This window comes from Flavobacterium antarcticum DSM 19726, from assembly GCF_000419685.1.
Classification (GTDB): Bacteria; Bacteroidota; Bacteroidia; order Flavobacteriales; family Flavobacteriaceae; genus Flavobacterium; species Flavobacterium antarcticum.
On record NZ_ATTM01000004.1, the window covers coordinates 288,358 to 346,028 of the forward strand.

At 35.0% G+C, this 57,671-nt stretch carries 52 protein-coding genes (1 of these 52 running past the window's edge); 37 read left to right on the forward strand and 15 right to left on the reverse strand.

Annotation, left to right across the window (positions count from 1 at the left end; all coding sequences use genetic code 11):
• Window positions 1-77: 77 nt before the first annotated feature.
• The 3 genes from YWA_RS0108650 (at window position 78) to YWA_RS0108660 (ending at window position 3,013) form a co-directional block, all read left to right on the forward strand.
• The gene (locus YWA_RS0108650; RefSeq protein ID WP_022828118.1) at window positions 78-557 is read left to right on the forward strand and encodes a hypothetical protein; all 480 of its coding nucleotides are present in this window, start codon (window positions 78-80) and stop codon (window positions 555-557) included.
• Window positions 558-728: 171 nt separating this feature from the next.
• Window positions 729-1,229 (forward strand): hypothetical protein, encoded by a 501-nt coding sequence (locus YWA_RS0108655; RefSeq protein WP_157505321.1) that lies wholly within the window; start codon window positions 729-731, stop codon window positions 1,227-1,229.
• A 386-nt stretch (window positions 1,230-1,615) separates the two neighbouring features.
• Window positions 1,616-3,013: an exonuclease domain-containing protein gene (locus YWA_RS0108660; protein ID WP_022828120.1), complete on the forward strand. Its 1,398-nt coding sequence runs from the start codon at window positions 1,616-1,618 to the stop codon at window positions 3,011-3,013.
• Window positions 3,014-3,099: 86 nt separating this feature from the next.
• On the opposite strand, the gene YWA_RS0108665 is transcribed toward YWA_RS0108660, so the two are convergent.
• On the reverse strand, window positions 3,100-4,146 hold the full coding sequence (locus tag YWA_RS0108665) for an endonuclease/exonuclease/phosphatase family protein (RefSeq protein ID WP_022828121.1): 1,047 nt from the start codon (window positions 4,144-4,146) through the stop codon (window positions 3,100-3,102).
• Window positions 4,147-4,774: 628 nt separating this feature from the next.
• Between YWA_RS0108665 and YWA_RS0108680 the strand changes: the two genes are divergently transcribed.
• The 3 genes from YWA_RS0108680 to YWA_RS0108690 all read left to right on the forward strand — a co-directional run bounded on the left by YWA_RS0108680 (window position 4,775) and on the right by YWA_RS0108690 (window position 10,322).
• On the forward strand, window positions 4,775-6,007 hold the full coding sequence (locus tag YWA_RS0108680) for an exonuclease SbcCD subunit D C-terminal domain-containing protein (RefSeq protein WP_022828124.1): 1,233 nt from the start codon (window positions 4,775-4,777) through the stop codon (window positions 6,005-6,007).
• Window positions 6,007-9,741: an AAA family ATPase gene (locus tag YWA_RS0108685; protein WP_022828125.1), complete on the forward strand. Its 3,735-nt coding sequence runs from the start codon at window positions 6,007-6,009 to the stop codon at window positions 9,739-9,741. The genes YWA_RS0108680 and YWA_RS0108685 overlap by 1 nt, the downstream gene beginning before the upstream one ends.
• Before the next feature lie 92 nt (window positions 9,742-9,833).
• Window positions 9,834-10,322, forward strand: a complete 489-nt coding sequence (locus tag YWA_RS0108690) for a GlcG/HbpS family heme-binding protein (protein WP_026718692.1) — start codon at window positions 9,834-9,836, stop codon at window positions 10,320-10,322.
• A 53-nt stretch (window positions 10,323-10,375) separates the two neighbouring features.
• On the opposite strand, the gene YWA_RS0108695 is transcribed toward YWA_RS0108690, so the two are convergent.
• Genes YWA_RS0108695 through YWA_RS0108710 form a run of 4 tightly spaced genes read right to left on the reverse strand, consistent with a single transcriptional unit; the run spans window position 10,376 to window position 14,302 of the window.
• Complete coding sequence (locus YWA_RS0108695) at window positions 10,376-11,536, reverse strand: metal ABC transporter permease (protein WP_022828127.1); 1,161 nt, start codon at window positions 11,534-11,536, stop codon at window positions 10,376-10,378.
• Entirely contained in the window at window positions 11,529-12,653 is a 1,125-nt protein-coding gene (locus tag YWA_RS0108700; RefSeq protein ID WP_022828128.1) for a metal ABC transporter permease, read from the reverse strand. The genes YWA_RS0108695 and YWA_RS0108700 overlap by 8 nt, the downstream gene beginning before the upstream one ends.
• 3 nt (window positions 12,654-12,656) lie before the next feature.
• Window positions 12,657-13,391 (reverse strand): metal ABC transporter ATP-binding protein, encoded by a 735-nt coding sequence (locus tag YWA_RS0108705; RefSeq protein ID WP_022828129.1) that lies wholly within the window; start codon window positions 13,389-13,391, stop codon window positions 12,657-12,659.
• A complete protein-coding gene (locus tag YWA_RS0108710; protein WP_022828130.1) occupies window positions 13,391-14,302 on the reverse strand; it encodes a metal ABC transporter solute-binding protein, Zn/Mn family in 912 nt (303 codons plus the stop codon). Before YWA_RS0108710 ends, YWA_RS0108705 begins: the two co-directional genes overlap by 1 nt.
• Before the next feature lie 285 nt (window positions 14,303-14,587).
• On the opposite strand from YWA_RS0108710, the gene YWA_RS0108720 reads away from it, so the two are divergent.
• The 13 genes from YWA_RS0108720 to YWA_RS0108780 all read left to right on the forward strand — a co-directional run bounded on the left by YWA_RS0108720 (window position 14,588) and on the right by YWA_RS0108780 (window position 25,231).
• Window positions 14,588-15,253 carry a ferredoxin reductase domain-containing protein gene (locus tag YWA_RS0108720; RefSeq protein ID WP_022828132.1) on the forward strand — a complete coding sequence of 222 codons (666 nt, stop codon included), beginning with the start codon at window positions 14,588-14,590 and terminating at the stop codon, window positions 15,251-15,253.
• 41 nt (window positions 15,254-15,294) lie between these two features.
• Complete coding sequence (locus tag YWA_RS0108725) at window positions 15,295-15,933, forward strand: Crp/Fnr family transcriptional regulator (protein ID WP_022828133.1); 639 nt, start codon at window positions 15,295-15,297, stop codon at window positions 15,931-15,933.
• Window positions 15,934-16,055: 122 nt separating this feature from the next.
• Window positions 16,056-16,736 carry a type 1 glutamine amidotransferase domain-containing protein gene (locus tag YWA_RS0108730; RefSeq protein ID WP_022828134.1) on the forward strand — a complete coding sequence of 227 codons (681 nt, stop codon included), beginning with the start codon at window positions 16,056-16,058 and terminating at the stop codon, window positions 16,734-16,736.
• Between the two features lie 305 nt (window positions 16,737-17,041).
• Window positions 17,042-17,899, forward strand: coding sequence for an ATP phosphoribosyltransferase (hisG, locus tag YWA_RS0108735; protein ID WP_022828135.1), 858 nt, complete (start codon window positions 17,042-17,044; stop codon window positions 17,897-17,899).
• Window positions 17,900-17,917: 18 nt separating this feature from the next.
• Window positions 17,918-19,210, forward strand: a complete 1,293-nt coding sequence (gene hisD, locus YWA_RS0108740; protein WP_022828136.1) for a histidinol dehydrogenase — start codon at window positions 17,918-17,920, stop codon at window positions 19,208-19,210.
• Window positions 19,200-20,237 carry a histidinol-phosphate transaminase gene (gene hisC, locus YWA_RS0108745; protein ID WP_026718695.1) on the forward strand — a complete coding sequence of 346 codons (1,038 nt, stop codon included), beginning with the start codon at window positions 19,200-19,202 and terminating at the stop codon, window positions 20,235-20,237. The genes hisD and hisC overlap by 11 nt, the downstream gene beginning before the upstream one ends.
• Complete coding sequence (gene hisB, locus YWA_RS0108750; protein WP_022828138.1) at window positions 20,230-21,321, forward strand: bifunctional histidinol-phosphatase/imidazoleglycerol-phosphate dehydratase HisB; 1,092 nt, start codon at window positions 20,230-20,232, stop codon at window positions 21,319-21,321. The genes hisC and hisB overlap by 8 nt, the downstream gene beginning before the upstream one ends.
• Window positions 21,318-21,896 (forward strand): imidazole glycerol phosphate synthase subunit HisH, encoded by a 579-nt coding sequence (hisH, locus tag YWA_RS0108755; protein WP_022828139.1) that lies wholly within the window; start codon window positions 21,318-21,320, stop codon window positions 21,894-21,896. Before hisB ends, hisH begins: the two co-directional genes overlap by 4 nt.
• A complete protein-coding gene (gene hisA, locus YWA_RS0108760; protein ID WP_022828140.1) occupies window positions 21,893-22,612 on the forward strand; it encodes a 1-(5-phosphoribosyl)-5-[(5-phosphoribosylamino)methylideneamino]imidazole-4-carboxamide isomerase in 720 nt (239 codons plus the stop codon). Before hisH ends, hisA begins: the two co-directional genes overlap by 4 nt.
• Entirely contained in the window at window positions 22,606-23,361 is a 756-nt protein-coding gene (hisF, locus tag YWA_RS0108765; protein WP_022828141.1) for an imidazole glycerol phosphate synthase subunit HisF, read from the forward strand. Before hisA ends, hisF begins: the two co-directional genes overlap by 7 nt.
• Window positions 23,358-23,945, forward strand: a complete 588-nt coding sequence (hisIE, locus tag YWA_RS0108770; RefSeq protein WP_022828142.1) for a bifunctional phosphoribosyl-AMP cyclohydrolase/phosphoribosyl-ATP diphosphatase HisIE — start codon at window positions 23,358-23,360, stop codon at window positions 23,943-23,945. Before hisF ends, hisIE begins: the two co-directional genes overlap by 4 nt.
• A gap of 96 nt (window positions 23,946-24,041) precedes the next feature.
• Window positions 24,042-24,371, forward strand: coding sequence for an ArsR/SmtB family transcription factor (locus tag YWA_RS0108775; RefSeq protein WP_022828143.1), 330 nt, complete (start codon window positions 24,042-24,044; stop codon window positions 24,369-24,371).
• A gap of 20 nt (window positions 24,372-24,391) precedes the next feature.
• Window positions 24,392-25,231 carry an arsenite methyltransferase gene (locus YWA_RS0108780; protein ID WP_022828144.1) on the forward strand — a complete coding sequence of 280 codons (840 nt, stop codon included), beginning with the start codon at window positions 24,392-24,394 and terminating at the stop codon, window positions 25,229-25,231.
• 230 nt (window positions 25,232-25,461) lie between these two features.
• Here YWA_RS0108780 and YWA_RS0108785 read toward each other — a convergent pair whose 3' ends face one another.
• The 4 genes from YWA_RS0108785 to YWA_RS0108800 all read right to left on the reverse strand — a co-directional run bounded on the left by YWA_RS0108785 (window position 25,462) and on the right by YWA_RS0108800 (window position 28,775).
• Window positions 25,462-26,019, reverse strand: coding sequence for an alpha/beta fold hydrolase (locus YWA_RS0108785; RefSeq protein WP_022828145.1), 558 nt, complete (start codon window positions 26,017-26,019; stop codon window positions 25,462-25,464).
• 45 nt (window positions 26,020-26,064) lie between these two features.
• Window positions 26,065-27,462, reverse strand: coding sequence for a serine hydrolase (locus YWA_RS14850; protein ID WP_022828146.1), 1,398 nt, complete (start codon window positions 27,460-27,462; stop codon window positions 26,065-26,067).
• A gap of 84 nt (window positions 27,463-27,546) precedes the next feature.
• A complete protein-coding gene (locus YWA_RS0108795) occupies window positions 27,547-28,083 on the reverse strand; it encodes a DUF488 domain-containing protein (protein WP_022828147.1) in 537 nt (178 codons plus the stop codon).
• A complete protein-coding gene (locus tag YWA_RS0108800; RefSeq protein ID WP_022828148.1) occupies window positions 28,071-28,775 on the reverse strand; it encodes an SMUG2 DNA glycosylase family protein in 705 nt (234 codons plus the stop codon). The genes YWA_RS0108795 and YWA_RS0108800 overlap by 13 nt, the downstream gene beginning before the upstream one ends.
• A gap of 290 nt (window positions 28,776-29,065) precedes the next feature.
• On the opposite strand from YWA_RS0108800, the gene YWA_RS0108805 reads away from it, so the two are divergent.
• The 8 genes from YWA_RS0108805 to YWA_RS0108840 all read left to right on the forward strand — a co-directional run bounded on the left by YWA_RS0108805 (window position 29,066) and on the right by YWA_RS0108840 (window position 41,132).
• Window positions 29,066-30,331 (forward strand): acetyl-CoA hydrolase/transferase family protein, encoded by a 1,266-nt coding sequence (locus YWA_RS0108805; RefSeq protein WP_022828149.1) that lies wholly within the window; start codon window positions 29,066-29,068, stop codon window positions 30,329-30,331.
• 339 nt (window positions 30,332-30,670) lie between these two features.
• On the forward strand, window positions 30,671-31,816 hold the full coding sequence (locus tag YWA_RS0108810) for a hypothetical protein (RefSeq protein WP_022828150.1): 1,146 nt from the start codon (window positions 30,671-30,673) through the stop codon (window positions 31,814-31,816).
• Window positions 31,817-31,829: 13 nt separating this feature from the next.
• Window positions 31,830-33,284 (forward strand): glycosyltransferase family 2 protein, encoded by a 1,455-nt coding sequence (locus tag YWA_RS0108815; protein ID WP_022828151.1) that lies wholly within the window; start codon window positions 31,830-31,832, stop codon window positions 33,282-33,284.
• A gap of 4 nt (window positions 33,285-33,288) precedes the next feature.
• Entirely contained in the window at window positions 33,289-36,081 is a 2,793-nt protein-coding gene (locus YWA_RS0108820; protein ID WP_157505322.1) for a YaiO family outer membrane beta-barrel protein, read from the forward strand.
• A gap of 2 nt (window positions 36,082-36,083) precedes the next feature.
• Complete coding sequence (locus YWA_RS0108825; protein WP_211214222.1) at window positions 36,084-38,225, forward strand: DUF4838 domain-containing protein; 2,142 nt, start codon at window positions 36,084-36,086, stop codon at window positions 38,223-38,225.
• Window positions 38,226-38,259: 34 nt separating this feature from the next.
• On the forward strand, window positions 38,260-38,784 hold the full coding sequence (locus tag YWA_RS14855; RefSeq protein ID WP_245557708.1) for a DUF1573 domain-containing protein: 525 nt from the start codon (window positions 38,260-38,262) through the stop codon (window positions 38,782-38,784).
• A 14-nt stretch (window positions 38,785-38,798) separates the two neighbouring features.
• Window positions 38,799-39,242, forward strand: coding sequence for a hypothetical protein (locus tag YWA_RS0108835; protein WP_022828155.1), 444 nt, complete (start codon window positions 38,799-38,801; stop codon window positions 39,240-39,242).
• A gap of 357 nt (window positions 39,243-39,599) precedes the next feature.
• Entirely contained in the window at window positions 39,600-41,132 is a 1,533-nt protein-coding gene (locus YWA_RS0108840) for a SulP family inorganic anion transporter (RefSeq protein ID WP_022828156.1), read from the forward strand.
• Between the two features lie 68 nt (window positions 41,133-41,200).
• Here the strand turns inward: YWA_RS0108840 and YWA_RS0108845 are convergent, their stop codons facing one another.
• Window positions 41,201-41,533, reverse strand: coding sequence for a four-helix bundle copper-binding protein (locus YWA_RS0108845; RefSeq protein WP_022828157.1), 333 nt, complete (start codon window positions 41,531-41,533; stop codon window positions 41,201-41,203).
• 213 nt (window positions 41,534-41,746) lie between these two features.
• On the opposite strand from YWA_RS0108845, the gene YWA_RS0108855 reads away from it, so the two are divergent.
• Entirely contained in the window at window positions 41,747-43,846 is a 2,100-nt protein-coding gene (locus tag YWA_RS0108855) for a glycoside hydrolase family 97 protein (protein ID WP_022828159.1), read from the forward strand.
• 289 nt (window positions 43,847-44,135) lie between these two features.
• On the opposite strand, the gene YWA_RS0108860 is transcribed toward YWA_RS0108855, so the two are convergent.
• Window positions 44,136-44,444 carry a rhodanese-like domain-containing protein gene (locus tag YWA_RS0108860; RefSeq protein WP_022828160.1) on the reverse strand — a complete coding sequence of 103 codons (309 nt, stop codon included), beginning with the start codon at window positions 44,442-44,444 and terminating at the stop codon, window positions 44,136-44,138.
• A gap of 157 nt (window positions 44,445-44,601) precedes the next feature.
• On the opposite strand from YWA_RS0108860, the gene YWA_RS0108865 reads away from it, so the two are divergent.
• The 8 genes from YWA_RS0108865 to YWA_RS0108895 all read left to right on the forward strand — a co-directional run bounded on the left by YWA_RS0108865 (window position 44,602) and on the right by YWA_RS0108895 (window position 52,094).
• On the forward strand, window positions 44,602-45,060 hold the full coding sequence (locus YWA_RS0108865) for a MarR family winged helix-turn-helix transcriptional regulator (protein WP_022828161.1): 459 nt from the start codon (window positions 44,602-44,604) through the stop codon (window positions 45,058-45,060).
• Window positions 45,060-45,695 (forward strand): NAD(P)H-dependent oxidoreductase, encoded by a 636-nt coding sequence (locus tag YWA_RS0108870; RefSeq protein ID WP_022828162.1) that lies wholly within the window; start codon window positions 45,060-45,062, stop codon window positions 45,693-45,695. The genes YWA_RS0108865 and YWA_RS0108870 overlap by 1 nt, the downstream gene beginning before the upstream one ends.
• 19 nt (window positions 45,696-45,714) lie before the next feature.
• Window positions 45,715-46,284, forward strand: a complete 570-nt coding sequence (locus YWA_RS0108875; protein WP_022828163.1) for a YceI family protein — start codon at window positions 45,715-45,717, stop codon at window positions 46,282-46,284.
• Between the two features lie 441 nt (window positions 46,285-46,725).
• On the forward strand, window positions 46,726-46,959 hold the full coding sequence (locus tag YWA_RS15875; protein WP_316928405.1) for a glutamine amidotransferase-related protein: 234 nt from the start codon (window positions 46,726-46,728) through the stop codon (window positions 46,957-46,959).
• A 315-nt stretch (window positions 46,960-47,274) separates the two neighbouring features.
• Window positions 47,275-47,901, forward strand: coding sequence for a TetR/AcrR family transcriptional regulator (locus YWA_RS0108880; RefSeq protein WP_022828164.1), 627 nt, complete (start codon window positions 47,275-47,277; stop codon window positions 47,899-47,901).
• Window positions 47,891-49,234: a TolC family protein gene (locus YWA_RS0108885; protein ID WP_022828165.1), complete on the forward strand. Its 1,344-nt coding sequence runs from the start codon at window positions 47,891-47,893 to the stop codon at window positions 49,232-49,234. Before YWA_RS0108880 ends, YWA_RS0108885 begins: the two co-directional genes overlap by 11 nt.
• Window positions 49,235-49,238: 4 nt before the next feature.
• Complete coding sequence (locus YWA_RS0108890) at window positions 49,239-50,318, forward strand: HlyD family secretion protein (RefSeq protein WP_022828166.1); 1,080 nt, start codon at window positions 49,239-49,241, stop codon at window positions 50,316-50,318.
• Window positions 50,319-50,516: 198 nt separating this feature from the next.
• Entirely contained in the window at window positions 50,517-52,094 is a 1,578-nt protein-coding gene (locus YWA_RS0108895; protein ID WP_022828167.1) for an MDR family MFS transporter, read from the forward strand.
• 93 nt (window positions 52,095-52,187) lie between these two features.
• On the opposite strand, the gene yaaA is transcribed toward YWA_RS0108895, so the two are convergent.
• The 4 genes from yaaA to pyrF form a co-directional block, all read right to left on the reverse strand.
• Window positions 52,188-52,946, reverse strand: coding sequence for a peroxide stress protein YaaA (yaaA, locus tag YWA_RS0108900; protein WP_022828168.1), 759 nt, complete (start codon window positions 52,944-52,946; stop codon window positions 52,188-52,190).
• Window positions 52,947-53,397: 451 nt separating this feature from the next.
• Entirely contained in the window at window positions 53,398-54,567 is a 1,170-nt protein-coding gene (locus YWA_RS14860; RefSeq protein WP_022828170.1) for a carboxypeptidase-like regulatory domain-containing protein, read from the reverse strand.
• A gap of 77 nt (window positions 54,568-54,644) precedes the next feature.
• Window positions 54,645-56,153, reverse strand: coding sequence for a histidine ammonia-lyase (gene hutH / locus YWA_RS0108915; protein ID WP_022828171.1), 1,509 nt, complete (start codon window positions 56,151-56,153; stop codon window positions 54,645-54,647).
• A 92-nt stretch (window positions 56,154-56,245) separates the two neighbouring features.
• Complete coding sequence (gene pyrF / locus YWA_RS0108920; protein ID WP_022828172.1) at window positions 56,246-57,064, reverse strand: orotidine-5'-phosphate decarboxylase; 819 nt, start codon at window positions 57,062-57,064, stop codon at window positions 56,246-56,248.
• A gap of 277 nt (window positions 57,065-57,341) precedes the next feature.
• On the opposite strand from pyrF, the gene YWA_RS0108930 reads away from it, so the two are divergent.
• Window positions 57,342-57,671, forward strand: the 5' portion of a protein-coding gene (locus tag YWA_RS0108930; protein WP_022828174.1) for a hypothetical protein. It continues 135 nt past the right edge of the window; 330 of the gene's 465 nt are visible here — the first part of the coding sequence; the start codon lies at window positions 57,342-57,344; the stop codon falls past the right edge of the window.

Consider the following 57,671-nt stretch of genomic DNA (forward strand, 5'->3'; position numbering starts at 1 on the left):
AACATTATTGACCGGATTAAATTTAACATTAACCTAATCAATACTTTAGCTCTAATTAATATTAAAAATTATAAACCATGTCAAATTTAAATGAAAACAGAATCGACACCGTACTTACTGATGCGGTACTTACCACAATCACCAATGCGATTAAAGCAATCGCAGACAACATTCCCAATGTGACACTAGCTGATGTTCAGAGAAACGAATTGCTTTCAATGGATGTTGACAATCTTGTTTTTGCTAATGATACGTTTGCCGAACTTGAAAATCTAGGCCCTGAAATCATGCCGGGCTACATTAATGCAGATCGATTTCGGAAAGATCTTGAAATCAGAGCACAAATGGACCGTATTGAATCTAAATTACTCAGTGTTGTTCAAATGGTTTCAGATTGCAAACGCGTCGCGGCACACGAGGCACTCTCCACGGCACTTTCCGTGTATCACATTATTAAAGCAGCTGATAAAGCCGGTATCGTAGGTGCCAGACAATCAAACGTCAAATTAAAAAAACGCTTCGACAAGATCGGCGGCCGTGCTCCGGAACAACTATAATTCAAAACCGTTACGCTCGTTTAGTACCGTATTAAGACCAATCGCTATTAGATTGGTTTTTTTTAAGTAAATGTGACGCGTTTTGCAGCATTCTATAATCAATATAAAGTATAGTATACTTCATAATTTGTACATTTATAAGCAATAAAAGACATAGAATACGCCATTTTGATGTATTCTATACTTTACAATAATGATCAAATACATTATTTTGATGTATATGATACTGCATTTTCATACAAGTATTATTCACTTTGCATACTTTTATACTGCAAAACACAGCAATTTAATCCATTTAAAAATTTTAAAGCCATGAGAAAAGAAAATACCCTAGGCGAACAAGCTTCGCCAGATGTGGGTTTGTTGTTAGAACGTTTTATAAAGGAGCGTCGGATTTTTAAAAGTGCGCTGGCGCGAAAATTACGAGTGCGTCCGCAAACGGTGCAAACCTACTTGAAGAAATCCACTATGCAGAGCGAGACGATTTGGCAATTGAGTGTAGCGCTGCAACACAATTTCCTCCAAGACCTTGCTGATCAACTGCCTAAAGAATTTTCGACGTACGTGACGAAAGACACCTCGCTGCAAGAGAAATGTGCGGCACTTGAAGAGGAACTTAAAATTACAAAAGCCCAATTAGCAGTTTTGAAGGAATTGATGCAGAGGGGATAATTATGCCTGAGATTATGCTAATTTATGTGATTTGTATTGCTTGTATTTAAGAATAGAATGACACAGATTATTTTAATTTCTCTGATCTGTGTTGCTTTTATAGCACAATAGAACGACACAGATTGCCACAGATTATTTTAATTTCTCTGATTTCTCAAATTTCTCAAATTTCTCAAATTTCTCATATCTGTGTTGCTTCTTTATAGTAATGTAACTACAGCTTTCTAGAAAAAGACACACACTGCACACATTGATACGGATCATTTAAATGATTATTGCCTACTCTTTCCTCTATATTCTATACTCTAAATTCCATATTCTCACCTCCATTCTCTATCCTCCATCACCAACTTTTTTGGAACAATCCTTGCAGGAGGATTTGAACGATGAAAAACAAATTATACGCAATAGTCGATATTGAGACCACCGGTGGCAACGCCAGCCACAGCAGGATTACAGAGATTGCGATTATTATTTACGACGGCGAAAAAATAATAGACCGCTGGGAATCGCTCGTCAACCCCCAAAAATTTATTCCGCCTGCCATTTTTGCACTGACAGGAATTAACAACGACATGGTTCAAGACGCGCCTACTTTTGACGCCATTTCTGATATCGTTTTTGAAATGCTCAACGACCGGATTTTCGTAGCTCATAATGTCAATTTTGATTACTCCTTTGTCCGCCACGAATTAGAAGTTGCAGGTTTAAAATGGACGGCACCAAAATTGTGTACCGTTAGAGCAGCTCGAAAAATCAAACCCGGACTTCCCTCTTACAGCTTAGGTAGGCTGTGCAACTCCTTAGCCATTAAACTTGAAAACCGCCACCGTGCAGGAGGTGATGCGGATGCTACCACTATTTTGCTTTCAAAATTATTAGTATGGGACGCGAATGGTGAAATTGATAAAATGATCAAGAAAACGGCCGAAGACCAACGCTTACCGCCTAATTTACCGCCGGAAGATTTTGCTGCTTTACCGGAAAAACCAGGTGTGTACTATTTTTATAATGAACTGAAAAAGGTAATTTATGTAGGCAAAGCCGTTCACCTTAAAAAACGAGTCGCTTCTCATTTCAGCGGCCATAAAATTACCCCGCAAAGGCAAAATTTTTTACGTGAAATTCATTCTATTTCCTTTGAAGTATGCGGCACTGAACTCATGGCACTTATATTAGAATGTACGGAGATCAAGCATCTGTGGCCCATTCACAACCGTGTTTTAAAGCGTTTTGAACCCAAATGCGGATTGTTTACTTACGAAGCCCGAAACGGGTATCAGTATTTAGCGGTGGGAATTGTGACTAAAAACCAAGCTTGTATTGAAACCTTTACCAGTACTGCTCAAGCGATTGAGTTGTTGAGGGAACTTGCTGCTCAATTTGAAATTGATTACCGTTTTTGTAAATATGGAAGTCCGGGCATAGGTGAAAATCAGTTTCCGCTATTCGATGCTGCACTACCAGATGTAGATGTGCACAACAGCCAAGTTGAACATGCTGTTGCTTTTTACTTAAAATCGAGGCCTACTTTTGCCCTCATTGACAAAGGACGAACGAACGACGAAGCAAGTTGCATTTACATTGAAGATGGTCGGCTTTATGGTATGGGTTATTTTCCCATAGACACTGCAATTACCGACATTTCGCAATTAAAAGACCACGTGGAATTGTATCCGTCTAATCACTATCTGATGCAATTGATTACTAATTTTGCTGCGAAGAACCCAAGTAAAGTAAAGTGGAATCTTACTACTACTCTAAAAGAAATCGGCTGGATCTAAGTGTTAGTACGTTTTATAAGTAGAATGTTTCTTTATAATTGGTAACACCTTTTAGTGGTTCTTTCTCAAGCGTATGCTCAAAGCAACTACACTTGACTTTTCTTCTCGGCGGCTACTTTTAAGTCGGCGGCATCTGGCGTATCGGCTTTTTGTTCAGCAACGGCTTGTTTTTCGTATTGCAAACTGATAAAAATTGGAAAGTGATCCGAACCCGAATTTTCAAGTCGCCTAATTTGTTTTACTTTCCAATCAGTCGAAATAAAAGCGTGATCAAGTGGAAAACGCAGAAACGGGTAATACGCATTGAACGTGTTGAAAAACCCGCGTCCGCGTCGTGGATCTAACAAACCACTCATTTTCAGAAAAAGTTCCGTTGTATAGCTCCAAGCTACATCGTTCAAATCACCAATAACGATCACAGGAAGTTCCGATTTTTGAACCAAATCAGCTACCAGCAATAATTCCTTGTCGCGCTCGCGTGAAGTTGGATTTTCATTGGGAACTGGAGGTGTAGGATGCACTGCATAGAGTTGAATGCTTTGTCCACTTTCCAATGCAACCTCCGTATGTATAGACGGAATATCGTCTTCCACCATATAATGAACTGCGGTATTTTTAAGTGGAAATTTAGAATACAATAGCATACCGTATTTATTATCTAAGGGTACTTTTACTTGAAAAGCATATTCGCTTGCTAAGCTTTCCGTCTGCTTGTCCCACACTGAATCCGTTTCTAAAAGCAGGACTAAGTCGGGATTTGCTTTTGAAATTTCATTTAAACATCCTTTATAATTGGTGTTGTCTTGCAGGACATTTGCAATCATTAAACGTATGCTGTTTTCAGGAATATCAGTATCTACATTTAAAACTTGCAACTTTGCCAGTTTCGTAAATGGTGCGATTAAATACACGAGATAACCCGCGTTTAAAATCATCAAACCTTGAAAAACGAGTACGACCACATCTTGACTTGAACTGTAAAACGTCAGCAAAATTAGGGCAACAATATTTGCCACTAATTTCTGCAACCGTGGATATTCGCACACGCGAAAGACCCAATATTCATTTTTTATGAGCGGTAAAAATGTGATCAGTAATAGTAGGGAACAATATAGGAGTAGTGCTATTTTCATGTAAAGTGACGCAGTGTTGATTGAAAGTCTTAAATCATTTTAAGGCAGTCCGAATATACGATTTTTTTAAAATTCTACGAAAGCCGATCAGCAGACAAATAAAAAATTCTAGTTTGAAATTGCGTAAAAAATCATTGGAATCACATAAAACACACTACACCAATAATTTATAATTTAGTACAACAGTATTTAAGCAAATCTTTGCAAGTTAATTTTAATGCAAGTTGAAATAAAATCAAAGAAAAAATGAGATGCTGCAATTGCTTTATTAGCTGGTTTCTTTGAAAGTAAAATTTAAACCGATGCTTGTTGTAACGAAGGTCACGGGTAGTCAGGTTGTTGAAGTAGCTGTAATGGCGTATGTCCTTTCCACCCGTTCGGGCATGCACAAAAAGCCTACGTCTCTAGTGTTTAATAGGGAATCAGTCACACAACAATAATCCAAGCATTGGTTAATTTTAAATCTATCGCTCCTTAATTTTCCGGTTGTTCTATCTTTAAATCTTTCAATCCTTACATCCTTCAATCTTTACATCTTTCTATCTTTCTATCCTTCAATCCTTCAATCTTTCTATCCTCCTCTCCCCTTTCACTAAATTTCCTATCTTTACGTTTGAAAATCCATCCCATGAGAATCCTCCACACCGCTGATTGGCATTTAGGCCAATTATTCCACGAATACGACCGTAGTTTTGAGCACCAAGAATTCTTGAATTGGCTTTTAAAAACCATTACAAACGAAGCAATTGAAGTCCTTTTAGTGAGTGGTGATGTCTTTGATATTTCAAATCCTGCAGCGGCATCGATACGCATGTTCTATTCTTTTTTGCAAAAAGCGACCAGTGAGAATCCACACTTGCAAATCATCATTACCGCTGGCAATCACGATTCAGCCTCTCGATTAGAAGCACCAAAACCGTTGTTAGCATCGTCAAAAATTCACATCATTGGCACCATCGAAAAAAACAGCGACGGATCCATTGATTATGCAAAATTAACGGTTCCATTATATGATCATTTGGGTGAAATAAAAGCGTGGTGTATCGCCATTCCCTTCTTACGAATAGGTGATTATCCTACTGTTTCATATGTACAGAATCCCTACTCAGAAGGAGTGACAACTTTATACAGGGAGGCATTTGAGTTTGCCAATACAAAAAAGAATGACAAGCAATCCATCATTGCCATGGGACATTTGCACACCCACAATGCTGAAATTTCCGACATGGATAAAACCGAACGCTTGATTATGGGTGGCGTTGAATGCATTCCTGCAACTGCTTTTCACCCTGAAATTAAATACGTAGCGTTGGGACACATTCACAAAGCCCAACGAATTGGCGGGAAGGAACACATCCGTTATTGCGGAAGTCCGCTTCCCATGTCGTTTTCAGAACGAAATTACAAGCACCAAGTTATTATTTTCGATTTAGAAGCTGAAATAAGCAACCTGAAAACCCTTGAAATTCCCGTTACCATTCCGCTTTTGCGAATTCCTTTGAAAGCCGAACCTTTAGAAGAAGTACTTTTAAAACTGCATCAACTTGAGGATAAAAACGACGACAAACAAGCGTCTTATCTCGAAATACAGGTGCTTTTAGAAGCGCCTGAACCAGCATTGCGGCATAAAATTGACGAAGTTCTAAAATTTAAGAATGTAAAATTAGCTCGGATTCAACCTCATTATCCCAATAAAAATAAATCAATAGGCGAATCCGTTTCTCAAGCACTTTTGCATGAGTTACAACCTGCAGCGGTTTTTGCTAAATCATACGAAGCAAAATACAACACGGAAGTTCCGGAACAACTCATGGCGCTTTTTCAACAAACGATAATTGAAGTCAATCAACCAGAAGCCTAATGAAAATCAACGCCATACGAATCAAAAATTTAGCTTCATTAGAAGGAATAACTGAAATTGACTTCACAAGCGAACCTTTGGCATCAGCCGGAATATTTGCAATCACAGGTCCCACAGGTGCGGGAAAATCAACTTTACTCGATGCTTTGTGTTTAGCACTTTACGGTAAAACGCCTCGCTATTTGCAAGCGAAAGAAATGGGAATTGAAATCCACGACGTTCAAGGCAGTACAATGAGTCAAGGCGACGTTCGGGGTATTTTGCGCGATGGCACTTCAGAAGGTTATGCCGAAGTTGATTTTGTAGGTACCGATGGACAAAATTACCGCTCTACATGGAGTGTCCGACGGGCAAGAAATAAAGCCGAAGGGAGTTTGCAAGCCGACACAATTGCCTTAAAAAACACTACAACAAATTTAGATTTACCTGGAAAAAAAGCCGAAACGTATAAAGAAATTGAACGTTTAGTTGGTTTGAATTTTGAACAATTTACTCGTTCTGTTTTGTTGGCCCAAGGTGATTTTACCGCTTTTATGAAAGCCAGTAAAGATGAAAAATCATCCTTATTAGAGAAATTAACGGGAACACATATTTACTCTGAAATTTCCAAGAAAGTTTTTAAAAAATACAGACAGGAAGAGCAACAACTGCGGGAATTGAATATTCGACGGGAAGGAATTGCTACTTTTTCGGAGGAAGAAGTCCGCCAAATTGAAGAAGAACGAGTAGTCTTAACATCGAAAATAGAACATCTGACAATTGAAATTGAAGCGCTGTCAAAAGAGATTCATTGGCACGAACAATTTACGCTTTTGTTGCAGAGTAAAGAATTGGCGGAAGCAAATGTGCAAAAAGCAAATCAATCTTTGGCGGAAGCCGAACCTCGAAAAAACAAGTTGCATCAGGTGGAAGAAGCACAAGCTACTCGAAGTTGGAACGATGCTTTGCTCCACAACCGTAAACAATTAGCACTACAAAATGCTAGTTTACAACTTCTGAGCACCCAGATTTCCGAATTGCATCTGCAGAAAGAAAAAAAAGAAGCTCAGTTTAAAAACGCACAACTTCATCTTTCCGCAGTTATTCAAATTCAAAAGGACGCATTGCCGAAAGTGGCTGCTGCCAAAAAATTAGATACTTTAAATTCTGAAAAGGAAAAGCAAGTTAGTGCTGCAAATTCGGAAGCCACATTAGCTTTAAATAAAAAAGAAAACTATCAAAAAGAAGTTTCGGAAAAAGAAACTGCAATTACAGGTTTTGAACAACGTGTTAAGGAAATTGAGGATTGGCAGACAAAATTTGAAGATCGAAAATCCATTTCTGAAAACAAAGACCTCATCACTTCAAAACTTATTGATGCAGAGAAATTAGTCGCAATTACTTCTGCCGCATCGACCGAAAAGAAGTTATTAGCAGATAAAATTGCCCTTGTACAGGGAGAAATCACAACACGTATTGCAGGATTTGGTGAACTTGAACTTGACTTAAAAATGAAGCAAACCGCTTATGACCTAGAATCAAAAGCGATTTTACTGACGCCGATTGAAAAATTGCATTTGGAGAAAGAAGAAACAAATCAATTGCTGAATGCTAGTCTAGAAGCACAGGCTATTTGGACGGTTTTGTACAACCACAACCTAGACTTTGAAGTTTTGTGCCAAAAGCAAATAAACGACGAAGCGGCTAGATTGAATAAAAATACACATTTAATTGAACTAAAAAAACAGCTTCATGAACAGCGAATAGCAAAGGAAACTTCGGGAATTTTACTTCAAAAAGCACGTGTTACAGCATCTGAAAATGTTGAATCGCTTCGAGCGGCATTGATTGACAACGAACCTTGTCCTATTTGTGGAAGCGAAGACCATCCCTATGTTTCAGAGCATCCACAACTTCAAAAGGTGCTTTCGACACTAGAAGAACTGCATCAACAAAACGACGAAATTTATCTCCGGACTTTTGGCGAAAGCAGTAAACTGGAACAAGAATGTAAAAACTTAAGTGAACTTATTGAAAAACAGACATCTGAAATCGCACAGAAAAAAGCACTTGTTGAAGTTAAAAATCAACAATGGGAATTGACTTCTAGCTTTATTGAATGCGATACAATTAGTGATCCCGAAAAATCAAATTGGTTTAGTGAAAAAATCAAACAGTTAAAGCACCGAAAAGAAGGTTTAGAACTTGAAATCAAAGTGCATGCTGACCAACAAAAACAACTTGATCTTGCGAAAGCACAACTCGAAAATTTAAAGACAAAGCTTGATGCAACAGCAAATGAACTGAAGGATTTCAGAAATCAACTTGCTCTTTACAACGAGAAATCGGAAGGTGTTCAGAAAACAATTTTGCAAACGAATGGCGATTTGTCTGAAATTAAAAATAATCTTTCCGCTTACTTTACGACAACCGACTGGATGGAGAATTGGAAAAAAAATCCATCAGAATTTTTAAAACGAATTGCGGTTTTTGCACAAGAATGGAAGTCGAATGTAGAGTTGGTAACACTTATAAAGAATCAAAAAACTGCTGCATCAGCTGCAATTGAACAATTAAAAAGTCAAGGGAAAAATGTGGTAGAAGAATATGCTCTAAAAACGAATTTTGCAGCACTTCAACTTCGAGATTTAAATAAATTGAAAGAAGAGCGATTGGCAATTTTTGACGGAAAGGCTGCTGAATTGATGGAACAGCAATTTGCACAAGCGGTAGAAAATACTCAGAAAAATACGGAGGAACTGAAGGCTGATTTGAACGAAAACAAAATAAAGACTGCCGCTGCTGAAGCTCAATTTAAAGAAATTAGTACGACGATTGCTAAACTTACTGCGGAAATTGAACATACAAATGCCCAAATTCAGAAATGGATCGCCGAATACAATCAGAAATTTGATGAAACGCTTACGGCTTTTCAATTAGTAGCGCTTTTAGATTTTTCTTCGGAGTGGATCTTTAACGAACGAAAAGCACTCACTAATTTTGAAGAAGAACGGACGAAAACCACTTCCATCCTACTCGAGCGGACACAGATTTTTGAAGAGCACTTGGCCAGACGTCCTTCGGAACGCATTTTAGAAGACTTGAAAATAGTGTTGGCACAATCGAAATTGGAAAACGAAACGCTAACGCAGGCCCGATCAAATACTATTTTCAAATTAAAAGAAGATCACGAAAATAAACGTAAAATTGGCACTTTACTTGAGGAGATTTCCAAACAGTTTAGCATCACTGACAATTGGAGTAAATTGAATGAAGTCGTAGGTTCGGCAGACGGAAAGAAATTTCGACAAATTGCGCAAGAACACACGCTAGAAGTACTTTTGAGTTATGCAAATCAACATTTGAAAGACTTAACGAGCCGTTATAAAATGGAACGGATTCCAAATACCTTGGGACTTCAAGTGGTAGATTTAGACATGGGTGACGAAATTAGAACCGTGTATTCCCTTTCCGGAGGCGAATCGTTTTTAGTATCACTGGCATTAGCACTTGGACTTGCTTCCCTTTCTTCAAGCAAAATGAAAGTGGAATCCTTATTCATTGACGAAGGCTTTGGTTCATTAGACCCGAACACGTTAAATGTTGCCATGGATGCACTCGAACGTTTGCACAATCAAGGTCGGAAAGTAGGTGTAATTTCCCACGTTCAAGAAATGACGGAGCGGATTCCGGTACAAATTAAAGTGAGTAAAAAAGCAAGTGGCAGAAGTAAAGTGGAAATTATTGAATTTTAAAATAAAAATAGCACGGCAACAATTAGCATTACTTTGGGTTGAAAATTAATTCCTAACTACTATTTTAGCTTTATTAATTTAGATTTTTTCTCATGAAAAATTATTTGTTACAATTTCTAATCCTTTTTTGTACCATGACAAACGCTCAGAATAAAACAATTGAAGAACCGGTCTTACTTGGCAGTATGGCTTCAAAAATGGTTCAAGCAGCTTATGCGGAAGCGGAGAAAAATAATTTTCAAGTAACCATAACCGTCGTTGATAAGTCTGGACAAACATTAGCAGTGCTGCGGCACCAAGATGCGGGAGTACATACTTTGAGAGCGAGCTACAAGAAAGCGTACACGGCCTGTTCTCAAAAACGGGAGACAGCATTGATTGCGAAAGGAATTAAAGACGGAAGCATTCCCGAGGATATCCGTTATTTAGACGAAAATATTTTGGCTATGGATGGTGGAATTCCAATTTTAATTAATGGAAAAGTAGTGGGTGGTATTGGCGTTGGTGGTGCTCACGGAAACTTTGATGTTTTAATTGCAAAAGCAGGATTAATGGTACTTGAGGATTCTTTGAAGAGATAAATACTCGATTTTAAGTAAAGAAAAGTTCATGTTGGATTGTTTTCGAATTTTGATTATCCTCGAAACAAGAAGAAATCATCTTTCATATCTTCAATCAAACCATCTTCATTTGTGATGATGTAATCGATTGCTTTTGTTGTAAACTCATCTCCTTTTTTAGTTAGGGAAACCAAATTTTCAGCAATAGTAATCATGTTGTTCTTAAACGCTAAATTTAAAACTGTTTTACTACGAACTTTTTGCCAATTGATATGTTCGTTCAGGTGATTTACATGCCGTTCATTTGGTTCGCTATGGTTTTTAAGGTGCAGTAAAAATGTAATTAAATACACTTCAATCCGTTGTTGTTTCTCTCGATAAAGAACGGCAACCAATCCTTTACTTGGTGCGAATAAATACACAATTAAAAATACGATTCCCAACATAGTTGTGATACTTCCTGCGATGGAAGCGTCTAAAAAATGTGCAACCCAATATCCCGAAATCGCACTGAAAACGCCAAATGCTGCTGCAAGAGCAATCATTTTCTTTAAATCTGTGGTCAAAAGATAAGCGGAAGCAGCTGGTGCGATCATCAAAGCAACGACTAAAATAGCGCCAACCGCGTCAAAAGCACCAACCGTTGTTACCGATGCAACACTCATTAATCCGTAATGCAATACAATGGGAGAAAATCCTAAAGAAGTTGCAAGACCTGTGTCAAAAGTGCTGATTTTTAATTCTTTGAAAAATGCGAATAAGAGAATCAGTGTTGTTATTAAGATTACTCCGATGACTAATAGTGATTTTGGACCCAAATCCATTGTTCCGTAATGAACACGGTCAAATGGTGTAAAAGCCAATTCACCTAAAAGCACCGCATCAATATCGAGATGCACGTCGTTAGCAAATTTGGCAATCAAAATTACACCAATACTAAACAAGGCGGGAAAAACTAAACCGATGGCGGTATCTTCTTTAACTAACTTTGTATTCTGAATTTTCTCTACTAGAACTACAGTCAAAACACCTGTTGCCGCAGCTAATAAAATGAGCCAAGGAGAATTTAAATCTTGCGTTAGAAAAAATCCCACAACAATTCCGGGTAGAATAGAATGACTAATTGCATCACTAATCATCGCCATTTTGCGAAGTACTAAAAAAGTTCCGGGAATGGCACAAGCAATGGCAACTAAACTTGCTATAAGTTGGATTTCAATTTGTGCGTTAGTCATCTTTTTGATTTTGATTGTACAAATTTGTAGCTGCTGCAACACCTGTTGAAGTTAAACTCCACATATCGCCAGCTACTTTTACATAGTTTTTATCCTCTAATTCCCGCAGTCCTTTCCGACTAAATCCTTGAAAATTATTCAAAATCTTGATCGCGTGTGGATGTGAAATATCATCGTGGTCTTCGACAATATGATACATGAATGCTAAGGTTTTTTGGAGTTCCAACGCATTTCGATTTTTTATCAATCGAATTTGTTTGAACAACAAACCGCGACTTGGTGAAAATATAAACGAAAAAAAAACAAATACAGAAGCGACTAAAACAATCACTGGTCCTGTGGATAGATTATTTTGAGTGGCGCTAATTGCTGTTCCAAAAACGCCGGCACTTGCTCCGAAAATTGCCGCTATAAAAACCATTAAACCCAAACTATTTGTCCATTGTCGTGCCGCAGCGGCTGGAGCCAAAAGCATAGCACTCATTAAAACTACGCCAACAGTTTGAAGCCCTAAAACGATTGCAAGTACAATAAAACTTGTAATCAAAATGTCGATGAATTTAGTGTTGAATCCCAAAGTCAACGCGTAATCTTTGTCAAAAAGCAAAATTTTGAATTCTTTCCAAAAAAGCAAAAGAACAAATAAACAAAGTCCAGTTACAATCGTCATTAACCAAACATCGCTTTCGACTAAAGTTGCAGCTTGTCCAAATAGATATTTATCCAATCCTGCCTGATTTGCATTGGGCATTTTTTGAATAAAAGTTAAAAGTAACATTCCGAAACCAAAGAAAACCGACAGAATAAGGCCGAGTGCCGTGTCCGATTTCAAATGCGTTTTTGAGGTGATTCCTCTAATCCAAAACGTGCCAATTAAACCACTTATTAAAGCACCAATTAAGAGCACATTGGTGTCTTTTGAACCGGTAATTAAAAATGCAATTGCAATTCCTGGTAAAGCTGCGTGAGAAATGGCGTCGCCTAACAAACTTTGTTTTCGCAAAACAGCAAAACTACCCAACATACCAGTAACACCTCCAAGAACGGCCGTTCCTAAAGTGATGGTTCGCAAGGTATAATCACTTGAAATTAGTTTTATGTATTCTATAAAATCCATATCTTATTTTTGAATACTAACCTTATAATTAATGCCATATGTTTTGGTCAAATTATCGTCGTTAAAAATATCTTTCACTGGTCCAGTTGCTATTTTTTTTACATTCAAAAAAGTCACCCAATCAAAGTATTCGGGAACTGTTTGCAAATCGTGGTGTACGACGACAACCGTTTTTCCTGCTTTTCGTAATTCTTTCAAAATGTTGATAATTGCTACTTCAGTCGTTGCGTCAACACCTTGAAATGGCTCGTCCATAAAGTAAATCGATGCATCTTGAACCAAGGCTCTTGCCAAAAAAATCCGCTGTTGTTGTCCACCTGAAAGTTGGCTAATTTGCCGACCTTGAAACGACAGCATTCCCACTTTTTCTAATGCTTCCAAAGCGCGTTTTTTTTCTTTACTTCCCGGGCGTTTAATCCAACCCAGACTTCCGTAAGTTCCCATCATTACCACATCCAAAGCGGTAGTGGGAAAATCCCAATCTACACTTCCTTTTTGAGGAACGTAAGCCACCTGTTTTCTTTGACTTTTATACGGTTTTCCAAAAATCGTTACGCTACCGGCGATTGGTTTTAAAATACCGAGAATTGCTTTAATTAATGTTGATTTTCCAGCGCCATTTGGTCCTACAATAGCCATTAGTACGCCTTCCGGAATTTGTAAATCAATATCCCAAAGTACAGGTTTGTAGTTGTACGCTACCGTCAAATCGTCGACTTTTACCGCTATTTTTTCCATTATTTTAAAGCTTCTACGATGGTGTGAACGTTAAATTTAAACATGCCAATATAAGTTCCTTCTGGAGTATCTGGATTTCCAAGTGCGTCTGAAAACAACGTCCCACCAATTACTACATTATGTTTCTTTGAATTTACAGCAGCTTGCAAAGCTTCAATTGTTCTTTTGGGAACCGAGCTTTCAATGAAAACGGCTTTCACTTTGTGGTCAATGATATAAGCGGCGGTTTTTTGTACGTCTTGAACGCCAGCTTCAGTTGCAGTTGACAAACCTTGCAGTCCTACGACATCAAAATCAAATTCTTTTCCGAAATAACTGAACGCATCGTGTGCTGTTACTAATCGTCTTTTTTCTACAGGTAGTGTGGCAATTTCAGCATCTAATTCTGCTTTTAAAACTTTTAATTTTTTTAAATATTCGGTCGCATTTGCTTGAAAAAAGTCCTTGTTTTCGGGTTGTGCTTCTGATAATTTATTGGCTACAAAAACTGTAATGCGTTGCCAATATTCAACATTAAACCAAATATGTGGATCGTAATTAGAAGCAAAAAGTGTCGAACTAATTAAGTCTTTTTTATCCAAAGCATCAGAAACGGCGATGGTATTGATATTTTGACGTTTCATGGTTTCAAAAACATCGACTAACTTACCTTCTAAATGCAAGCCACCATAAATAATCATATCAGCATTGGACAGCTTTGAAACGTCGCCTTCACTGGCTTTGTATAAATGAGGATCAACACCAGCACCCATTAAACCTTGCACATTCACTTTATCACCACCAATGTTTTTTACTAAATCAGTAATCATTGACGTAGTCGTGATAATACTAAATTTTTCATTCTTGGTTTTTGTTTCGTTGCAACTTAAAAGCACACAACAAATTAATGCTATAAATCCTATTTTTTTCATCTGTCTAAATATTTCTTGCGAAGTTACTAAAAAAATAGTTCAAATAATTAATTTTTGGACATAATAGCACTGACTTGTAAACCACTACTTCAAAACAATTTTTAAAATATGAGACAACATAATCTGTTAATTCAATTTTAAATCTACCATTTAAAATTGGTTATTGTTAAATTTAGAATATCGTTTTCTGAAATTCGTTCATCAAAAAAAATAAGTTTTGTACCTTTAAGCATCTTATTTTTTCAGATAGTTACTCATTACAAATAATTGTAAAATAAAAATAATATGAAAACAGTACGAATATTATCAATTGAGCATGCAACACCAAATGTGATGCACGTTAGAACTGAAAAACCAGATGGGATTTCCTATTTACCCGGACAAGCGGTCGATGTTGCCGTTGACGAAGTTGGTTGGACAACCGAATTACGTCCATTTACCTTTACTTCACTTCCCTCCGATGATTTCTTAGAATTTTTTATAAAAACATATCCTGAACACAATGGCGTTACAGATGAAATATCAAAATTAAGCACTAAAAACAGTTTGTTAATTGGAGATGTTTTTGGAGATATTCAGTATAAAGGAGAAGGTGTTTTTATTGCCGGTGGAGCAGGAATTACGCCGTTTATTGCAATTATGAAAGATGTAGACCAAAGGAACGGAATCAGAAACAACAAACTAATTTTTGCTAATAATACTGCTTCAGACATTATTGAAAATGAGTTTTTCAGTATTTTATTGGGAAAGAATTTTACCAATGTGCTTTCCAAAGAACAAACTGAAAAATACGAATACGGTTATATCACCAAAGAAATTATTGAATCCCAAATTCAAGGAGCTGATTCCTACTTTTACCTTTGTGGGCCACCACCAATGATGGATGCCGTTTTAAAAGAGCTCAAAGAATTGGGAATTGAAGAATCGAAAATCATCAAAGAGGAATATTAAGTAAACGATTGTCCTAGATCATTTATAAGTGAAAAATAATTATGAATGAAACGAAAATTAATGGTAGCATTTCAATTATGAACAGTAAGTTGATGACAAATCACGACAATATATTCTTAGAAGATGTGTTTAAAGATTTCCGATTTACGGAAGATGATCGATTACTATTATCTGAGAAATTAGAAAAATTAGAATTTAAAAAAGGTACTTCACTTTTGAAAGCCGGAGAAAAAGTTACAGACCAATACTATGTTGAAAGTGGTTGTTTGCGAACCTATTTCATTGATGAATCTGGAAAAGAACACACGCTGCAATTTGCCATTCACGATTGGTGGATAAGCGATTATACCGCTTTTTTCTCTGAAGAAAAGGGAATTTTAAATATTGAAATTTTGCAAGACAGTGTATTATATCGAGTTTCAAAGAAAGAACTCGACGTCTTATTCACTGAAGTACAAGGTTTAAATGCATTCTTTAGAAAAAAAATGGAACGTGCTTTCGCAAGTTTTCAAAAACGAATATTAGCGAATTTATCGCAATCCGCAACCGAAAGATATCTTGATTTTGTTGCCAACTATCCCAATATTGAGCAACAAGTTAAAAATTATCACATCGCGTCTTATCTAGGAATTACAACCGAAACTTTGAGTCGGATTCGGAAAGAACTTTCCTATTTATAGTTTCTTATCCTAGATCAATTTTTAATTGGATTTCTTAGCGTAAATTTGATTTATCAAAAATTTCTAACATAAAAGAATATAGAAATGAATGATAATTAATAATTTACATAAAATATAAAGCTATGAAAAACGTATTATTTGTACTAACAAGTCACGCAGATTTAGGAAATACAGGCGAGAAAACAGGATTTTGGATTGAAGAATTTGCAGCACCTTACTATCTTTTGAAAGACAAAGGAATTCATATTACTTTAGCTTCGCCAAAAGGTGGTCAGCCGCCAATTGATCCAAAAAGTGATGCACCAGAGGCACAAACTCCAGCATCAATTCGTTATAAATCAGATGCAGAAACGCAGAAAATAATGGCAAATACCACAAAATTATCTGAAGTTAATCAGAAGGATTTTGATGCGGTATTTTATCCAGGAGGCCACGGACCGCTTTGGGATTTGGCAGAAGACAAAGACTCCATTGCTTTGATTGAGGATTTTTACAAAAACGGAAAAACGGTTGCCGCAGTTTGCCACGCTCCCGCTATTTTCAAACATACTAAAAACACCGATGGTTCACCATTAGTGAAAGGAAAAAAAGTAACTGGGTTTACAAATACCGAAGAAGATGCTGTTCAATTGACCGATGTTGTTCCGTTTTTGGTAGAAGATATGTTGAAAGCGAACGGCGGAATTTACAGTAAAAAAGGAGATTGGGAAGCCTATGCCGTTGAAGATGGTTTGTTGATTACAGGTCAAAATCCAGCTTCGTCAGAAGTAGTGGCGGAACATTTGTTGAAGCGTTTAGCTTAAATAAATCAATTTACAAAAAAGTAAATTATTGATTTAAAGTGTTTTAAGATAAATTAAAAACTCAACAAAAGTTAAAATCATAATAAAAGTATTTAATTAAAAAGGAATTGTTCTACTTTTGAACCGTTATAAAAAACACAATTATGTTAAATCAAGTACATCATCATTTTCATTCTAGCTCTCAAGCGAGGTGATTTTGATATGTAGTACACTATAATTTCTAATCCCGTTTGAGTAAATCAAACGGGATTTTTCTTTTATACAATCTTCCTGTACCGATTTACTCCAACTTCTAACTAAAAAAAATGAGTAAATTAAAAATTGCAATCCAAAAAAGTGGTCGTTTAAGTGAAAACTCGCTGAATCTTTTAAAAGAATGTGGAATCAAATTCCCAAATGGTGGCGGGAAATTAATCACAGAATCAACTAACTTTCCCATCGAAATTCTCTTTCTTCGTGATGATGATATTCCACAATATGTAGAACAAAAAGTAGCAGATATCGGTATTATCGGCGAAAATGTGTTTGTGGAAAGTGCTAAACAAATTGACGTTATCGAAAAACTTGGATTTTCCTCTTGTCGTTTGAGTTTGGCAGTGCCAAAAGAAACTGAATATAGCGACTTGAGTTTTTTCAATGGTAAAAAAGTGGCGACTTCCTATCCCGTAATTTTAGAGAATTATTTCCAACAAAACAACATCTCCGCCATCATCGAATTTATTTCGGGTAGTGTTGAAATTGCCCCAGGAATCGGACTTGCCGATGGAATTTGCGACATCGTAAGTAGTGGAAGTACATTGCGTTCGAATGGTTTGAAAGAGGTGGAAAACGTGATGAACAGTCAAGCCGTTCTAGTAGCTTCTGAAGATTTGGACGCCGATAAAAAGGAGATTCTACAGAAATTATTATTCAGAATCCGTTCTGTTCAAAAAGCCAAAGAAAATAAATACATTTTGCTGAATGCGCCAAACGAGAAGTTGGATGAAATAATTAAAATTTTGCCAGGAATGAACAGTCCAACGATCTTGCCTTTGGCTGAAGAAGGTTGGAGTAGTTTGCACTCTGTAATCGGCGAAGATCAATTTTGGGATGTAATTTACGAACTCAAAAACGCAGGAGCAGAAGGAATTTTAGTCGTTCCAATTGAAAAAATGATTGTCTAATTCACAACAAATCACAAAATGAAAACTTATATAAATCCTCCGTCAAGCGAATGGAATTCCTTAATTGAAAGACCCAATTTTCCCGCTGAAAATTTAGAAGAAAAAGTCCGCGGAATTATCAGTAAAGTTAGAACTCAAGGAGATTCGGCTTTACGCCAATTTTCCAAAGAATTTGACAAAGTGGAATTGTCGGAATTAAAAGTAAATAAATCAGAAATCGATTTTGCAATTTCACAAGTTTCTGATGAATTAAAAGAAGCGATTTCGGTTGCTGCAAAAAACATCCGAAAGTTTCACGAATCTCAAAAAACCACGGAAACAGAAGTAGAAACAATGCCTGGTATTACGTGTTGGAGGCAAAATGTGGCAATTGAAAATGTAAGTTTATACATTCCTGGTGGAACGGCTCCGTTGTTTTCTACTATTTTGATGTTGGCCATTCCAGCACAAATCGCAGGTTGCAAACGACTGGTTTTATGTACGCCACCGGACAAAAACGGTAACATCAACCCTGCGATTTTATACACGGCTTCGTTTTTAGGAATCGATGAAATTTATAAAGTAGGTGGAGCTCAAGCTATTGCTGCATTGGCTTTTGGAACCGAATCTATTGCAAAAGTGAATAAAATTTTCGGGCCTGGAAATCAATTTGTTACTAAAGCAAAAGAATTAGTGCAGCAAAGTGGCGTGGCTATCGATATGCCGGCTGGACCAAGCGAAGTTTTGATTATTGCGGATGAAAATGCAGATGCTGATTTTGTAGCTTCGGATTTACTTTCACAAGCGGAACACGGAGTCGACAGCCAAGTAGTTTTGGTTAGCAATGATGCAGATTTAATTGAAAAAGTGGAAATTGCTTTGCAAGAACAATTGCAACAATTACCACGAATGGAATTTGCCAAAAAAGCATTAGAAAATAGTTTTTCAGTAGTTTTAGATACGATTTACGATTGCATTGATTTCAGCAATCTTTACGCTCCGGAACACTTGATTTTGGCGGTGCAAAATAGCGTAAGTTATGTAGGTGAAATTCAAAATGCAGGTTCGGTTTTTTTGGGTAATTATTCCTGCGAAAGTGCCGGTGATTATGCAAGCGGAACCAATCACACCTTGCCAACTAACGGTTATGCACGAAGTTATAGCGGCGTTTCGTTAGATAGTTTTGTAAAGAAAATTACGTTTCAAAAGATTACGAAAACGGGAATTCAAAACATTGGTAAAACCATTGAAATAATGGCTGAAGCAGAACAATTATTTGCACACAAAAACGCCGTTTCCATCCGCTTAAAAAAGATTGAAGATGAGAAATAGTGTCAAAGATTTGGTTCGAAAAAACATTCTGAATCTCGCTCCTTATTCAAGTGCGAGAGATGAATACGAAGGAACAGAAGGTGTTTTTCTGGATGCCAATGAAAATCCATTTGGAACATATAATCGTTATCCCGATCCACAACAAAATGAATTGAAAGCACGTTTGGCAGAAATAAAAAACGTAAAAGCAAGTCAGATTTTTCTTGGAAACGGAAGTGATGAAGTAATCGATTTGGCTTTCCGAATTTTCTGCGAACCCAACATCGACAAAGCTTTAACGTTTACGCCAACGTATGGAATGTACGAAGTTTCGTCAAATATTAATTCGGTTGAGTTGATTAATGTTCCTTTAAATAAAGATTTTCAAATTGACAGAAATAGCGTTGAAACGTATTTTTCAGATGAAAATTTGAAATTAATTTTCATTTGTTCACCCAATAATCCTTCGGGAAATTTAATTCAATCAGCCAATATTGAGTTCATTTTAGAAAATTTCAACGGAATAGTAATCATTGATGAAGCTTATGTTGACTTTTGTCCAGAAGCTACATTTGCTGAAAAATTAGCAAAGTATCCAAACTTAATTATTAGTCAAACGTTGAGTAAAGCTTGGGGTTTAGCGGGACTTCGATTGGGAATTGCTTTGATGAACGAAGAATTATTATCTTTTTACAATAAAGTAAAAGCACCTTATAATATCAGTTCAGTAAATCAGCAAGTAGCTTTGGAAACTTTAAATAAGACAGAGGAATTCCAAGAAAATGTAGAGACGATTTTAACTGAAAAATCAAGACTAATCCAAGAATTGCAAATGATAAAATTGGTAAAGAAAATTTATCCTTCTGATGCTAACTTTCTGTTGGTTGAAGTCGAAAATGCAAATGAGATTTATTCACAATTGATTGCGCAGCAAATTATTATCAGAAATAGAAATTCGGTTGTTGAAAATTGTGTTCGGATTACAATTGGAACTTCTGCTGAAAACAAAAAATTAATAAACGCTTTAAAAACACTTTCCAATGGCTAAAAAAGTATTATTTATAGACAGAGACGGAACAATTATAAAAGAACCAGAAGACTTTCAAATCGATAGTTTTGAGAAATTAGAATTTCTGCCAAATGCGATTTCAAACCTTGCTCGAATTGCCAAAGAAATGGAATTTGACTTGGTTATGGTCAGCAATCAAGACGGTTTGGGAACGGATTCTTTTCCTGAAAGTACATTTCACCCCGTTCAGGATTTTATCATTCAAACTTTGAAAAATGAAGGTGTGAATTTTGTAGATATTTTCATCGACTCATCATTTGAACACGAAAATAAGGAAACGCGAAAACCCCGTTTAGGCATGTTGGGAAAATACGTTTACGGAAATTATGATTTGGAAAATTCGTACGTCATTGGCGATCGAATGACCGACATCAAATTAGCTCAAAATTTTGGTTCAAAATCTATTTACATCAGTTCGGACATAGACGCAAACGCAACTTTAACCACAACGGATTGGAATGAAATTTATCAGTTTTTGAAAGAAGTACCGCGAACTGGAAAAGTAAATCGAAAGACGTTAGAAACGAATATTTCGGTAGAAGTGAATTTGGATGGAAGCGGAAAATCAATTATTGAAACGGGTTTGCCTTTCTTCGACCACATGTTGGAACAAATTTCAAAACACGGAAATTTAGATTTGAATATCCAAGTCAAAGGCGATTTACACATTGACGAACACCACACAGTCGAAGATACGGCAATTGCTTTGGGAGACGCATTTTTGCAAGCTTTGGGAAGTAAAAAAGCGATTGAACGTTACGGATTCTTATTGCCAATGGATGATTGTTTGGCACAAATTGGTCTCGATTTTGGCGGTCGACCGTGGTTGGTTTGGGAAGCGGAATTCAAACGCGAAAAAGTCGGCGATGTTCCAACGGAATTGTTTTTTCACTTCTTTAAATCATTCAGCGACCAAGCGCGTTGCAACTTAAACATCAAAGCCGAAGGTGAAAACGAGCACCACAAAATCGAATCCATCTTTAAAGCTTTTGCGAAAGCGCTGAAAATGGCGATCAAGAAAACAGAGAATTTCAACATCCCAAGTACCAAAGGAACGTTATGATAGCAATTTTAAAATACAATGCGGGAAACGTAACTTCCGTTGAAAATGCAGTTCAAAATCTCGGTTATTCAACAGTTGTAACTGATGATATTGAAATGCTGAAATCGGCAGATAAAGTTATTTTTCCCGGTGTTGGCGAAGCGAGTTCAGCAATGAAATACTTGAAAGAAAAAGGTTTGGATAAAGTGATTCGAGAACTGACGCAACCCGTTTTGGGAATTTGTTTGGGAATGCAATTGATGTGTGAATCTTCGGAAGAAGGAGATACGAAAGGATTGGGAATTTTCGATGCAAAAGTGTTGCAATTTCCTCCAACAGCATTGGTTCCTCAAATGGGTTGGAATAATTTTACATCTTTAAAAGGCAAACTTTTCGATGGAATTGCTTTGGAAAACGATTGCTATTTCGTCCACAGTTTTTATGCTAAAATTTGCCCAGAAACTATCGCTGTCAGCGATTATATTTTACCTTTCAGTGCTGCTTTACAGAAAAATAATTTTTATGCAACCCAATTTCACCCAGAGAAATCGGCAAAAATCGGATTACAAATTTTAAACAACTTCTTGAAATCATGAGAATCATTCCTGCAATTGATATTATCGGAGGAAAATGCGTGCGACTTTCCAAAGGCGATTATGCGACACAGAAAACATACAGCGAAAATCCTTTGGATATGGCAAAACAATTCGAAGATTTTGGCGTGAAATATTTACACGTTGTGGATTTGGATGGAGCGAAAGCGAAGCAAATCATCAACTATAAAACCTTGGAATTATTGGCAACCAAAACCAATTTGATTATCGATTTTGGTGGTGGAATTAAATCGGAAGACGACGTTAATATTGCTTTTAATTCAGGTGCTAAACAGATTACGGTGGGAAGTATTGCGGCTCAAAATCCTGAACTAATGCTCGAATGGTTGCGGAAATTTGGCAATGAAAAAATCATTTTAGGTGCTGATTGTAAAGACCGAAAAATTGCTACAAATGGTTGGTTAGAAAGTTCGGGAGACGATGTCGTTTCGTTCATTCAAGAATATGAGAAAAACGGAATTGCTTACAGCATTGTGACCGACATTGAAAAAGACGGAATGCTTTTAGGACCAGCTTTCGAATTATACAGCGAAATTTTATCCGAAACAAATCAAATAAAACTCATAGCAAGTGGCGGAATTACTACGATTGACGATGTAATAAAGTTGAGTGAAATGGGTTGTGAAGGTGCGATTATTGGCAAAGCGATTTACGAACGAACAATCAATTTGAAAGATTTAATGCAACTGCCATGTTAAAGAAAAGAATCATTCCGTGTTTGGATATCAAAGACAATCGAACGGTAAAAGGAATTAATTTTGAAAATATAATTGACGCCGGTGATCCAATTGAATTGGCAAAACGCTACGTCATTGAAGGTGCTGATGAATTGGTTTTTCTCGATATTACAGCTACTCAAGAAAAGCGAAAAACCTTAACAGAATTGGTTCGGAAAATTGCAGCGGAAATTAATATTCCGTTTACCGTTGGCGGTGGAATCAATAGTTTAGAAGATGCAAATGCGATAATCGATTCTGGTGCGGATAAAATTAGCGTGAATTCCGCCGCGATTTTGAATCGTAACTTAATTACTGAAATCTCAAAACAATACGGAAATCAATGTGTTGTTGTGGCAATTGACACAAAGTTTGTTGATGGCGAATGGATGGTTTTCAGAAGTGGTGGCAAAATCCCAACAGGTTTAAAAGCGGTCGATTGGGCAAAAAAAGTGGCTAATTTAGGAGCCGGCGAAATTTTATTGACTTCAATGAACAACGACGGAACCAAAGCTGGTTTTGCTTGCGATATTACTAAACAAATTTCAGAAGTGGTTTCAATTCCCGTGATTGCTTCAGGTGGTGCGGGAACGATGGAACATTTTGCCGAAGTTTTCCAAGAAACAAAAGCTACGGGAGCTTTAGCAGCGAGTGTTTTTCACTTTGGACAAATTCCAATTCCTGAACTCAAAAATTATTTAAAAACACAAAATATCCCAATTAGAATATGATACCTGATTTTACAAAAACAAACGGATTGCTTCCCGTAATCATTCAAGATGCGACTTCTTTGCAAGTTTTAATGTTGGGTTATATGGACGATGAAGCGTTTAAAAAAACGTCGGAAGAACAGATAGTGACTTTTTTCAGTAGAAGTAAAAACCGACTTTGGACGAAAGGTGAAACTTCTGGAAATTTCTTATTTGTCAAAGAAATGCATTTGGATTGCGACAATGATGCGTTACTAATTACCGTTTCTGCAGAAGGACCAACTTGCCATACCGGAGAGACATCTTGTTTCAAAACAGAAACTTCAACTAACTTTCTATATCAGTTGGAAAAAACAATTCACAATCGAATTGATGAAAATGTGGCTGATTCGTATACCAATCAATTGTTTCGAAGAGGCATAAATAAAGTAGCTCAAAAAGTAGGTGAAGAAGCTGTGGAATTGGTTATCGAAGCTAAAGACAACGACGCTGATTTATTCAAAAATGAAGCAGCCGACTTGATGTATCACTATTTGATTTTGTTGAAAGCGAAGAATTTTACGTTGAAAGATATTGAAGCGGTTTTGGCAGAACGAAATCAGTAATTTACTAGTTATGAAAATTTAGTAAAAAATTAATAATGGGTTTTTAATTAGATTTATTTTTATATCGTAATATTGCAATATATAAATAATAGTATTATGGGAGCTACAAAAGCGGAATATTTTACGGAAGGACAAAACGAGTTGGCACGCTTGGCGAAAGCTTTGGGTCATCCCGCTCGAATTGCAATTTTAGACTATCTATCGACTGTAGATACTTGTATTTGTGGCGATATTGTAAACGAATTGCCCTTGGCACAACCGACGGTTTCGCAACATTTGAAAGAGTTGAAAAATGCAGGATTAATCAAAGGAACGATTGAAGGAAATGCAATTTGTTATTGTATTGATGAAACTGCTTTGCAACATTTGAACGATTACATCGCCCATATTTCTGAACGAATTTCTCAAAGAACGACTTGTTGTTAACTACTAAATTTTAAAAAAACATGAATACGAACGAAGAAATTAAAGAAATGGTAAAGCAAAAATACAGTGAAATTGCTTTACAAGACCAAGACACAAATGCGAGTTCTTGTTGCGGAAGTGGAGGCTGTAGCACAGAAGTCTATAATATTATGAGTGACGAATACGACCATTTAGGTGGGTATTCTGCTGATGCTGATTTAAAATTAGGCTGTGGTTTGCCGACAGAATACGCTAAAATTCAACCCGGAAATGTAGTTGTGGATTTGGGAAGTGGCGCTGGAAACGATTGTTTTGTCGCACGTCATGAAACAGGAGAAAGTGGAAAGGTAATTGGCGTTGATTTTACCGAAGCGATGGTAGATAAAGCTAGAATTAATGCAGAAAAACTAGGTTTCAATAATGTCGAATTTCGCTTGGGCGATATTGAAAAACTACCAATAACTGCAAATGTTGCCGATGTTGTAGTAAGTAATTGTGTGATGAATCTTGTTCCAGATAAACCAAAAGCGTTTGGAGAAGTATTTAGAATAATGAAATCAGGTGGTCATTTTAGTATTTCAGATATTGTTTTGACGGGCAATTTACCTGAAAAAATCAAAAATGCTGCTGAAATGTATGCGGGTTGTGTGGCAAGTGCGATTCAAAAAGAGGATTATTTGCAAATAATTAAAAACGCAGGATTTACAAATATCCGACTTCAAAAAGAAAAACCAATTATCGTTCCGAATGATATTTTGAAAAATTATTTATCTGACGAAGAAATTGCAGATTACAATTCAAAACCAAATATTATTTTTAGTATAACCGTTTATGCTGAAAAAGGAGAGAGTTGTTGTGCACCAACGAGTGGGTGCTGTTAAGCAAATCGTTGTTTAGAAACGTCTCCTAAACTCAATTTTTAAAGCCGCTGTGTAAATCTGATTTTACGCAGCGATTTCTTTTTAAAATTAGGTATTGGAGGTTGTAAAATACAGAAACCTAACAAGTACAATTTTAATAAATCTTTCTTCCACTCTACTTTCAAAGTAAAGTATAGTCTATAAAACCGATGTAAATTTTTCAGGAAAGAAATAAAATTTTTATGTATAAATTACCTTCCAATTGAGTGTTTTAATAAAATTTCTGCACAAATTACATGAGCGATTTTCTTCTCTCTATAAAATTCGTGCGTTTCTTCCTCAAAAGAAATTGCTTGAATTTGCATTTGCTCCATCCACGATTCATCAGGAGAAAACGGATCTAAACTACCATAAAACAGACTAATTTCACCGCTGGGTTTTTGTGTTTCATAGCGTAATCTTGTCGAAGAAATTGCAAATAAGTGCGAAATAGACAATCCAGATAATGCAGCTTTCCATGCAATTAATCCGCCAATACTAAAACCTAAAACTATAGCCGACTCTTTTTCGTTCTGAATAAGAAGCGTTACCGCTTTTTCAATTCCTCCATTTACAAATTGAGCGTGTAGATTTTCTGCAGTATAGTTAGTCGTATCAACGCCTGCTAGTTCGCATACATCGTAATAGTGAACATCAAAATCGTCACTCAGTTTTCTTAAATAATACTGAATCCACTCAGCATTGGCTTTCCCCCAAATATCGGATAGCAACAACAAGCGCAGTTTTGATTTTGTAGCGTTACTCCTCATAGAATTGAATTAATTTTCTCAATTACTTTTAATTTTGGTTTAATTTTATTTTTCTATTTCGCTTAATAATTCAAAACCTAACGCGTCAATTTTTTCATGTTGCGAACTCAATCCAGAAACATTTGATAAAATAATAATTCCGTTTTTATTTTTCACATCCAAGACCATTGACGACGAATAACCGCCAGTTCCTCCATTGTGCCAAATCAAATGTTTTGATTTATCAGAATCCACAAGATGCCACCCAAGTCCAATTTCCATTGATTCGTTCACGGTTGAAGTGCTTTTTCGCGTCAGTTCAAGTGCCTTATTTTTAACGTCAAATTGTGCCTCTGCAAACTGAACTAAATCAGCCGTTGTGGATATAATTCCGCCAGCACCTAATAAAACATCAAAATCCCAATTAGAAACAACTTCGCCGTCTTCGTTTAATCCGCGAACCAATTTGTTTGGCAAAGCATTAGAACTTGTAAACGAATTATTCATCTTATATCTTCTAAAAATTAGATCTTTAAAAAGCGATTGCAATGTAGTTTTCTGCGAAATTCCAAGCGTATAACCTAATAAACCCGCTCCTAAATTTGAATACCCATAGACATTATCTGCATCTTTCGTTAATTGCATCTCGTTCTTCAAATAAAAATCAAGTTCTTTCGCACCATAAGTTTTATACGGAGTTTCATCATTTGTCTCCTCTAAATTAGTTGGTAATCTTGGTAATCCCGAAGTATGATTGGCTAGACTTTCAAACGTAATTTTATTACTATTTTTAAATGAAAAAGGATAATACGAATTGATGTTATCACTCAATTTCAATTTATCCGCGACAACTAATTCTGCTAATATAGTGGAAGTAAAAACTTTTGACAGCGAACCAATTTCAAAACATTTATCCTGATTTACAACTTCAATTAATGTATCATTTGCAACCTGTACTCCGTAATAATTTGTTTTTCCATCCTTAATAATAGCGATAGTGAGTTGCGTGTTGGTTGGAAAATTTTTAGTGTTTTCAAATATAATTGTTGCAATTTCTTTGGGGTATGTTGATAAATTGTTTACCAACCTACTTGCCGCAGTTGGCATTAAAGGCTTAACAAGTAATCCATTGATTTTGTCTTTATCGTCAATCGAAATTTGAATTGAAAAAACGTCACGTTCAAACGTCGTTTTGTAAACCGCATACGATTGATTTTTCATTTTCTGAAAAGAAAAGTTGGTAATTTTCCCCGCTTGGAGTTGAAGTCTACCGAAAAACTGACTGCAATTTGCTATTGGCAACGCTTTTTGCATTTCTAGTGAAAAACTATCAAAAATGGCATCGTATTGACCCAAATTATAATTCGTTTTGAAATTTTCGAATGCCAAATGATATTTTTCCGATTGTGAAAAACTCAAAGTCGTAGTAACTAATACAATCAGGATAATAAGAGTCTTTTTCATTCAATAAATTTTAATAGTGGAAGTTTTAATTCGAATATACTTCAAAAATAAACATGTAATTCTAGATTATAATTATTGATCATTCTAATCTTCTTCGGTATATACCACCGTTCCATTCACAATTCGAGCAGGCGATGTATAGGGATGTTCCTGAGATTTTCCCACTCCCATAATATGCAATACGTTCCAGCCACGTACTTTTAAATAATCGGAAATCATTGAACGGTGACATCTCCACCAAACGGCTTCCGAACACATATAAACTGTTTGTGATTCTACCGCTATTTCCTCCAAACTTGCAGCCGCGTTTTTAAATTCGTCCGTTTCCATATAATCAGCATAAGCTTGGAAAGAAGTATTTCGCCAAGTGGTGTTTTTTGAATCTTTGTTGGCTTTTCGTCGCCCACCTAAATCCGCAATGTAAATGTATTCAATACCAAGTTCCGCCAGAGTATCACGCAACGTATCTTGATCATATTGGGGAAATTTTCGCGATCCTGGAAGCCTTCTAACATCAACCAACTTTTTAATTTTAAAAGAATGCAACATTGCTAAAAATACCTCAATGGGATGCGTTGAATGTCCAACAGTATAAATTGTGGAAGACGTCAAGGAATCCATATTTCGTTGTTTAACGTTAAAATATATTTGTCAATATAAAGTTGTTTTTCCTTTGATTTATATTGTTGGATGTACCTCGGATGTTCCAATACTTTTAAGTCACCAAACAAATTTGCTTCCGCATTTAATTTTTGAATAAACTGCGCGTTTTTTTTACCGAGAACATACACTTCCGACGTTTCTAAACCGAGGCTGATGTGATTTCGCAAACTCAAAATCATAAAATCTTTTACACTTTTAAAAAGAGTTACATCGTCGTAATAATTAGCATTCAGCCACTTCCCTGCTCCATTTCTTCGAACGATTGCTAATGGAAAAGGTGAGTTTACGTAAAACTGCCGGTAAAAATCGGTAGCTCCGCCAAATTCTGAAATCATGTCGTACATATATACAGAAGAAATTTCGTGCGTATGAGCGGAATGCATTGGAATTCCGCAAACACTTTCCAACCTTTTAGTATCTGTGAAAGGAACACCTGTAACTCCAGCTCCATGCCGACTTGGATTAATACCTACAATAAATTTTCGCTGTAAAGAGTCGTTATAAAATTTGTTGTAAAATTGCTCCATAACCACCATTGTTTCGGGATTATCTAAGTACGGATTCAAAACCTGAAAACCATCAGGCAATGCGTCTGTGAAATCTAATTTTTTATTAAAAGCAATGACTTTTTCTCCAAAAGATGCCGACATATATTTTAGTTTGATTCTGATTTTTAAACAAATTCAATTTACAAAAAAATCTATAGAAAAAAGAAGGTTAATTTCGAATATTTGCAAAATAAACATTGCAGTTCCATTGCTATAATTTTCCAAAAAATAACTTTCATCAAAATTAAATCACCTTTACTTTGTTATTTCTAACCCAATTCATTTTTCAAAAATCATTTATTGTTCTAACTTTATATCCATATATCCATCTTAAATTGATATTTATCATAGTATCATTTGCTTTGTTAACTTAATTTTGAAATAAAAAAATCATGATCAAATATGTCACTGCCGAAGAAGCTGTAAAAGTCGTTCAATCTAACAATAGAGTCTATATTCAAGCCGCTGCTGCAACACCTACTGTTCTAGCAAATGCTTTAACAGCAAGAGCTTCAGAATTAAAAAATGTTGAAATTTGCCACTTACATACAGAAGGAGAAGCGCTTTATGCCAATCCAGAATACCGCGAAAGTTTTCACGTAAATTCTTTTTTTATTGGAAAAAATGTTCGCCATACCATTCAAAGTGGAAATGGATCCTACACACCCGTTTTTTTAAGTGAATTGCCAAATTTATTTCGCAAGAAAGCCCTTTTACTTGATGTCGTATTTATTCACGTTTCACCACCGGATCAACACGGATACTGTTCGTTGGGAACTTCTGTAGAAGCTACCGTTGCTGCAATTGAAAATGCCAAAATTGTGGTTGCTCAAGTCAATAAAAGAATGCCTAGAACCTTTGGCGACAGCCTAATCGCTGCTTCGAAAATTGATTATTTAGTAGAAGTCGACACGCCAATTCACGGACATGGAACAGAACCTATTTCAGAAACCGAACTACGGATTGGGAAATATGTAGCGTCACTTATTGACGACAGAAGTACGTTGCAAATGGGAATTGGTTCCATACCAAATGCAGCTCTTGCAAATCTTACCACTCACAAAGATTTAGGGTTACATACTGAGATGTTTTCTGATGGTGTGATTGACTTGATTGAAAGTGGTGTAATCAATTGCAAATATAAAGGAGTGGTTAAAAATAGAGCTTTGGCTACCTTTTTAATTGGATCCCAAAGATTATATGATTTTGTAGACAACAATCCATTTGTAGAAATGCGAGAATCATCGTTCGTGAACGATACCGCAGTAATTCGAAGAAATCCTAAAATGGTTGCTATTAATTCTGCCATTGAAGTTGATTTGACGGGACAAGTTTGTGCAGATTCCATTGGTGCAAAAATGTATTCCGGTGTAGGCGGACAAATGGATTTTATTCGTGGTGCTTCATTAAGCGACGGCGGAAAAGCAATTATCGCTTTGCCATCCATTACAAAAAGAGGCGAAAGTAGAATCGTACCGTTTTTAAAACAAGGTGCTGGAGTAGTTACAACGCGTTCTCACGTTCAATATATTATTACCGAAAATGGAATCGCCGATTTATATGGCAAATCGCTGACGCAAAGAGCGAAAGCTTTAATTGAAATTGCTCATCCATCTTGCCAAGAGCAAATTGAGAAAGAATTTTACAATTTGAAATAAAAAAAGTAGCGAAAACTTATAATTTTTTGAAGAGGCAGTTGGAAATTTATGAATTTTCAACTGCTTTTTTTATGTAAAAAAAGGCATAAATAACTACATTTTACGGAGGTAACTACCTGTGATTTTGTAGATATTATTCTACATTACTATCTGTGATATGGCTACAGATTTCTGTTTTAAATATGATGACATTTGTAAGTAAGTTGAAGATTATTGTAAATGTGCTTATTTACCAACAAAAATAACACGGATTACCAGTCTCCACTTAAAAGAAAATAAAAGGTAACGCCACCATTTTGTGATTACTATTATTTTACAACTGACTGATATTCAAAACCTATGTATATAGTTTACAATTTATTCGAGAATTTTTACTACAAATTTATTACCATGCCTTTGGTAATCAGAATTGCAGTAATCACGACCGTATTTTTTATAGTACTGCTGCTTTTTTACGCGCTTTTAAGTGTTTTTAATTATTATAGTAAAAAGAGAGCGGATAAACGAGAAGAGGAACGTAAAAACAATAGTGATTGTTATACCGTTTTAAAAGAGCTTCTGACTTATGAGGAAGTAATTCCTTTTATAACTTTAGAACAGGACTTTGAAACAATCAAAGCGCGTTGTCACTCTGATCCTGAAGATATTGTTTATGAAATGTTGGTTATTAAAAATGAGTTTCCAACACAATTTAACTACGAAAACCTGCAATCACTTTCACGTCTTTTTAACTTAACACCTTACTGGGATGGAAAGTTAACTGATAATTCATTGAAAGTAAAAATGGAAAATCTTCAGAATATCATTGAGCTTCGTGCTACTATTTCTGAATCTGTACTTTCTACCTTAGTATATCATAAAAATAGTGAGCTTCGTAAAAAAGCGCGAATTGCTCAAATTCACTTGAGTCAACACGACCCGTTTAAGTTTTTTGATGAGGAATTTGACAAAGATTTTACCGTTTGGGACAAGATTAAGATCCACGATATTTTATTACACAGACCAATACAAACCATTCCTAACTTTATTAGATGGGTTCCAAAAGTAAAAAATGAAAATTTACAATCCATGTTTATCTACGAAATTGGTTACTACAATCAAGTAGAAAATAAAGAATTTTTATATGATTTCTTTAAAATGACGCCTAGTGATGAGGTAAAAATTCAAATTGTCGAAACATTGAATGTTTTGGGAATTGAAGACATGGCTCACAACTTAATCCGTCAGTACAACGCTTGTTCTGAGAACGTTCAGTTGGCTATTATAAATAATTTGAAACACATCCAAACGGATAAATTCTTACTTCCGTTTTACGTTCACGCTTTTGAAAAAGCATACGAAACGGATTTAAAATTAGCACTTGGAGACGCAATTTATAGTTCAGAAGTAAATGGACACCGCGTGATTGAAGTTTTAGAGCGTAATGCAAAAGGTTTTGATCAACTTATTTTTGAACACATTAAAAATCCTTTGCTTTTAAATTAATTACTGACAATTTATGGATACTATTTTATACAGCTACCAATATTTAATATTTTTCTACGCCTTTTCATTGGTTGTTATTTATACAAGTTTAGCGGTGTTGGCTTTTTACAAACTGACCCAATTAGTGGCAAAAAAGAGTTCTGATACTGAAAAAATCTTTAGAGAATCACCCTTTATTCCAGGTATCTCCATTATTGCACCTGCATTTAACGAGGAAACGTCCATTATTAATAATGTGATTTCAATGATGACCGTGAATTATCCTACTTTTGAGGTGGTAATTGTAAACGACGGTAGCAAGGACAATACGCTGCAACTGCTTATTGATAACTTTGAAATGGTGGAAACGACTTACGCTTACGTGGAAAAAATTAAAACCAAACCATTTAAGCGAATTTTTAAATCTACCAACCCGGAATACAGCAGACTAATCGTTGTAGATAAGGAAAATGGCGGAACGAAAGCCGACGCTTCTAATGCAGGAGTTAACGTAGCAAAATATCCCTACTTTATTTGTACGGATGTGGATTGTGTACTGGATCGTGAAGCTTTAAGTAAAATGATTTTACCAATCATTAGTACGAAAACACGTGTAATCGCTGTTGGTGCAACGATGAGAATGGTAAACAGTTGTAAAGTTGAAAATGGCGTTATGGTGGAAACGAGACTTCCTACGCGAATATTTCCATTGTACCAAGAAATTGAATATTTACGCAGTTACTTAATTGGAAAATTAGGTTTCTCAACAATCAATGCGGTTCACAATGTTTCAGGTGGATTGGGATTATTTGACAAAGAAATTGCAATTGGAGCCGGAGGATATGATCCTTTATCTCACGCCGAAGACATGGACATGACGACGCGTATGATTGCTTACATGATTAATTACCAGAAAGAATATAAGATTGATCAAGTACCAGAAACGTGTTGCTGGACGGAAGGACCTCCTTCGTTTCGTGTATTAAATCGTCAGAGAACACGTTGGGCTCGCGGATTATTCCAAATATTTTCTGTACACCGAAAATATTTATTCAATAGAAAATTTAGAAAATTAGGATTGATTTCATTTCCGTATATTTTCATCTATGAGTTTTTAGCTCCTATTATTGAAATGCTGGGATACATTGTAACTATATATCTTCTTTTAGTAGGCGGAATTAATTGGGACACTGCTTTTTTAATGTTATTCTTTGCTTATGTTTTTGGAGTTTCACTTTCACTTACGACCTTATTATATGAGCGACTTCTAGAACATCGTTTTAAAAATAGAGAATATGTGCGGTTGATATTATTTTGCTTAGTAGAACCATTTATATACCACCCGTTGATCGTTTTTTTTAATATTCGAGGATATATTGATTATTTGACTAAACGAGATTTTGAGTGGGGAACAATGACCCGACAAGGATCACAAGACAACAAATCAGACAAACAAAAGGGATTAAGTACCCAAACAATAGCACAATAAAAATATGTTTACAAAAAATTCTATACTAAAAAACACTGTAGTTGTTGCGTTTGTGCTTTTACTGAGCTTCATCGCTACTGATAAAATGTATGGTCAAGCTACAGAAGATTCCTATTTTAAAAGGGCGAATAAATTATTCAAACAAGAACGTTGGGAAGAAGCAAAGCAAATTGTAGACATCGGATTGAAAGATACGCCGTATGATGCCGATTTACTGATGTTGAATGGTAAATATTATCATTACAAACGTAATAACGATAAAGCAAGATACAATTTGATAAAAAGTTTGCAATACGATCCCAATAATGTAGATGCAAAACAAATTTTGACAAACGTTGAAATTGAAGACAAACATTATTCTGCTGCAATTTGTTACATCAACGAATTATTAGAAGTAAATCCGTATTGGAAAGGACTTTGGCGTAAAAAAATTGAAGTATACCGCTTACAAGGAAATACAGAAGAAGCGACTCGTTTATCAAAACGGATCAATCAAATTTATCCTGAAGATGAAAAAATCCAAGAGGATTATAGATATAATTTAAAAACTGAAATTAGTTCGCTTAAAAAGTCAGGTAAATTAGAGGAAGCATTAAAATTGACAAATGATTTGATGCTTGTTGACAAGACAAATCCTGATTTATATGTTGATGTAATTAACACTCATCTTGCTGCAGGAGATTACGACAAAGCACTTGTCTATGCAAACAGAGCGTTAACTTTCATGCCTAATAATTCGTATTTAATTACAAAGAAAGCGTCTATACTTGCCGATCGCGGTGATTATAACGAAGCTTTGTCTTTCATAAAATCGAAAAACAAAGGTGGAAATGGTCAATTGACTACTTTATACAATCAGTTATTATTGCAAAATGCTCGTGTTCAAAACGACAGCGATCCCTATACTTTATATGGTAAAATTTTAGAGCGTTCACCAGGAAATCCAGAAGCGCTTAATTATTTGTTGAATACTTCTTTGTCAAAAGGATTCTATTCGGATGCACAAAATTACATCAACATGGCAAAGAAATCCGGTGGTGAAACTAAGAGTATTCTTTCAAAAGAATATACCTTATATACACAAATGGGGAACGAGTCAAAAGCAAACGCAATCTTAGCTAAACTGTATACCCGTTTTCCTGAAGATGCTGATATTAGAGACAATTACATCAATTATCAGTACAAATTAGCGAGAGAAAACATGCTAAACGAACAATACCGCGAAGCTTTAATCCAGTTGTCCTTTTTGAATAATCTCCCAAAAAATGATTACTCAGAAAAAAGTATGCAGGAACTTACGCAAGCCTATTTAAAATTAGGAAGAAAAGAAGAAGCATTCGCTACTGTTCAAAAACTTAACAGCGAATATCCAAATAGTATTGACAACCAACTTCGTAAAGTAGGCGTTTTAATAGCAATGGATCGCGACGATGAAGCCTTGACCATCTATGAAGAGTTCATGAAAAACGCCAGTCAAAGTGAATTTCAAAATCACCTGATTGCTTATGATGAAATTGGAACTCAATTTCTTAAAAAATTAATTGAAGCAGGACAAACGCAAAAAGTTTTTGAAGTAGCCGACCGAATTATTGCATTAAATCCCGATAGCGAATTGGCGTATACCTATGCAATGAATACCGCAGCAAGTATAAACGATGATCGATTGTTTTTAAAATATGCTGAACAGGCAATTGAAGCAAACCCAGACAGTATTTTATTCCGAACTAAATATGCTGAAGCGCTATCTACAAAAGGAGAATTTGGAACAGCAAATAATGTTTTAAAACAATTATTGGCCGAAAATCAATACAATAAAGATGTAATCAATACCAATACGCAATTTACTTTAGATTACGGTAAAGTCCTTTATAAAGAAAAAGATGCGGATCAATTGATGCTGATTACAGATGAAGCACTTAAATACAACCCTAATAATAAAGAACTTTTATATCAAAAAGGTCAAGCTCATTTGTTATTAAAGGAATATGGCGAAGCATTTGACTACATGAAATTTTACACGCCCTCTACTTTAGAAGCAGCTGCCTTCAATAAGGAAATGGAATGGTTGCAAAACAAATCGTACAGAAACCAAGTCACTTTAAATTACTTAAGAAGTCGTTTTGCCGATGAAATTAATGTAAATTCGATTGCAACATTAGAATATACACGTTTTCAATCAGCTAAAAATACTTATACCGCAAGAATTAACTATACAGGTAGAGATTTAGGTTCTGGCGTTTTAGCCCAAGCAGAATGGTCGCATGTTTTGAATCAAAAAACTTATTTTATTGCAAATGTAGGTTACGGTTCGCGCTATTTTGCTCAAATAATTGCCAACGGAAGTGTTTTTAGAAATTTTGCAAGTGACTATGAATTAGAATTGGGACTGGGATACAGAAACTTACCTGATGTCTATACATTAACGAATATCGTCGCGGGAGTTTCGCACACAAGTGATCACATGTGGTTAAACGCAAAAGGATTTATTTACAAAACCGATACTTCTTTAACCTTATATAATGTATTAGCACAATCTAAGTTTTACATTTTCAACGACGGAAAAAGTTTTCTACAAGCAATGACTTCTGTAGGTACAGTTCCAGAATCAGGTGCTTTAGATTTGGCTTTGTATGATTCTTATAATGCTTTTAACACCATGGTTGGTGCTGGTGGACAATATATGGTAAATAAAAGATTGACTTTAGGCTTATTAGGAAACTGGTACAACTTTAAATTCAATCCGAAAGAATATAGCAATCTCTATAATCTATACTTGACGGCTACTTATTCTCTATGAAAATGATTTTATTACAAGTTTTATTATGTTCTCTATTATTTTCTTGCGGTTCTTCCCAAGAAGATGATCAAGCAATTGCATACGACAACTATGTAATTACGAAACCTAATGAGGAAAACAAAGATGCAGTCAACTATTTGTATCATCATTTTAAGAAAAGAACAGCTCCTGGAATTGTTTTAATGCAAGGTGTTGACGCTATTCCATCTAATACATCGAAGATGCAATTCATTGATGTGGCAATTGACTCACAGTTAAATGATGATTATCAAATTATAAAAAAAGACAACAAATTAATTTTCAAAGCAAGGTCAAAAAAAACACTCTACTGGTTGTACTATCAGTATTTTCAGGCATTAAGTGCGAACGATTCTAAAATGAACGGTGCTGATTTACCACCATCAATTGTCAGTTTTAAAGATTCGAAAGATGGAAAATTTGCATTCCAATATCGTGAACCTTATTTGCAAGCTAATTTAGTTGAAGATTACGATGTAATTGTAAATACCAATAATGTAGAAAAGGATTGGGGAATTTGGGGCCACCAACTTTTCAACCTGCTTAATAAAGCACCTAAAAATACATACTACAGTACAGTAAATGGTACGTTGAATAAAAATCAAATTTGTTTCAGCAACCCTGCAGTTTATTCATTTTTAGAAGATTACATAATTGATAATTTTGGCGAAAAAGAAACCTATCAACAAAATTTTGTAATCAGTCCTGCAGATAATGGACTGGTTTGTACTTGTAGTTTGTGTTTAAAAGCAGGAAATACGAAAACAAACGCTAGTTATTCTGTCGTAGCGCTGGTAAATAAATTAGCGGTCCGTTTTCCAAGCCATCAGTTTTTTACTATTGATTACATTACAGTAAATACACCGCCTACTACTCCAATGCCAAAAAACACAGGAGTTCTCATCAGTTCTATTGATATTCCACGTAAAGTGAATTTAGATTTAAATAACGGTTATGTAAAAGAGTTTGAGTCCAAAGTTAATAAATGGAAGAAGGTATGTTCAACAGTTTATGTTTGGGATTACATTTCTAATTTTGACGATTATTTGACGCCTTTTGCCACATTATCGGTAGCGAAAACAAATTTTAATTTTTTTAAAAAGTTGGGCGTCACTGGCATTTTTGCCAATGGAGCAGGTTATGATTACAGTACTTTTAATGCGGTACACACCTATGTATTAGCTGCATTAATGCAAGATCCTACGTTAGACGTAAATGGATTAGTTACTAAATATTGTGACTTTTATTATGGTGCTTCAGGTCAGATGATTGCAGATTATATTTTGGGGTTGGAAAAGGTCATGCAAAACAAAAACATCAAATTAGATTTATACAACGGCGTTAAAAAAATGACGGGAACTTATTTAAGTAAGCAGGAGTTTTTTGATTTTTATAATGCAGTCAAAGATGCAAAAGACAGCGGCGACGAAGAAGTAGTTATAAGAATGAACCAACTATACACAGCCTTAACGTTTACGGCGATGCAAATTGAATTAGCAAATAAACTCGACGAACAATTTGGCTTTGCAACTCTACAAGAGAACAGAATCGTGGTGAACGAACAGTTTGTAAATCAATTTAATGTTTTTTCAGAACAATTTAAATTGAATGATATTTTTACAACGCGCGAGACCGAAGGAACAGTTTCGAACTATTTGAAAGATGTACAGACGGTAATTTTAAATGGTACATTAAAACCAAACTTGCTCACGAAATCAACTTTAAAAGTAACGAGTGAACTTGACGAAGATTATTCTGATGCAACTTTATTAACGGATGGAATTCCAGGTTTAAGTTCAGATTATCACAATGCTTGGTTGATCGTAACTGCCCATGATTTTTCAGCAGAAATTACTGCTCCAAAAGAGTCAGGAATGTATCATTTTAATTTCAATTTCCTCGTTGACGGACGTTTAAAATTAACCGCTCCAGAAAAAATAGAGATCATAATTAACGACAAAATTGTAAAAACAATAACGTCTCCCGTAAAAACACGTGATGCAGCAGAACGCATGACGCTAACAACAACAGTGCCTCTCGGAACAAATGACCAAATTAAAGTCAAAATTTACCGTGATAAAACCATAAAAAAATTCGCTTGTGATGAAATTTATTTGTACAAATAATTCTACAATTTTGATAGTAAAGAAAACATTTTCTTTGCTTAAATTGCTAATGATTTTATCGGTGATGGTTTCTTGTGATTATAAAGAACAATTAGTTGATGTGAAAATAGTGGATCCAGTAAGACATTACTATCCAATTCTTCAAGGTCAAGAACTAAATATTATAATTGAATTAGAGAATAAAAGCGATTCGCCTTTTAAAATCACTGATATTTTAACTTCATGTGGATGTGTAGTTGTGAAAAAGGGAACATTTGATGTTATTCCAGCTCAAAGCACAGGCTATTTAGAGTTAACATACAACAGTAATAAAAATATTGGACTGGTAAACCACTTTATTTACATTTATGGAAATCTAGATAAAGTGAATAAATTAGAAGCTAATTTTGACGTTCATGTAGTTCCTGATGCATTATACACTCCTGATTATGAAGAATTATACCGCAAGGAAGTAGATTCAAAAGCAGGAACAAAAAATGCAGTAGAAGGAAACGAAAATGAAAAAGGCTACTATACCTCATCCGATGACAGCGATGAAGAAAATAATAACACGAATTAAATAAAGCTATAAAAATGGAAGAATATTCAGACCTTAAATTCGACGGAGATTTGTCATTTTTAAATGAAAATCTAGATGCTGCGAAAAATGAAGTAAAGGCAAAAGTTGAAGAGCAAGCTAAACAAGAGCCTGTTGCAACTAATTACAATACAGGAACACCAACACCTCAAAATACTGAAGAAAAAATGGAAAAATTCAATGAAACTGTGAACAATCAAAATACAAGTTCATCTAATTCTAATGAAAATCAAGTAAACAATAGAATGGATTCAAGAATGATTGATCAAAATGCTCCTCAATTTGGTGAGAAAAAAAGCCAATTAGAAGCTATGGTTCTTAGTTCAGGATACGGTCCAGAGATGTTTGATAAATTGAAAATGGAGCTTCTTGAAATGGAAAAAGAAAAAATCATCATGAAATACAAACAAGATTTGATGATGATGATTATAAAAAGCTAAGTAGTGCATTCTATAAAAAGAATTTGCTAGTGATCAGATTAAGTAGGGAAAGAATTTATTTCTAAAACCTGATAACCTTTATATACATTACTAAAAACTACTTGGTTAAATAGTTTTAGTTAAATATTACATGTGGCCTTAATAAGAAGTTTACTGAATGTACAATTCAGTAAACTTTTTATATTTTATAGCTATCCCATTTCACTTGAAAAATATATAAAAGTGATATCGCTAATTTTATATATTTTTGCATCTTAATACAACTAAAGAAGCCTTTTTTTAAACTTAGGATTTCAAAAAATAAGCTTCTTTTTTAATTATTTTTTTAACTAAACTGTTAGAACGCATTCCACCCTTATGAAGCAAGTACTACACTTATTTGATTTTTCGCAAAAAGTAAATTATAAAAACGAAATTCTAGCCGGTTTAACCGTAGCAATGACGATGATTCCCGAATCGTTGTCGTTTGCTATTTTAGCAGGATTTCCGCCACTAGTTGGTTTATATGCTGCATTTATCGCCGGCTTAATCACCGCTGTTTTTGGAGGTCGTCCGGGAATGGTATCAGGAGGAGCTGGTGCAACTGTAGTTGTGGTAATTGCTTTAATGCGATCAAACGGAATTGAATATGTCTTTGCAGCAGTAGCTTTAGCTGGAGTTTTCCAGATTCTCGTCGGGCTTTTCAAACTAGGAAAATTCATCCGACTCGTTCCACAACCTGTGATGTACGGTTTTGTAAACGGTTTAGCAGTCATCATTTTTATGTCGCAACTCGAACAATTTAAAGCCGTAGTCAATGGTGAATCAACTTGGCTTCAAGGAGATAGTTTGTATATCATGTTGGGATTAGTTGCGCTAACAATAGCAATAGTAGTTTTATTTCCAAAAATCACTAAAGCTGTTCCCGCTTCTTTAGTTGCTATTATCGTCGTTTTTGCTTTGGTTCTTGTTTTAGGAATTGATACAAAAACCGTTCAAGATATCGCATCAATTGAAGGTGGCTTCCCTCCTTTTCACATTCCAAATATTCCGTGGACTTTTGAAACTCTAAAAATCATCGCACCATTCTCCTTAATTTTCGCAGCAGTTGGTTTAACCGAAGGTCTTTTAACCTTAAATTTAGTCGACGAAATGACCGGAACTCGCGGAAAAAGCAATCGAGAATGTCTAGCTCAAGGAGGTTCAAATATCTTAAACGGATTCTTCTACGGAATGGGCGGTTGTCCCATGATTGCACAAACTTTAGTAAACCTATCGGCGGGTTCAAGAGCCCGACTTTCAGGTATTATTGCTGCAATTACCATTCTAATAATCATACTTTTTGGCGCACCAATAATTGGCCAACTTCCAATGGCGGCGTTAGTTGGTGTAATGATTATGGTCGCAATTGGCACTTTCGAATGGGCAAGTTTTAAAATTATTACAAAGATGCCAAAACACGATATTTTTATCGGAATTTTGGTTGCTGCAATAACTATTTATTTACATAATTTAGCGTTAGCTGTATTAATTGGAGTCATAATTTCCGCTTTAGTTTTTGCTTGGGAAAGTGCTAAACGTATTCGAGCGAGAACAAATATTGACGAACATGGCGTGAAGCATTATGAAATTTATGGCCCACTATTCTTTGGTTCAACCATGAACTTTATAGATAAATTTGACTTAAAAAATGATCCGTCTGTAGTAATTATCGATTTCAAGGAAAGCCGTGTGAATGATATGTCGGCTATTGACGCGTTGAATAGTTTGACAAAAAAATATAATGACGCCGGAAAAACCGTTCATCTCAAGCATTTAAGTACCGATTGTATTCAGTTACTTAAAAATGCCGGAGCGGTCATCGACGTCAATATTTTGGAAGACCCAACTTATAAAGTGATGTCTAAATAATAAAAAAATCGTGAAATCTGAATAGACTTCCTAATTCGTACCAATTGTAAAATTCGTGGCTAACATTTTTAACCTGCCATTTGTCTGCATAATTCAGCACATTTTTTACAAGCTTCAGCACATTCTTGACAATGTTTCATGTCGTGTTGGCTACATTCTTGGTAACATCTCTCGCACATTTCTGCACATAATTTACAGAAATCTTTTGCTTTGTCACTTCCTAAACTCATTAATTGAGCAGCAGCATAACAAACAGCGGCACATTCCATATCAAATTGAATGCATTTCGCCATCATTTTAATATCGTCTTCTGTCAAACATTCTGAAGCACAATGATTGCAAAGTGCAGCACATTTTAAACAAGCTTCGATGCAGGATTGGTAATCGTGGTAATTTTTCATGGTTATAATTTTTTAGTTCTCTCAAATTTAAAAATTTGGTATGAAAAATTCGTTACACAATTTAAATCGAGATTTATAAACATTAAAACTTCAAAGAATTCAACTACAACGTTGTAATGTGTTTTTTTGTTAGTAACAATCATTTTGAAATTGGTCTTCGGTGGCGATAATTCTTAAATTTACGGACTTAAGTATTTTTAATCGAAAACCAAAATGACAAAATTATTTACTTTCCTTTTTTTACTAATTGGAATTATCTCCACTCAAGCACAAACTTTGCAATCGCCAAATAAAAATCTGACGATGACGTTTAGCTTGACGCCAAATGGAACACCTGTTTATGAATTGAAATACAAAAACAAACCGGTTATCAAATCAAGTAAATTGGGAATTGAGACCATTGACGTTCCTTCTTTTACAGAAGGTTTTTCGCAGAAAGGAATTACAACGGCAACTTTTGACGAAACGTGGCAACCTGTTTGGGGCGAACAGAAAAACATTCAAAATAACTACAATGAATTAGTCGTTTCAATTGAGCAAAAAGCGGTTGCCAACCGTTACATCAATATTCGTTTTCGATTATTTGACGATGGATTGGGTTTCAGGTACGAATTTCCGGAGCAATCTAATTTGAATTATTTCACGATTAAAGAAGAAAAAACGCAATTTGCTTTGGCAGGAAATCACAAAGCATTTTGGCTTCCAGGAGATTTTGACACCCAAGAATACAATACGGTAACTTCCAAATTGTCTGAAGTTAGAGGAAAAATGAAAGAAGCAACAACTCCAAATGCTTCGCAACATCCATTCTCCGCTACAGGTTTACAAACACCATTGATGATGAAATCTGATGATGGATTGTACATCAATATCCACGAAGCGGCATTGGTTGACTATTCGTGTTTGTCATTAGAATTAGATGATAAAAATATGATTTTGAATGCGTTTTTAACCCCTGACGCGATCGGAAATAAAGGTTATATGCAAGCGCCAACGCAAACGCCATGGCGAACAATTGTTGTAAGTGACGACGCTAGAAAAATTTTAGCTTCAAAAATGATTTTGAATTTGAATGAACCAACGAAGTACGAAGATGTTTCTTGGATAAAACCCGTGAAGTACATCGGAGTTTGGTGGGAATTGATAACTGGAAAAAGTAGTTGGGCTTACAATGATATGACTAGTGTCAAATTAGGGGAACTTGATTACAGCAAGACTAAAGCAAGTCCGAAACATGCTGCGAATACAGCTCATGTAAAAGAATATATTGATTTTGCTTCAAAACACGGATTTGATGCCGTTTTAGTAGAAGGTTGGAACGAAGGCTGGGAAGATTGGTTTGGAAAATCAAAGGATTACGTGTTCGATTTTGTAACTCCTTATCCGGATTTTAACGTGAAAGAATTACACGAATATGCAGCCTCAAAAAATGTAAAAATGATGATGCATCACGAAACTTCTGGTTCTGTTAGAAATTACGAACGTCACATGGACAAAGCGTATCAGTTTATGGTTGACAATGGCTATAATTCGGTGAAAAGTGGCTATGTGGGAGATATTATTCCGCGTGGCGAATTCCATTACGGACAATGGATGAATAATCATTATTTATATGCGGTGACAAAAGCTGCCGAATATAAAATTATGGTAAATGCACACGAAGCGGTTCGTCCTACCGGTTTAAGTAGAACGTATCCGAATTTGATTGGAAATGAATCAGCTCGTGGAACAGAATACGAATCTTTTGGTGGAAACAATGCCGATCATACTACAATTTTGCCGTTCACAAGATTAATGGGAGGTCCGATGGATTATACGCCTGGAATTTTTCAGACGCAGATTAATGCTTACAATCCAGATAATAATTCATTTGTCCACACGACTTTAGCAAAACAATTAGCGCTTTATGTGACTATGTATTCGCCTTTGCAGATGGCGGCTGACTTACCGGAAACGTATAATAAACATTTGGATGCATTCCAATTTATCAAAGATGTTGCAATAGACTGGGACGAAACGTTTATTCTTGAAGCCGAACCTGGCGATTTTATAACAATTGCTAGAAAAGCAAAAGGTAAAAATGAATGGTTTATCGGTGGAATTACAGACGAAAACAAACGAACTGCAACGGTAGATTTTAGCTTTTTACCAAAAGGAAAAACTTTTGAAGCCATCATTTATGCAGATGGAAAAGATGCGGATTACATTACAAATCCACAATCATATCAGATTAAGAAAATGAAAGTTACTTCAAAAACTAAATTAAAACAGCCAATGGCGACAAGTGGTGGTTTTGCGATTAGTGTGAAATAATATCTTCTCCCGAAACTTTTCCGTATGACAGGAAATTTGGAATAGTAAAATACTAATTGAGGAAATAAAAAAGGCTAACAGTTTAAAAATTGTCAGCCTTTTTTTATGGAAATCTATTTCTGTAGATGATTTTAAAAAATCACTAGCGTTTAAAAGAAGCCTAAAGATTTTAGACTAGCCCAGATTGCAGTGAAAATCCTTTTTATTCCGGGGTTCGGAATAAAAAGATTGTAACGGAAAGCTGGAAAATGGATTGAACAAATGTCCAAGCCAGTCGCTCCAAGCAAAATTAAACCGTCTTCTCGCCTTCCCAATTCATGAAACCGCCCATTAAATTGTATGCGTTTTCAATGCCTAATTCGTTCATCATGCTGCATGCTTGTGAACTTCTGCCACCTGCTTTGCAGTACACATAAAAATTTTTGGATGCATCCAATTCCTGAACGGCATAAACGAATCCTTGTCCTTTAAAAATATCAATATTTATGGCGTTTGGAATCATTCCTTCGCTGCATTCTTCCGGCGTTCGTACATCTAAAATAATTGCATTCGTGTCTTCAGCTAGTTTACTTGCCCATTCTTGTTGCGTCAAATCCATAATTTGTTTTTTTTCAAAAATACAAAATACATTTAAAGTGTAACAACAGATTTTTGCAAAGTTCCGTTAAAAAGATTAACAAAAAATTATTAAACGTTTGTATGTACAAATAAATTCGGAAAGTATATTTGTACCTACAAATTTTGCATTAGCAAATATGAAAATAGAAGAAATTATAAAATCGAATACCGAGGTCTCTTTAGCCAAGAAAACTTTGCTGAACCTGATGTATACGCAAAATTGCACGGCAGAACGGTTCAACGAAGTTTTAAAAGCATACGATTTATCAGCGGAACAATTCAACGTTTTGCGCATTTTGAGAGGTCAAAAGGGAAATCCGGCAAACATGTCCGTAATCCAAGAGCGAATGATTGCTAAAACGAGTAATACCACTCGATTAGTGGATAAATTGTTATTGAAAGAATTGTGCACTAGAAAAGTCTGCACGGTAAACAGAAGAAAAATTGAAGTTTTTATTACCGCTAAAGGACTTGAACTATTAGCACAAATCGACCCTAAAATAGATGATTTTGAATCGAAATGGGTCGAAAATTTAACCACAGAAGAATTACAAACATTAAATAATTTACTAGAAAAATTAAGAACATCATACTAATGGAACATACAATTATTGAAAACCTGAATTGGCGTTATGCCACGAAAAAATTTGACGCTTCAAAAAAAATCGCAAAGAAAGATTTGGAAATTTTAAAAGAAGCGGTTCGATTAAGTGCTTCTTCTTATGGTTTGCAACCTTACCAAATAATTATGGTTGATAATGAAGATTTACGCGAACAAATTAAAACTGCAGCTTGGAACCAAACGCAAATTACAGAAGCTTCTGATGTTTTAATTTTTGCAAATATTACAGATGTTGGAGCTAAGGAAATTAGTAATTACATCGAAAACATGGCTGCAATCCGTGAAATCCCTACAACGAATTTGGCAGGATTCGAGAATATGATGAATAAAGTTATGACTGCTTTTAGTCCCGAAGAGAAAGAAGTTTGGTCTGCAAAACAAACCTACATCGCATTGGGAACTTTACTTTCTGCAGCAGCCGATTTAAAGATTGATGCTACTCCAATGGAAGGATTTGACAGAAACACTGTAAACAATATCTTACAACTTACAGAAAAAGGACTGTCTGCTACGTTAATCGTAACATTAGGCTACAGGCACGACGCTGACACGACCCAATATTTAAGAAAAGTAAGAAAACCGAACGAAGAATTATTTATTACACTTTAATTTTATAACCAATTTACAAATGAAAAATTTGAAAACTATTGCGCTTGCATTTTTAGCTTTTACGGCTACAACATTAGCTTCGGCTCAAACTAAAAAAATTGACGCTTCAAAAAGCAACATTACTTGGGTTGGTAAAAAAGTAACTGGTTCGCACGAAGGAATCATAAAATTTAAAGAAGGAGCATTAGCTTTTAAAGGTGATAAACTTACCGCTGGAAACTTTGTAGTAAACATGACTTCTATCAACGTTACAGATTTAAAAGCAGGTGGAGGTAAAGAAAAATTAGAAGGACACTTGAAAGCAGATGATTTTTTTGGAACTGAAAAATATCCATTAGGAACATTGGTTTTTACTAAAATTGCTGCGAAGCAAAATGGATTATACACAATTACGGCTGATTTGACTTTAAAAGGAATTACACATCCTGTAACTTTTGACATGATTGTTAAAGATGCAAAAGCGAACGCAGCATTAATTGTAGACCGAACTAAATATGATATTAAATATAAATCAGGAAGTTTCTTCGACGGATTAGGAGATGCAACTATTTACGATAATTTCGATTTAGCTGTTGAATTATCATTCTAATTTGAAGCTATAAAACATAAAAGTTCCACTCCTAATTTCGCAAGAATTAGGAGTTTTTTTATGCCTTAAAAAAGGCTGTTTTCGCACTCTAATTTTACCCTTTTTCTGCTTTGAAAAAAATTGTGATGATCGACAATTATGGTAGTTTTACTTTTAATTTAGTTCACTATTTTGAAGCGCCAAATTGGAAATAACTTATTTGAGAAATGAAAAGTTTTAACTAGATAAATTAGAAGAGTTTAATAAAATTGTACTTTGTCCCGGACCTGGATTACCATCCGAAGATGGACTTTTGAAACAGGTAATCGAGACCTATGTTGCGTCAAAAAGTACTTTGAAAATCTGTCTCGGTCAACTAACAATTGCACAAGTTTTTTGAGGTAAATTACGGCAGTTGAAAATTGTAAAACAGGGCGTGGCAACAACTATAAAAACAATGTTTTGAGTTGGATTTTATTCCGAGATTTATCTGAAAATTTAGAATTTATACACTACCATTCTTGGATTATTGATACAGATGTACCTTGTATTTTACAGTCAACTTTTACCGACGAGGAGGGAGAAATCATGTCACTTCAACACCGGACTCTTGATGTAAAAGGAGTGCAATTTCATCCTGAAAGCATCTTAATAACTCATGTGAAAGTAATGCTTAAAAATTTGATAACCCATTAAATTTAAGGCAATTTGTTCGATTACAATTGGAAATTATCTATATTAGCTTTTCTATAAGACAAACTATAAAATATTATAATTTACTTTACATAAAACACTACAACTTCCTGAATATTAATACTAAAAACTACCACTATCGAATTTATCTATAGTGGTTTTTTTGTATTTAAAAGTAATTTTAATCAACTATTCAAGGTGGAAATACTCCAGAAAAAGAGTTAATTTTACTTTGTTAAAATTAAGTTAAAAACAAATTAAACAAACGTTTAACTTAAACAAACGTTTAATTTTGCCCTCTGTTTTAAAACGAAAAATATGGAGCCTAATTTTAACGAAAAACAAATCTGCATTTTGCAAGTAGCTGAAAAGCTTTTTGCAGAAAAAGGTTTTGACGGAACTTCAATTAGAGACATTTCAAAAGCAGCAAAAATCAACATAGCAATGGTGTCTTATTACTTCGGTTCGAAGGACAAAATGTTGGAAGCTCTAGTCCTATTTCGCACCGATGATTTAGCAATTCAAATTGAAAATTTACTCAAAGAATCACTTTCGCCTTTAGAAAAAATGGGACGGTTAATTGACTTTTATATTACTCGAATTAATCAAAATAAAGACATTTATAAAATCATGCATTTCGAATTATCTTCAAAAAAAAGAGTGCTGAATTTTGAGTCATTTACCCAAGTTAAAAAAAGAAATGTAGCTTCTTTACGACAAATTATTACGGAAGGACAAGACCTTGGAATTTTCAATTTAGACGTAAATATTGATCTAATTGCACCTACAATTTTGGGTACTTTTTTTCACTTCCAAATGAACCGTCCGTACTACGAAAATATCTTTGATTTACACTCCGACGAAGTCTTTGAAAACTACGTCAAAACTGATTTAACAAAACACATTAAACGAACCATTAACGCACTATTACTTTATGAAAAGTAAATCCATCTTGCTTTTTGCATTTTCCGTTTTAGGAATATTTTCGGCAAAAGCACAAGACAAAACAGTTCTATCCTTAAACGAAGCAGTCAAGATTGCACTTTCAAAAAGTGACGAATCTAAATTAGCCGACAGTAAAGTGAACACAAAATCGTTCGAGTTACAATCGACGAAAATGAATCAGTATCCCGATTTGAAAATTTCAGGACAGTACTTGCGATTGACAAATGCCGATATTAATTTGAAATCAACTCAAGAAGCTTCTACCACTCCTAGTGACGCTCCGTCGAATACTTCACCAAAAGTAAATCAGTTGATTTTAGGTCAAGCAAATCTTGGAATTCCTCTATTTTCTGGTTTTAAAATTAAAAATAGTATTCTACTTTCTGAAAACACGTATAAAGCAGAGATTGCAAATGCAGCTTATACAAAGGAGAATTTGACGCTTCGCGTAATTGAGTATTATGCAAGTTTGTATAAAGCACAAAAATCGGTTGAGTTATTAGATGAGAATTTAGTATGCAGCAATCAGCAAGTGAAAGATTTTACGGCAATGGAGGAAAATGGATTGTTGGCGCGAAATGATTTATTGAAAGCGCAATTGCAAAGTTCACAAATCGAATTGTCATTGGCGGAAGCCAAAAAGAACGTGAAATTGCTGAACTACAATTTAATTACACTTTTGAAATTAGACCCAAATACACAAATTACCGTTAGCCCTGAAAATGTAGATGCCAATTTATTTAATTTTCAAACGGCGACTGAAAGTGAAGCGATTTTGAATCGGAAGGATTTAGAAGCGTTGCATTTTCAACAAAAAGCAATTGAAGCTGGAATTAAAGTCGCAAAAAGCGATTATTATCCATCTGTGAATCTAGTTGCAGGTTATACGACTTTAGATTTACAAAATGTGGTTCGTGTTGAAAATGCGATGAATTTTGGAGTAGGATTATCTTATAATTTAAGTAGTATTTTCAAAAATGGCAAACAAGTAAATGCAGCGAAAAGCAAGTTTGAGGAAAGTAAATTTCAAGAAGCCGCTTTGACAGACCAGATTAAAAGTCAGGTTGTGGAAGCACAAGAAAACTACGATTTAGCCATTAAACAAGACCAACTTTACAAACAATCTGTGTTGCAAACTACTGAAAACTACCGAATTGTAAAAGACAAATATGATAATGGATTAGTAGACACTAAAGATTTATTAGACGCAAATGTGCAAGATTTGGCTGCTAAAATCAATCAAGCTTACGCAAAAGCAAATGTAGTTTTGAAATACTACGAATTATTGAACGCAAACGGACAACTTACTCAATCTTTCAACAGCAATAATTAAAACGATGGAAAAGAAAAAAACCAACAAAAAATTTATATTCATTTTTGGCGCTCTAATCTTACTTGGCGGTACTTACGGTGTGATTAAATACATGCATTCCCTGGCACATGAAGAAACGGACGACGCTCAAATTGAGAAAAACATAAACCCAATTATTCCAAGAGTTGGCGGTTATATTACAAAAGTATATGTGCAAGACAACCAGGAAGTAAAAAAAGGAGATACTTTATTTACGATTGACAACAAGGATTACATCGTAAAATTAGCAGATGCAAGAGCGGCTTTAGTTGCGGCAGAAGCAACTTATGCGGTTTCGAAAGCGGATGTTGGAAGTTCACAAGCCAATGTTTCTGTTTCGGATGCAAATTACAAATCGACTTCTGGAACGATTGAAAGCGCGAAAATTCGATTGAATTTAGCCAAAAACGATTTTGAGCGTTACAGCAACTTGTACAAGAACCGTTCGATTACGAAACAACAATTTGAACAAGCGGAAGCTAAAAAACTAGATGCTGAAAGTCAGTTACAGGTTTTGAAAGAACAACAAAAAGCAAGTCAGTATCAGAAATCATTTGTAACGGCTAAATCTAATGTTTCTGGGAAACAAACTGAAGTTGCCGAAGCAAATATCAATCGGGCAAAAGCGGCTTTAGATGCAGCTGAATTGAACATGAGTTACACGGCAGTTACGGCTCAAGTTGACGGACAGGTTTCGAAAATCAACGCACAGCCGGGACAATTTGTGCAACCGGGACAATCTTTGTTTTACATTATTAACAACAGTGAAGTTTGGGTGATTGCAAATTTTAAAGAAACACAATTGAGCAAAATGGTTATCGGACAGAAAGTGACTTTAAAAGTTGATGCGTATCCGGATACTGAATTTGAAGGAATTGTTTCTTCTTTTTCACCTGCAACGGGTTCTAGATTTTCAATTTTGCCTCCAGATAATGCGACGGGAAATTTCGTTAAAACAATTCAACGTTTGCCTGTGAAAATCACAATTGACAAAAACAACGACGCTGAAAAAGTGAAAAATTTACGTCCGGGAATGAATGTGGATGTGGATGTGCATGTGAAGTAGAAATTTTTGATTTGGGATTTTATTAAAAAAATCAGCCACGAATTACACCAATATTCACGAATTAAAATTATTTGAATCACGATTTTACTTTTCACTTAATAGAAGGCTATCGAATCCTAAAATTTAAAAAATTAATTGGTGTGAATTTATGTAATTGGTGGCAAAAAAAAGATTTTATAAATTTATAAAATACAGAAAATGGTTCAAGAAGATGATTTAGTTGAGTACGGTTTTAGACGTGTGATTATTACGATTACGGCTGTAATGTGTGCTCTGCTTGAAATCGTGGATACGACTATCGTGAATGTGGCGCTGACGGATATGCGTGGAAGTCTTGGCGCGACGCTGACCGATGTGGCGTGGGTGATTACGGCGTATGCGATTGCAAATGTGATTGTGATTCCGATGACGAGCTGGCTTTCGCAGCAATTTGGGCGTAAAAACTATTTTGCAGCTTCGATTATTTTATTTACGGTTTCTTCCTTTTTGTGTGGAAACGCTGATAATATTTGGGAATTAGTCGCGTTCCGATTCGTTCAAGGTTTAGGTGGTGGTGCATTGTTAGTAACGGCTCAAACGATTATTACCGAAAGTTATCCCAAGGCAAAACGAGGAATGGCTCAAGCAATTTACGGAATGGGTGTGATTGTGGGGCCCACTTTAGGTCCGCCTTTGGGAGGTTATTTAGTGGATAATTTTTCGTGGCCTTATATTTTTTACATCAATATTCCGCTTGGAATTATCGCGACTTTCTTGACGATTACTTTTGTGAAAAGTCCGAAATATGGTGAAAAACTAAAAGCCAATCAAGTGGATTGGTGGGGAATTGTGTTTCTTGCGTCATTCATTGGTTCGTTGCAATTCGTTTTGGAACACGGACAGCAAGACGATTGGTTTAACAATAACCTCATCATATTTTTAAGTGCGGTAAGTGTGTTTGGTTTATTGGCGTTTATTTGGCGGGAATCGACTTATAAATATCCGATTGTGAATTTGAGCGTGTTGAAAGATTCCAACTTGCGTATTGGAACGATTATGACATTCATTCTAGGTTTTGGGTTGTATGGTTCGACGCTGATTATTCCGATATATACACAATCGGTTTTGGGTTGGACAGCGACTGATGCGGGATTATTGCTGATTCCGGGTTCGATAACAACTGCGATTATGATGCCTTTTATTGGGAAAATGATTCAAAAAGGTGTTCCGCAAGGTTATATGGTTGCTGTAGGATTTTTCGTGTTTTTCTTATTTACTTTTTGGATGCGAAATATTATCACGCCGGATACAGGTGCTGAACATATGTTTTGGCCTTTGATACTTCGCGGAGTTGGTTTGGGATTGTTATTTGTACCCATTACTACTTTATCACTTTCTACTTTAAATGGTAAAAATATTGGTGAAGGTGCGGCTTTTACGGGAATGATGCGTCAACTGGGAGGTTCATTTGGTATTGCTTTGATTACGACTTTCATCACGCGATTTTCACAAGAACATCGCGTGAATCTGATTGCACATTTAGACATAACGAAAGTGGAGTTGCAAACGAGAATTCAACAATTGCAAGCGGGATTTATGTCTAAAGGTTTTACTCCTAATGAAGCTTTGGCGAAAGCGTACCAAGTTTTAGATTTTACCGTAACCAAACAAAGTACGGTGATGTCTTACATGGATATTTTTATGTACTTGGGAATTATGTTTTTGCTTTGTATTCCGATTATATTTTTTATTAAGAAAAGTAAGAATATCGTTAATCCGGCGGATGCGATGCATTAATGTTTCAGGATAGAAAGATTGAAGGATAGAAGGATTGAGAGATTGAGAGATTAAAAGGAAAAAGGATTTAAGTCTGAACTTAAATCCTTTTTTTTATCGGGTAAAAATTAAGTTTTCGCCTTTTGAGAGATTTCCATCGAGTTTGTAACCGTCGTAATCAAAACCTTTTAAATCATCTAGAGTTTTTGCATTCGTATCTATAATGTAACGCACCATCATTCCCCTCGCCTTCTTGGCATAAAAGCTGATAATCTTCAGTTTACCGTCTTTATAATCCTTGAAATCCGGTGTAACAATCGTCGCTTTTAATTTCTTGAAATCAAGTGCCGAAGCATATTCTTTGCTTGCCAAATTAATCAGCAACTCTCCTTCTTTCATTTCTTTGTTTAGACTTTCGGTTAAAGTTGGTTTCCAAAAATCATAGAGATTTTTGTTGTCTTCAAAATGTAGTGAAGTTCCCATTTCCAATCGATAAGGTTGCACCAAATCTAGCGGTTTTAAATAGCCATACAATCCTGATAGAATTCGGAGTTGGTCTTGTAACTGATCTAGTTTGTCAATAGGAATTGTATAAGCGTCAATTCCACTGTAGACGTCTCCATTGAAAGCGTAAATGGCTGGACGTGCATTTTCAGGTGTAAAAGGCGTGTTGAATTCTTTGTTTCGTTTCCAATTTAAATCCGCTAACTTATCCGAAATATGCATTAATTCAGAAAGTTGTGCAGGTGTTTTTTCTTTGATTACTTTATTCAAAATCCAACTTTGCTTCATAAAATCACTTGAAGTAAATCGGTCGGTTGGTAATGCAGTTTCATAATCCAGTGATTTTGCTGGAGATATAATTATTTTCATTTTTTTAAGAATTAAATTTGAGCACCACTAATCTCACCACTGAAATTAAGGCTTTTGCTAAAATTAAACATTTTTATTTAAAATTCTGATTAGACAAATTACAAAATTTTATTAATCTGAAATTGTACTTTAAAACTGATAAAAAATCCTGATTCGCAAATCAGGATTTAAAATTTTATTAGTCAGATTTTATTTTGGAATCAATGCGCTAAATTATTCCTTCAATCATTCGATAAAATTTGAACAAGTCTCCATCCTAAATAGATGAACTTACCAACAACTATATTTTGTGAATTCATTGCTTAAAATAGGTTGCTGTGCACCTTCGTAGCTTTATGAGGTTGTATTTTTAACATCAGCAATTCTGTTCAGATAAAATTGTACAACTAGGATAAAATCAATTTTAACGCATATTTCGTAATCTTTCAAAAACACTTCTGTGCTTTCGGCTTTAATTTTTAATAATGGAATTAATAAATTTTTGTTCACTTGCTGTTAGTGGAAAAGCGTTGTATAATTTCCAGAACTCTTGTTTATATTTTGTTCCAGCTTCAAATATTGTTCTTTTCTTATATCCGTTTTCTGGGATTTGCACATCATTTTTGTACTCATAAACAAATAAATCACTGCTAAAATTAAAATTATCATTTACTTTATCTCCCATTTTTACATATATTCCCGCTTCTGTTTTGTTATAAGTTAATATGTATTGATTATTAATCAAATTAAATTTAGACCAATCTAATGAATAATTTAATCTAATTTTTGCAATCATAATGTTGACCAATTTGGCATTTTTCAAGTGACTTTCCGCTGTATAAATTTTAAATTCGAGTATATTTTTTGTTTTCTGATCAATAATAACATATCCTTTATTGAGCATTTTATCGCTATCAATGTTAGGAATTATTTCAACATATTCATACTCGTCTCCGTTTGCCTCTTTCTTTATTTTTCTTACAAATTCATAATTCTTATCTTTTACTATCTTTTCTAATTTGTCAAAATTATAGGCATTTTTTACATAATCTTTTAAGGTAAATGCTGAATTGATATTATCAAATTTAAAATTGTCAGTAGTATCAATTTTCGGTCTTTCAAGCGCTCTATGTTCCGTTAAAATTATATTAGATTTCCCATTTCCTTTCTTTACATAATAATCAACAAGAGCATCAGAGAATTTTGAGTAATCATTATTTATCTTTACAATCTCTCTACAGTACGTTTTAAACAAAGTGTTTTTCTCAATCTTATTACTATTCGTACTAATTACTTTCTTTAAGTAATCCCGTGGTAGTGTTTTTGAAATGACAATTTCTTCTAAAATATAGCTTTTGGGTTTTAATGCAATTTCATTAAACTTTTCGTTCAAAGTCAACGACAATGACTCATAATTTATATGACTGAATGTAACCTGAGAAGTAATAGTGCTAAAAGAAAATTCTCCTATTTCATTTGAAATTGACCCAGTTGAATTAGCATTTATACCATCTTCAAAAAATATATTTACAAACTCGACTGGCTGTAACGTTTCTGCATCCACTATTTTACCAGTAAATTTCTTATTTTGAGACCAACCTAAATTTGATAATAAAATAAATACAATAATAATTTTTTTCATGTTTTATATTTTTTAATGTTGGTTACCTCTTATTTTTACTGCAATAATGTTACAAAGCGGTATTTATTGATTAAAAATTAATCAAACAAATCTGCTTCAATTTGGAAACTATCTAAAAACGCAATCGTCTTCATAATGTCGTAATGCAAAATTCGATCTTCAGAAACATATGGAACTTCTTGGCGGTAGCTTTTTAAGAACATTTCGATAAAATCACTCGATTTCAATGGACTTCTGAAAGCAATGGCTTGTGAAGCATTCATCAATTCAATCGCCAAAATTCGTTCGATATTTTCAATAATTTTCAACACTTTCGTTGCAGAATTCGCACCCATACTCACATGATCTTCTTGTCCGTTTGAGGAAACAATACTGTCAATACTCGCTGGTGTAGCCAATTGTTTGTTCTGACTTGCAATACTTGCCGCCGTATATTGCGGAATCATAAATCCTGAATTCAATCCCGGATTGTCCACTAAAAACGCGGGTAATCCACGTAAACCAGAAATCAGTTGGTAGGTTCTTCTTTCAGAAATACTTCCCAATTCTGACAAAGCAATTGCTAGAAAGTCCAACGCTAAAGCTAATGGTTGGCCGTGAAAGTTTCCACCAGAAATGATTTGGTCGCTTTCAATAAAAATATTTGGATTGTCGGTAACTGAATTGATTTCCGTTTTGAAAACTTTTTTCACATAATCAATCGCATCTTTCGAAGCACCGTGTACTTGCGGAATGCATCTAAACGAATACGGATCTTGAACGTGCTGTTTTTCTTGGTCGATAATTTCACTTCCCTCTAAAAATTCATTTATGCGTCTTGCGGTTACAATTTGTCCTTTATGAGGCCGTATGAAGTGAATTAATTCGTTAAAAGGTTCTTTTCTTCCGTCAAAACCTTCTAGAGAAATCGTTCCAATTAAATCCGCTAAATACGAGTATTTGCACGATTTGATTAACACATAAACTCCGTATGCACTCATAAATTGGGTTCCGTTCAATAAAGCCAATCCTTCTTTAGATTGCAATACAAGTGGTTTCCAACCGAAGTGCGTCATCACTTCTTTCGCATGTACTTTTTTATCTTCAAAATAGACTTCACCTTCCCCTAAAAGCGGCAAAGATAAATGAGCTAACGGAGACAAATCGCCCGAAGCACCAAGTGAACCTTGTGTGTAAATTACAGGATAAACCGCATTGTTGTAGAAATCGATCAACCGTTCAGCAGTAGCTAATTGCACTCCTGAATTTCCGTAACTCAGCGACTGAATTTTAAGCAATAACATAATTTTCACAATGTCTTGTGGCACTTCATCACCGGTTCCACAAGCATGCGATTTTACAAGATTTTCTTGCAGTTGCGAAAGGTTTTCCTTTGATATTTTTATGTTGTATAAAGAACCAAAACCAGTATTGATGCCGTAAATTGCCGTGTCATTATTGTCCATTTTTTGGTCCAAATAATCGCGGCATTTCTGAATGTTTACTTTCGCTTCTTCAGATAAAGCTAGTTTTTTATTTTCAACTACGATTGTATTAATTTCTTGAATCGTTAACGTACTTGAACTGATATAATGTGTGGTTTCCATTGATTTAATTTAGAGTGCCAAAATTCCGTAAACAATTGTTAATAAACAAAGTTTGCAGGTTGTATTTACTAACATTAACGTTCCTAGTACATTTATTCTTGTGCTAAAATAGCAACCATTTCCTGTTGCATTTTCAACGCTTCTTCCCTCGCCTTTTCGGCAAAATCAGTTCCGTTTGAGGCATAAATAATTCCTCTTGAAGAATTAATTAGCAAACCTACATTTGTATTCATGCCGTATTTACACACTTCGGATAAACTTCCGCCTTGAGCTCCAACTCCGGGAACTAACAAGAAACTGTCCGGTACAATTTTTCTTATTTCTGTGAAATACTCTGCTTTTGTAGCGCCAACAACATACATTAAGTTTTCGCTGTTTTTCCAATTTTTGGATGTCTCCAAAACATGTTTGTAAAGCGGAATTCCATCAACAGTCAATGTCTGAAAGTCAAACGCACCCTGATTAGAAGTCAAAGCCAAAAGTATCGTGTGTTTATTTTCAAAAGCTAAAAAAGGCTCCACCGAATCTTTCCCCATATAAGGAGCCACGGTAACCGAATCAAAATTCAAATCTTCCAAAAAAGCTTTGGCATACATCGTCGAAGTATTTCCGATATCTCCACGTTTTGCATCTGCAATCGTGAAAATTTCAGGATGGTTCTCGTTGATGTACTCAATTGTTTTTTGAAGAGATTGCCAACCTTTGATTCCATACGCTTCATAAAAAGCAGTATTGGGTTTGTAGGAAACCGCTAAATCATGTGTGGCGTCAATAATTGCTTTATTGAATTCGAAAATTGGGTCTTCGGTTTCTAATAAATGAGCGGGGATTTTAGTCAAATCGACGTCTAAACCGATGCAAAGAAATGATTTTTTCTGTCGGATTTGTGCTATTAATTGTTGTGTAGTCATTGTAGTTGTGTTTGGACAAAGGTCGTAAAAACATTTTCAATAGCAATATCAATGGCAATGACAATTTCACCAAGAATAGTGATATAAATTATTATTTTCATTGCCTAGTTTTGTAATATAATGTTAAGCATATATAAAAATTGATTTTCATAATTTGTAAAAAAAATAATTACATTTATGAAAATTAAATAATGCATTGCTGAGTATCGGGTATACATTCGAATGTGGGTATATTGGTTCTAAAAAATAAAGGCATATATAAGTTAAAAGAAATTCTATGGCGTACGAACGTTCCTACACTATCACATTAGATAATAATATTTCTGAAAAAGAAGCAATAAATTATTTACTTAGAACTGATCTCAATTTTCTAAATCCTGATAAAGAGAGTCGCAAAAGACTTTTGGATTTAAACGGAATTGATAAAAAATATTCAAAAGCTTTTGATTTAATATTAATTCCAGGATTTACAAATCTTAATGAAATAATTGAACTTGAGAATTTTGATCAAATTATCTTTATAGAATTAAAAACAACAAGAAAATATTTGCCAAATCTTCCAAAAGGATTTTTTTTCGGAGCAACACAAAATGAATTTGATTTTGCG

Bases quoted from the DNA above. Each gene is read 5' to 3' on its own strand.
- YWA_RS0108650 (WP_022828118.1), top strand. From the start codon at position 78: ATGTCAAATTTAAATGAAAACAGAATCGACACCGTACTTACTGATGCG.
- YWA_RS0108655 (WP_157505321.1), top strand. From the start codon at position 729: ATGTATTCTATACTTTACAATAATGATCAAATACATTATTTTGATGTA.
- YWA_RS0108660 (WP_022828120.1), top strand. From the start codon at position 1,616: ATGAAAAACAAATTATACGCAATAGTCGATATTGAGACCACCGGTGGC.
- YWA_RS0108665 (WP_022828121.1), bottom strand. From the start codon at position 4,146: ATGAAAATAGCACTACTCCTATATTGTTCCCTACTATTACTGATCACA.
- YWA_RS0108680 (WP_022828124.1), top strand. From the start codon at position 4,775: ATGAGAATCCTCCACACCGCTGATTGGCATTTAGGCCAATTATTCCAC.
- YWA_RS0108685 (WP_022828125.1), top strand. From the start codon at position 6,007: ATGAAAATCAACGCCATACGAATCAAAAATTTAGCTTCATTAGAAGGA.
- YWA_RS0108690 (WP_026718692.1), top strand. From the start codon at position 9,834: ATGAAAAATTATTTGTTACAATTTCTAATCCTTTTTTGTACCATGACA.
- YWA_RS0108695 (WP_022828127.1), bottom strand. From the start codon at position 11,536: ATGACTAACGCACAAATTGAAATCCAACTTATAGCAAGTTTAGTTGCC.
- YWA_RS0108700 (WP_022828128.1), bottom strand. From the start codon at position 12,653: ATGGATTTTATAGAATACATAAAACTAATTTCAAGTGATTATACCTTG.
- YWA_RS0108705 (WP_022828129.1), bottom strand. From the start codon at position 13,391: ATGGAAAAAATAGCGGTAAAAGTCGACGATTTGACGGTAGCGTACAAC.
- YWA_RS0108710 (WP_022828130.1), bottom strand. From the start codon at position 14,302: ATGAAAAAAATAGGATTTATAGCATTAATTTGTTGTGTGCTTTTAAGT.
- YWA_RS0108720 (WP_022828132.1), top strand. From the start codon at position 14,588: ATGAAAACAGTACGAATATTATCAATTGAGCATGCAACACCAAATGTG.
- YWA_RS0108725 (WP_022828133.1), top strand. From the start codon at position 15,295: ATGAATGAAACGAAAATTAATGGTAGCATTTCAATTATGAACAGTAAG.
- YWA_RS0108730 (WP_022828134.1), top strand. From the start codon at position 16,056: ATGAAAAACGTATTATTTGTACTAACAAGTCACGCAGATTTAGGAAAT.
- hisG (WP_022828135.1), top strand. From the start codon at position 17,042: ATGAGTAAATTAAAAATTGCAATCCAAAAAAGTGGTCGTTTAAGTGAA.
- hisD (WP_022828136.1), top strand. From the start codon at position 17,918: ATGAAAACTTATATAAATCCTCCGTCAAGCGAATGGAATTCCTTAATT.
- hisC (WP_026718695.1), top strand. From the start codon at position 19,200: ATGAGAAATAGTGTCAAAGATTTGGTTCGAAAAAACATTCTGAATCTC.
- hisB (WP_022828138.1), top strand. From the start codon at position 20,230: ATGGCTAAAAAAGTATTATTTATAGACAGAGACGGAACAATTATAAAA.
- hisH (WP_022828139.1), top strand. From the start codon at position 21,318: ATGATAGCAATTTTAAAATACAATGCGGGAAACGTAACTTCCGTTGAA.
- hisA (WP_022828140.1), top strand. From the start codon at position 21,893: ATGAGAATCATTCCTGCAATTGATATTATCGGAGGAAAATGCGTGCGA.
- hisF (WP_022828141.1), top strand. From the start codon at position 22,606: ATGTTAAAGAAAAGAATCATTCCGTGTTTGGATATCAAAGACAATCGA.
- hisIE (WP_022828142.1), top strand. From the start codon at position 23,358: ATGATACCTGATTTTACAAAAACAAACGGATTGCTTCCCGTAATCATT.
- YWA_RS0108775 (WP_022828143.1), top strand. From the start codon at position 24,042: ATGGGAGCTACAAAAGCGGAATATTTTACGGAAGGACAAAACGAGTTG.
- YWA_RS0108780 (WP_022828144.1), top strand. From the start codon at position 24,392: ATGAATACGAACGAAGAAATTAAAGAAATGGTAAAGCAAAAATACAGT.
- YWA_RS0108785 (WP_022828145.1), bottom strand. From the start codon at position 26,019: ATGAGGAGTAACGCTACAAAATCAAAACTGCGCTTGTTGTTGCTATCC.
- YWA_RS14850 (WP_022828146.1), bottom strand. From the start codon at position 27,462: ATGAAAAAGACTCTTATTATCCTGATTGTATTAGTTACTACGACTTTG.
- YWA_RS0108795 (WP_022828147.1), bottom strand. From the start codon at position 28,083: ATGGATTCCTTGACGTCTTCCACAATTTATACTGTTGGACATTCAACG.
- YWA_RS0108800 (WP_022828148.1), bottom strand. From the start codon at position 28,775: ATGTCGGCATCTTTTGGAGAAAAAGTCATTGCTTTTAATAAAAAATTA.
- YWA_RS0108805 (WP_022828149.1), top strand. From the start codon at position 29,066: ATGATCAAATATGTCACTGCCGAAGAAGCTGTAAAAGTCGTTCAATCT.
- YWA_RS0108810 (WP_022828150.1), top strand. From the start codon at position 30,671: ATGTATATAGTTTACAATTTATTCGAGAATTTTTACTACAAATTTATT.
- YWA_RS0108815 (WP_022828151.1), top strand. From the start codon at position 31,830: ATGGATACTATTTTATACAGCTACCAATATTTAATATTTTTCTACGCC.
- YWA_RS0108820 (WP_157505322.1), top strand. From the start codon at position 33,289: ATGTTTACAAAAAATTCTATACTAAAAAACACTGTAGTTGTTGCGTTT.
- YWA_RS0108825 (WP_211214222.1), top strand. From the start codon at position 36,084: ATGATTTTATTACAAGTTTTATTATGTTCTCTATTATTTTCTTGCGGT.
- YWA_RS0108835 (WP_022828155.1), top strand. From the start codon at position 38,799: ATGGAAGAATATTCAGACCTTAAATTCGACGGAGATTTGTCATTTTTA.
- YWA_RS0108840 (WP_022828156.1), top strand. From the start codon at position 39,600: ATGAAGCAAGTACTACACTTATTTGATTTTTCGCAAAAAGTAAATTAT.
- YWA_RS0108845 (WP_022828157.1), bottom strand. From the start codon at position 41,533: ATGAAAAATTACCACGATTACCAATCCTGCATCGAAGCTTGTTTAAAA.
- YWA_RS0108855 (WP_022828159.1), top strand. From the start codon at position 41,747: ATGACAAAATTATTTACTTTCCTTTTTTTACTAATTGGAATTATCTCC.
- YWA_RS0108860 (WP_022828160.1), bottom strand. From the start codon at position 44,444: ATGGATTTGACGCAACAAGAATGGGCAAGTAAACTAGCTGAAGACACG.
- YWA_RS0108865 (WP_022828161.1), top strand. From the start codon at position 44,602: ATGAAAATAGAAGAAATTATAAAATCGAATACCGAGGTCTCTTTAGCC.
- YWA_RS0108870 (WP_022828162.1), top strand. From the start codon at position 45,060: ATGGAACATACAATTATTGAAAACCTGAATTGGCGTTATGCCACGAAA.
- YWA_RS0108875 (WP_022828163.1), top strand. From the start codon at position 45,715: ATGAAAAATTTGAAAACTATTGCGCTTGCATTTTTAGCTTTTACGGCT.
- YWA_RS0108880 (WP_022828164.1), top strand. From the start codon at position 47,275: ATGGAGCCTAATTTTAACGAAAAACAAATCTGCATTTTGCAAGTAGCT.
- YWA_RS0108885 (WP_022828165.1), top strand. From the start codon at position 47,891: ATGAAAAGTAAATCCATCTTGCTTTTTGCATTTTCCGTTTTAGGAATA.
- YWA_RS0108890 (WP_022828166.1), top strand. From the start codon at position 49,239: ATGGAAAAGAAAAAAACCAACAAAAAATTTATATTCATTTTTGGCGCT.
- YWA_RS0108895 (WP_022828167.1), top strand. From the start codon at position 50,517: ATGGTTCAAGAAGATGATTTAGTTGAGTACGGTTTTAGACGTGTGATT.
- yaaA (WP_022828168.1), bottom strand. From the start codon at position 52,946: ATGAAAATAATTATATCTCCAGCAAAATCACTGGATTATGAAACTGCA.
- YWA_RS14860 (WP_022828170.1), bottom strand. From the start codon at position 54,567: ATGAAAAAAATTATTATTGTATTTATTTTATTATCAAATTTAGGTTGG.
- hutH (WP_022828171.1), bottom strand. From the start codon at position 56,153: ATGGAAACCACACATTATATCAGTTCAAGTACGTTAACGATTCAAGAA.
- pyrF (WP_022828172.1), bottom strand. From the start codon at position 57,064: ATGACTACACAACAATTAATAGCACAAATCCGACAGAAAAAATCATTT.